Raw genomic sequence first — 48,245 nt, 5'->3', positions numbered from 1 at the left:
TAAAGAAAATGTTTATGCTGGAGGAGATGTAGTAACTGGAGCAGCTACTGTTATTTTAGCTATGGGAGCAGGTAAAAAGGCGGCTAAATCAATTCATGAAAAATTGAAAAATAATAAATAAAATCCACATTTATGTGGATTTTATTTATTATATATTTTTATAGGAATATTAACTTTGTTGCGACCAGATTTTTTTGCTTCATAAAGAGCTTCATCTGCTGATTTTATGAGAGTTTCTTTATCTTTTGCCATACTAGGATAATTAGATATTCCAATGGATACGGTTATATTAACATAATTATTGTAATCTATTTTAAATTTATGATTTTGTACTGCACTGCGAATTTTTTCTGCTACATCATAAGCTTTAGAAAGAGAGTATTCAGGAAGTAAAATACAAAATTCTTCTCCACCTATTCTAAAAATATTTTTTGTAGGACAAAAGTTTTTAAGGATTAGGGCAAATTGTTTTAATATTTTATCTCCAGCAGGATGTCCATAAGTATCATTTATAGATTTAAAATAATCTATATCTAATATGATAATAGATAATTTTTGATTATTTTTAACAGCACATGTAAAAGTATGATTGAGGATAATGTTAAATTGACGAGAATTATTAATTTCTGTTAAAAAATCCTTTGTAGCTTGAGTTTTAAGTTGGAAGTAAGAATGATAATTTTTTTTGAATATGGATATTAAAATTATTAAATATATACTTGATAATAAATTAATTAAAATATTATTATAAGGAATTAATAAATATTTTGAATAAATAAAAGTTATAATAGAAAATAAAATATTTATTATTATCCATTTTTCTAGTTTATTTAAATATAATTTACTAAATAAACCACAAGATAAAATAAATAATAAAGTTAAAAAGAATACTTCCAATGAAAAATAGAAAATAGAATAGAAGATAAAAATAATTATTCCAGATATTAAACAAGATATAAATCCACCAAAGAGAAATGAGGGAGAGAGTATAATCCATAAAGAACTCAAATAAGTTAAAAAATTACTTTCTAAATAAGGGTAAATAATCAATAATATCCCAGAAAGTCCTCCTACTATGCCTAAAAGCTGTTTTTTATATTTATTAGGTTTAAACCAATAACTTTTAAATAAAATACTATTAAGAGTTACAATAGATGTTATTAATAGTATTCTATTGAAAAAATCGTACATAATAACTATTCCCTCTTTTTTTAAAGATTTAGTATATTATAAACTTTATAATAATATTTTAATAATTATTTTATAAAAATACAATTTAAAAATAATCAAAATTTGTATAAATAATATAACTTTTGGCGAGAACTTAAAATAATTGTAGGAAAAATATAAAAAAAGAATAGCCCCATATGTTGCGATATAAGTAGTCCAAAACCCATACATAAAGGAGGCTATTCTTATGAATACAATTATACACGGAATTACAGAAAAAATCACTAAAGATATTAAAAATAATATAGACTTGATATTAAATAGTAGAGATATATCTAAATTTATCCAAGATACAAGTAAATCATTAGATGAAATAGGTGTAAAGATAGTAAAGGAAGCATTCAAAAAATTAATATAAAGATGTTGATAATTAATAAATTAAGTACTCTAGGGTATTGCATAAAATATGGGGAAAGAATAATTATTTTTTCCTACAGTAACTTGACACTATCCTGGTGAGAAATATTACTAGACAAATTTATTCTAGTATGATAAAATATAAAAACGCTTGGACAATTAAATGATTTTGGGTAGTCGCCAAGCGGAAAGGCACAGGATTCTGACTCCTGCATGCGAAGGTTCGAATCCTTCCTACCCAGCCAAATTTTAAATATGCGGATGTGGCGGAATTGGCAGACGCAGCAGACTCAAAATCTGCCGATGGCAACATCGTGGGGGTTCGAATCCCTTCATCCGCACTATAAAAGATGTACTCAGTACATCTTTTTTTTATGAAATTTTAAAAAAAGAGTTAAAAAAATTATAAATAAAATGTATAATTTAAATATTAAAGTTATTATAAGAAAGGATATAAATTAAAAAATGTTAGAAAATATAGTTAACAAGTATATATCTAGATAGAGCATTTGAAATAACTAATGTTAGGTGATATTAAAAATTTTAATAAATAATATGAGTCGCCTTTTTGAGACTCTTTTAACACGAAAGGAGCCAAAATAATGATTTTTTTAGGAATTGACCTAGGAACTTCTTCTGTAAAAATTATTGCAGTAGATAATCCTAAAGAAGAAAATATAAAAGAATATAATAAGATTTACAAACTATACCAAGAAGCATACAGATTTTTGAAAAATTGGTTTAAATTAAAAATAAATATATAGAAATAAAGACGTATGGGAATTTCTCATGCGTTTTTATTTTTTAATATAAGTTACCAAATTTATTTTTGAGTATTATTATATTATTATGAAAGGATAATTAAAAAGGAGGAATATAATGAATTTTAAGTTAAAAGATAAAATGCTTTTATTTTTTAGTGTACTGATATTAATATTTGGCATTCTTATCTTTATATTTGTCAAGGATGGGATAGATGAATTAAATAATTATACTATTGAAAGGCAGTTAAAATCCATTGTTGATTTAGAATATGAATTGTTTTCTAATGAATTTAAAGGGGAATGGAAGCTTGAAAATGGGAATTTATACAAAGGAGATATTTTATTAAGTGAAAGTAAAGAAGCAGTAGATGCTATAAGTGGTGCTAGTAGATATTCTATTTCTATACTTTCTAAAAATAAAATTGTAGTTACTTCTATAAAAGACATTGATTCAACGTTTACAATAAGTGATTTAGGAAATATAGAGGGAAATAAGATAAAAGAAGAAAATGTAGAAGGAATTTATTATGAAGTAATATATAAGCCAATATTAGATAATAATAAAAATCTTATAGGTTATTTTAGTGTATGGGCTTTAAAAGATGATATTATAAATATGAAAAATAATATTCTTAAGAAAATATTAATAATTAGTATTATAATGATATTAGCAGGAATTGTAATTATATTTTTATTTGGAATAGGTATTAATCGTTCATTATCTAAAATTACAACAAATATATCAAAGATGGCACAAGGAAATTATTTAGTTGAAATAAAGGATAAATATTTAAAAAGAAAAGATGAAATGGGTCTTCTTTCAAGAGCTATAAAAGATATGGCAGAAAAACAGTCAGAAGTTTTAAAAAACATCCAAGTAGATGCTAAAAAAATGGATGAATCTTCTAAACACCTTTATACTGCAGTTGAAGATATTAATTCAAGAGTTGAAGAAATAAATAGTTCTACTGAAGAAATAGCTTCTTTTATGGAAGAAGTGGACGCTTCTAGTATGGCAGTAAGTAGTACAATAAATGAAGTAGCGAGTAATATAAAAAATATAGATAATGATATAAAAAAAGGGAGTAAAACTATAAATCAGATAAAAAATAGAGCTGAATATGTACAACAAATTTCTCTTAAATCTCAAGAAGATACTAAAAAAATATACATGCAAAAACAAGAAAAAATATTGGAGGCTATTAAAAAAGGAGAGGTAGTAAAAGAAATTAATAATATGGCACAATTTATTTCTAATATTGCTCATAGAACTAATCTTTTAGCTTTAAATGCTAGTATTGAAGCAGCAAGAAGTGGAGAAGAAGGAAAAGGATTTACTGTTGTAGCAGAAGAAATTAGAAATTTAGCAGAACAATCGGCACAAACAGTTACTAATATTAATGATGTTATAGAAGAAGTTTATGAAGCTTTCGAGAATTTTTCAGATAATGCCAAGGATATTTTAGATTTTATCAATGAAAAAGTTATAAAAGATTATGATATGATGAAAAATATTAGCATTAGATATCAAATGGATTCAACATTAATGGATGAAGTGATTCAAAAGTTTGCCAATAATATAGAAAAGACTAATAATTCTATGGAAAAAATAAATAAGAAAGTAGAAGAAATAACTCAAGCTATAAATTCGGTTACTGCTAATACTCAAACTATTTCTGCTGGATTAAATGAGAGTGCATCTTCTATAGAAGAGATTTCTAATGTAGCTCAAGAAAATTCAAAATTAGGAGAAAATCTTGCAAGTATTTTAAAACAATTTAAAGTAAATTAACAATTATTCCATTGGAATAAAACCTAATTTTTCATACATTTCTAGAGTAATTTTATTATTTGTAGGGAGATTATTATCTTTTTGAAATTTATGAACTGCATTTTTCATATTATCTCCATATTTGCCATCACAGTAACCATTATAATATCCTAAGTTATTTAATTTTTTTTGAATCATAAGTACATCAGATCCTGTATCACCAGGTTCTAATGTTCTAAAATAATCTCCAAAAGGACCAAAAACCCCTTTTACAATAGTAACTTTTGTCCCATGGGGTATCATATCTTTTAGTTCTTTTGCATCCTCATTTTTCATGCGAATACATCCATGGGACATAGGGTTTCCTATACTCCAAGGTTCATCAGTTCCGTGTATGCCGTATTTTCCCCAAGGTACATTAAAGCCCATCCAAGTACCACCAAAACCTTCTCCCCAATCTGCTTTAGATATTATAGTCCAAGTACCAAGGGGAGAAGGAGTAGTTTTTTTACCTCCAGATACAGGATAAGTTTTTATTACTTCTCCATTTTTTAATACATACATTTTATAATAATCTAAATCAACATGAATACTATAAGGATTATTTATTTTATTAAAAACAGATTGATATATATGAAAGGAATTAAAACGATAGAATGTCATATCAAGTAAAATTAAAAATAACATGATAAGGGATATGATTTGAAGGCGATGAGATTTCATAAAAAGCCCCCCTATATATAATCTGAACAGTATATGATATGAAAAATAAAAGAAAATATAGAACTAAAAATGAAAAAATTTGAATTTTAATATTTGTTTCAGTTATAATATATAAAATGTTTTATATAAATTGTAAAAAGGAGAGGAATATGAAATCAAATAAAAAGCTTAAATTGTTTGCTTTAATTTTAGCAAGCATGGGAGTATTTTTTTATTGGCAAAATAATGATATTGTGATAACAGAGTATGATTATATAAATTCAAAACTGCCTAAAGAATTTGATGAATATAAGATTGTTCAAGTTTCAGATCTTCATAATAAAAATTATCATGGAAGACTAGTTAAAAAAATAATAAACATAAATCCAAATATCATAGTAATTACTGGGGATTTGATTGATAGGAGAAATACAAAAATAGATGTTGCATTAAATTTTATAGAAGAAATAAATGATATTGCTCCCATATATTATGTTTCAGGAAATCATGAGCAATTATCTAATAAATATGAATTTCTAAAAGAAAAGTTAGAAGAATTAAATGTAAATATTATGGATGATTATTATATAGAATTATATAAAAATAAAGATAAGATTGGACTTATGGGAATTGCGGACCCTGCAATAAATCAGAAAGAAAGGGATTATCTTTTTGCTAGTAATAGTCAATATATAAGAAATTCAATTGAAAAATTATCTGATAATATAAATACAGATTTTAATATTTTATTATCTCATAGACCCGAAGAATTTGAAGTTTATACAGAAATGAAAATAGATTTAGTTTTTGCTGGACATGCCCATGGAGGACAAATTCGTTTACCATTTGTAGGGGGATTGTTTGCCCCCCACCAAGGTTTATTTCCAAAGTATACAAACGGCATGTATACTTTAGATGAAACTTCTATGATTGTAAGTAGAGGATTAGGCAATAGTATTTTTCCTTTAAGAATATTTAATCGTCCAGAACTTGTAGTAGTTACTTTACATACTTCTTAATTATTCTTATATCTTCTCCTATTAATCTAAAGGCTTTGTAGTTTCCGAATATTCTTGATACAATTCTTTCAGAATATTGATTTTGCCAATCATTAGGCGATAAATTGGTAGATATTATGGTATGCTTTTTATCTAAAAGTCTTGAGTTAAGACAATTAAATAATTCAGCTCCAGTAAGAGAAGTACTAAATTCTGTACCTAAATCATCTATAATTAATAAATCTACTGTAAATATAGCATCTAAGTAAGCTTTTGAGTCTTCTGTTTCTTCCTCTTTTCTAAATCTTTCTTGTTCAAAAAGTTTAAAAAGTTGAAAGGCGGTTAAATAAAGTACGGTTTTACCTTGGTCTAGAAGGTCCTTTGCAATACAATTACATAGAAAAGTTTTCCCAAGTCCTGGATCGCCATAAAAAATAATATTACTAAATTTTTTATCAAATTCTTTAACAAAACGGATACAATGACTATAAATTTGTTTAATATTTTCCTTAGGAGATATGTTAAACTTTGGGTCTACTTTATCAGAGTAATAATCAAAATTAAAATTATCAAAGTTTTCTACAGATAAAATATCTTTTAAATTAGACTGATCATAGGCTACATTAATAAGAGCCTGTTTTAAGCAACTACAAGGAGAATTATCAATATAGCCTGTGTCTTTGCAGCGAGGGCAACTATATATAGGGTCTAAATAATTTTTGTCATATCCATTTACATATAAAAGTTCAGCTTTTTCTATTAATAAATCCATATTTTTTTGTTCTAGAGATTTTATAAGCTCATTAGCTTTTAGAGGGTCTTTTAAAATCATTTTGGAGATTTCTACTCCAGTTTTAGCAAGAAGTTCATCTATTTGTGCAATTCTAGGAATTTTCTTATAAACTTCTTCCTGTCTAGCTTTAAGAGCTCTGTTTGCTGCATCTCTTTTAAGTTCATACTCTCTTAAAATTTTTTTATATTGTTTTTCTCTTATTGTCATTTCCCTTACCTCTCTTCAGAAAGTTGTTTACTTAGATATTCTCTTTCTAATCTTTCAAGTTCATCAAAATCCCATTCTCTTTGCTTAAAGTTAACAAATTTACTAGGTTTTGAATAGTATTGTTTGTTTTTATCATTTGAAGAGGGAGTATTTTGCATAGATTTCTTTTTAATATAGGCATTATCTAATTTTTCAATATCTTTTATAGATTTTACTTTATTTTTATTCCAATTATTTAATATAGAATCAATATATTGAAAACTAGGTTTTTGAGTTTGAATAATAGTTCTTTTACAAGCTTCTAATATAATCTCAAGAGGAATATTAAGAGCGTTTAACCACCTATCCATATATTCTATTTCAGAAGGAGCGGGATTTCTGTCATTAAGTCCTAAGGCCTTCATAATCTCTCTATAATTAGTATTAAATGTTTTTATTCTAGCTTGAGCTTTTTCAACAGTATTAATTCCTTCTTCAGCCCAAGTTAAACCTACTTTTTCTATATAACGCATACTTCTGTGATTATTAGAAATACAGTGTTCTAATAAAAGTTCTATAACATCTAAAGGAAGTCTTAACCAATCATATAAGCTGTATAAAACTTTTAAGTCATTATGACTTAACATTCTACCAAGATATCTTTCTGCAATTTTAAAAAGACGATTTATTTCTGGATTTTTCATATAAATAGTAAGTTCTTCTGGGCTATAATTAGGTCTTGTTTCAAGTTGTATATGTACAGGTTTTTTTAAGTTTTCAGAAGTTACTTTTTTTTCTTCTTTTATTTTAGGAATTAAATAAGATATATGTATAATATCATCTTCATTCCATTCAAATTCCATAAGCCCACATTCTTTCCAATATTCAAAGGCTTTTATAATATCCGATTCTAATAAATCTAACTTTTCTGACATTTCTTTTAAGGTGAGATTATGTTGGCTACTATAAGAAAATCGATAACCATATAAATATACTTTGACAAAATTTCCATTAGCTTTTGGCATATAAAAATCGATAAACTCATTGGGAATTGGAGTTGTGGATAATTCAAAATTATTTTTAATATTTAGAATAGCCATCACTATCCCGCCTTTCGAAAATATTACTTGTAGTGCTATTATATCACATTATTTTAAGATTGTTTATAAAAGAAAATTTAGACTTTTATACGTTCTATACACATAGATTATGTTAATAACTTTGTGGATAATGTGGATAACTATAAAAAGCATTAGCATATTTTACATAAAAAATTCCCAGAAGCTTAAGCTTTTGGGAAATAAAAAACATGTAAAAATATGGAATGAAGAGTTTATTGGAATAAATTTATTCACATGGAATACTTTCCGTTTCTGTTGACAACTCTGTGGATAATGAGGATAAGTTAAGACCTAAAAGTTCTTCTCCTATAATATTCACATCTCCAGCTCCCATAGTTATTAACAGATCACCTGGGATACATTTTTCTAAAAGAAAATTTTCTATTGTTTCAAAATCTGAAAAGTAATAAACTTCTTTATTTAATTTTTCCAATTCCTTTTTTAAATCTTTAGAATGAATTTCACCTAAGTCTTTTTCTCTAGCAGCATAAATATCAGTTAATATTATTTTATCTGCTTCTTTTAAAGCATTGGCAAATTCTTTTAGAAAAGCTTTAGTTCTTGTATAAGTGTGGGGCTGGAATACACACCATAAAGTGTTATGAGGGTAATGCTTTGCAACTGATAGAGTAGCTTTAATTTCAGTTGGATGATGAGCATAATCATCAACAATAGTAATTCCTTTTAAATTTCCTTTTATTTCAAATCTTTGATGGGCACCAGTAAATTTTTCTAATCCTTTTATAATATCTTCGATGTCAATATCTAAGAAATAAGCAGCAGCACATGCAGCTAAAGCATTATAGATGTTATGAATTCCAGGAACATTTAAGGATACTTTTCCCATATTTTTCCCTTGATAAAATAAATTAAAACTTCCACAAGCTTTTTTGTCATAGGATATATTATTAGCAGTCCACATTACTTTATTAGAGTCAGTTCCAAAAGTAATAATTTTACAGTTAACTTCATCTAATAAATCGTTGATATTTTCCATATCTCCATTTATAATCAGTGCTCCATTTTTAGAAATTTTTTTAGAAAAGGAAATAAAGGAATTTCTTATATGATTTATATCTTTAAAATAGTCGAGGTGGTCTTCTTCTATGTTTAATATAACTCCTATGTAAGGGTCAAACTTTAAAAAACTATCATAATATTCACAGGCTTCTGTAATAAAATAATCAGAATTACCTGTACGAATATTTCCACCTATAGAGTCTAAAATTCCTCCTACAGATATAGTAGGGTCTTTTTTAGCTTGTAATAGTATATGAGAAAGCATAGAAGTAGTAGTAGTTTTTCCATGAGTTCCGGCTACAGCTATGGAATAAGGATAGTTTCTCATAATTTCTCCAAGAAGTGTAGCTCTATCTATAACTTTAAGATTTTTTTTCCTAGCTTCTATAAGTTCAGGATTATCCTCTTTAACGGCAGCTGTATAAACTACTAAATCTATATCATCTTTAATGTTAGAAGATAAATGCCCTAGATGAAACTCTACTCCTAAACTTTCTAGATGTCTAATTATTTTTGAATTTTTTATATCTGAGCCTGATATCTTAAATCCTTTTTTAATAAGTATTTCTGCTAAGCCACTCATACTAATGCCGCCAATTCCTATAAAGTGAATTTTTTGATTATTATTTTTAAAATCAATATTTCCCATAGTACACCTCTATTCTTAGTTTTAAATAAATAACCTATTCTTTATAATTTAACATATATTAATTTAAAAATTCTATACTATATTATTACACAAAAAACTAAATTTTTAAAACCTAAACGATAATAAATTTCCTTTTTATTTAAGTCGAATATTATTAAAAGAAAAGCTTAAAATATTCAAGATTTTGATATATAATAAGAATAAATTTGATGATATGGAAGGAGTAAAAAAGTGAATCGTATTAATAAAAATGAAAGAATAGGTTCTATAATAAAAATTCTTACAGAAAATCCGAAAAAAATATATACTTTAAATCAATTTGTAAATATTTTTGAGTGTGCGAAATCTACCTTGAGTGAAGATATAGATACTATAAAAAATATCTTTGAAAAATTTAGTTTAGGGGAAATTGAAACTATTGCAGGAGCAGCTGGAGGCGTATTATATAAACCTACTATGACAAAGGAGCAAATTAGGGAATTTGCATTAGAACTTTGTGATGAAATTAATAAAACAGATAGAATTATTCCTGGAGGATATATTTACCTTAATGATCTTTTATATTCGCCGGATATAGTTTACAACATGGGAAGAGCTTTAGCTAATTTTTTTTATGATTATTCTTTTGATTATGTTGTAACTATTGAAACTAAAGGGATTCCGATTGCTCTTATGACAGCTAGAATATTAAATAAACCCCTAGTGGTTGTAAGAAAAGAAGGGAAATTAACTGATGGAACAGCAATTCATATGAATTATCTAACATCATCAAAAAGAATTCAAACTATGTCTCTTGCTAAGAGAGCTTTAAAAAAGAATTCTAAGGTAATTTTTGTAGATGATTTTATGAAAGCAGGGGGAACTGCTAAAGGTATTGTTGACTTAATGAAAGAATTTGAATGTGAAGTTGTAGGAGTAGGAGTGTTAATGGCTACTAAAGAGCCAAAAGAAAAATTAGTGCAAGATTATGTTAACTTGTTGGTGTTAGAAAAGGTAGATGAAGACAAAAAAGAAATAATTGTACAATCTTATTTATAAGACAGTTTAAAATCTGTCTTTTTTATTTATTTAAATTGTGAAATTACACAACATATGTTAAATAATTTTGTAAAATTAGAATAGTAGAAAGATATTGATATTTGGATAAATCTGTTATATAATATATATATATAAAATTATAACGGTGTCTGGGGGGTTACTCTAGGGCCGCAACATGTTACAGAGAGGGGTTTACATATGGAAATTACAGATATTCGTATACGCAAAGTTAATAAAGAAGGAAAAATGAAGGCAGTTGTTTCAGTTACCTTCGACAACGAATTTGTTGTGCATGATATCAAAATAATTGAAGGAGAAAAAGGACGTTTTATTGCCATGCCAAGCAGAAAAACTTTAGAAGGAGAATTTAGAGATATTGCACATCCAATTAATTCAGCAACAAGAGAAAAAATTCAAACAGCTGTTTTAGAAAAGTATGAAATGATTCTTTTAGCAGAAGCAGATGACACAGCGGCTGAGGAAGTAGCTGCTGATATTGAAGAATAAAACATAAAGCACTTCGTAAGAAGTGCTTTTTTCATGTTGAAAAATTATTATAAACATGAGAGAATAGAAGAGATATTACAGTTTAAGGAAGGGATATGCATGGAAAGTAATAATACTAATGTATCTACTTTGATATTAGCAGCTGGAGAAGGAACTAGGATGAAATCAAAAAAATCTAAAGTATTGCATAAAGTTTTAGGTAAAAGCTTAGTAGCTCATGTAATAGAGGCTGCAAAATATGCAGGTAGCAAAAAAATTTGTTTAGTAATTGGATATAAAGGTGAAGAAGTAAAAAAAGAAATAGGGGATAGTGTATTTTATGTTACTCAAAAACAAAGATTAGGCACAGGACATGCAGTTATGCAGGCTGAAGAATTTATTGAAGATGAAGGTGATATATTAGTACTTTATGGAGATACTCCTTTAATTACTGGAGAAACCCTAAAAAATATGATAGAAATTCATAGAAGAGAAAATAATGGAGTGACAATATTATCAGCTATTTTAGAAGATCCTACAGGATATGGAAGGATTATAAGAGATAAAGAAGGAAATTTTATAAAAAATGTAGAACAAAAAGATGCTACTAAAGAAGAATTAAAAGTTAAAGAAGTTAATTGTGGTATGTATTGTTTTAAATCTAAGGTGTTAAAAGAAGCATTAAAAGAACTTACAAATGATAATGCACAAGGAGAATATTATCTAACAGATACCTTACATATTATTCTTTCAAAAGGGTATAAGGTAAATACTGTAATAGCTAAAGATAATACGGAAATGTTAGGATGTAATTCAAGAGAACAACTTAGCGAAGTAACTCAGATTATGAAAAGAAGAATAAATAAAAAGCATATGCAAGAAGGAGTAACTATAATAGATCCTGAAAATACTTATATTGAGCCTGAAGTAGTCATTGGTATGGATACAATAATATATCCTGGAACATATCTTCAAGGCAATACTATTATAGGAGAAAATTGTATTATAGGGCCTAATTCAAGAATATGTAATTCCAAAATTGGGGATGAAGTAAAAATAGAAAATAGTGTTATATTAGAAAGTGAAGTAAATTCTAATACAACTGTTGGACCGTTTGCTTACATAAGACCTAATAGCAATATTGGGGAAAATGTTAAAATTGGAGATTTTGTTGAAATTAAAAACTCTAACATAGGAAATAATACAAAAGTATCTCATTTAACTTACATAGGAGATGCAGATGTAGGAGAGAGGGTTAATTTTGGATGTGGAACAGTTGTTGTTAATTATGATGGTAAGAAAAAACATAGAACTATTATAGAAGATGACGCTTTTATAGGATGTAATACAAATTTAGTATCTCCTGTTAAAGTTCATAAAAAAGCTTTTACAGCTGCAGGATCAACTATTACAAAGGATGTTCCTCAAAAAGCCTTAGGGATTGCTCGTACAAGACAAATAAATAAAGAAAATTGGGTAAAAGACTAAAATATTCTTTTGTGATTTGAAAAAGTATGGTATAATTGACCCCGGCTAGGGGTTACAAATAAGGAAGATATTTTTAAGGAGGCCTTTTAATGAGGACTAGTAATAATGAAATAAAAATTTTTTCATGTAATGCACATCATGAATTAGCAGAAGAAATTGCTAAAGAATTAGGACTAGAATTGGGCAATTCAGAAGTGGGAAGATTTAGCGATGGAGAAATTTCTGTACGTATTGATGATAAGGTAAGAGGAGCAGATGTATTTATTATTCAGCCGACATCTACCCCTGTAAATGAAAATCTAATGGAATTACTTATTATGATTGATGGATTAAGAAGAGCTTCGGCAGGAAGAATTACAGCTGTTATGCCTTATTATGGATACGCAAGACAAGATAGAAAAGCCAGAGCAAGGGATCCTATTAGTGCTAGATTAGTAGCTGATTTAATTCAAACAGCAGGAGCGGATAGAGTTCTTACCATGGATTTACATTGTGCTCAAATTCAAGGGTTTTTTAGCATTCCTTTAGACCATTTAGTAGGCATGCCTTTATTAACGAAATATTATATAGATAAATTTGGAGATTTAAGTGACTTTGTTGCAGTTTCTCCCGACCTTGGAAGTGTAGGAAGAACAAGAGCTTTTGCAACTAAGTTAGATATTCCAATAGCCATTATTGATAAAAGAAGACCAAAAGCAAATGTATCAGAAATTATGCATATAATAGGTCATATTGAAGGGAAAAAGGTAATATTAGTGGATGATATGATAGATACGGCAGGAACTATTACTAATGCTGCTAATGCTTTAAAAGAAAGAGGAGCAGTTGATGTATTTGCTTGCTGTACTCATCCTGTACTTTCAGGACCAGCTATAGAGAGAATAGAAAATTCTGCTATTTCAGAATTAGTTGTATTAAATACAATTAAACTTCCAAAAGAAAAAAGAATTTCTAAAATAAAAGAAATTTCTGTAGCTTCTATTATGGCAGATGCTATACATAGAATCCATGAGGATTTATCAGTATCTAAATTATTTGATTAATTAAAATAGATAAATTAAAAGCCCTAGTACGACTAGGGCTTATTGCTGTTTTTAAAAATGGAGGTGATCTAATGTTTGCAGTAATAGGATTAGGGAATCCAGGTAATAAATATGATACAACAAGACATAATGTAGGATTTAAAGTTATTGAAAGATTAGCTTATGAAAATAACATAAATTTAAATAAAAAAAAGCATCACGCTATAATAGGAGAAGGGATAATAGGAGAAGAAAAAGTTGTTCTTGCAAAACCCCAAACCTATATGAATTTAAGTGGACAAAGTGTAATAGAGATTATTAATTGGTATAAGATAGACAAAAGTAATATAATTATAGTATATGATGATATTAGCTTACCTTTAGGAGCTCTTAGAATTAGAACGAAAGGCAGCGCAGGAGGACATAATGGAATAAAAAATATCATATCTCATTTAAATTCTCAAGAATTTTTAAGAGTAAAAGTGGGAGTTGGAGAAAAGCCACCAGGATGGGACTTAGCAGATTATGTACTTAGTCATTTTACTAAGGAAGAAATGAAATATATAACAGAAAGTATAAAAAAAGCTTGTGATGCTATAGAAACAATTATAAAAGAAGGAAGTGTTGCAGCTATGAATAAGTTTAATAAAAAAGTAAAGGAGTGATGATTTGTCTAGTACTTCTTTAAATGCAATAATAGACCCAATTCTTGAATTAGAGGCATATAAAAAGCTCTTAAATAATTTAAAAAGTCATAAGTCACCTATATTAGCAACCGGAACAATCGATTCACAAAAAAGCCATCTTATTTATGCTATAAAAACTCACACCAATAGACCTATTATTATAGTTACCCATAATGAAATGAAAGCAAAAGAAATTTATGAAGATATGAAATTTTTTATAGAAGATAATATTTATATATATCCTTCAAAAGATGTACTTTTTTATAATGCAGATGTGCATAGTATAGATATAGTTGTTCAAAGATTAAATGTTTTAAAAGCATTAATAGATAATAAAAATCCAGTTATTATTTTGTCTATTGAAGCCCTATTAGATAGACTTGTAAAAAAAGACATATTTACCAAGTTTATATTGAAATTTAAAGTAGGAGATATAGTATCTATTAAAGAGTTAACTAAAAATCTAGTTTTGATGGGATACGAACATTCAGAAATAGTTGAAAGTCCAGGACAATTCTCCCTTAGAGGGGGAATTATAGATGTTTATTCTAGTACATCTAGTAATCCTTATAGAATTGAATTTTGGGATGATGAGATAGATTCTATACGATCTGTAGACCCTATTACCCAAAGGTCAATAGATAAAGAACAAGAAATAGAAATATTCCCCATGAGGGAAGTAGTATTTGAAGAAGAAATGATTAAAGAAGCAATTAATGCTATAGAAAAAGAAAGTAGTAAAAATATAAGTAAATTAGAAAAACAGGGTTTAAATGAAGAAAAAGCTATTTTAGAGAATACAGTTAATAATATTATAGAGAAGCTAAAAAATGAAAAAAACTTTCAAGGTATAGAAGGATATATAAAATATTTTTATAAAGATACAGTTACTTTAACTGAATATTTAGACAAGGATACAATATTCTTAGTGGATGAGCCTATTAGAATAAAAGAAAAATGTAATAATGTAATACAAGAATTTGAAGATAGTATGAAAGAGCGATTAAAAAAAGGTTATATTCTTCCAAGACAAATGGAAGCTATTTTTAGGTATGAAGATATTTTATATTCTATAGAACCTTTTGATAAAGTTTTAATGACTATGCTTACGCAGTCAATAAAAGATTTTACTATAAAGGAAGTTGTTAATTTTTCTGTAAAACCTATTAATTCTTTTTATAATAAATTAGATATATTAGAAAAAGATATTTTATTTTGGAAACAAAGAAATTTTAGGATAGTTATTTTATGTGGACCAAAAAGTAAGGGTGATAGACTTAAAAAAGAGTTGGCACAAAAAAATATAGAAAGCTCTTATAAAACTGATTTATCTAAACCTATACAAAAGGGAGAAGTAGTTATTTATAGTGGAAGTCTTCACAAAGGTTTTGAATATGGACTTATTGATTTTGTAGTTATTTCTGATAAAGAAGTATTTGGAGAAGAAAAAAAGAAAAGAAAATCTAAGAAAAAAGTAAAAGGGAAAAAAATAGAAGTATTTACAGATCTAAAGGTAGGAGATTATGTTGTTCATGAAAATCATGGAATAGGTATTTATCAAGGGATAGAAAAGATTGTCGTAGATAATGTAAGCAAAGATTATTTAAAAATAAAATATCTAGATAATGGAATACTTTATGTTCCTATTAATCAAATGGATATAGTTCAAAAATATATAGGTAGAGAGGGGAAAGGTCCTAAGCTTAATAAACTTGGAGGCTCTGAATGGATAAAAGCTAAAGCCAAGGTAAAAAAAGCAGTAGCCGATTTAGCTAAAGAACTTATAGAGCTTTATGCAAAAAGACAAAAAAGCAGAGGATATAAATATGGGCCTGATACAGTTTGGCAAAAAGAATTTGAAGATATGTTTCCCTATGAAGAAACAGCAGATCAAATAAAAGCTATTGAAGAAGTAAAAAAAGATCTAGAAAGTGACAAAATTATGGATAGACTTCTATGTGGAGATGTAGGGTATGGGAAAACAGAAGTTGCCATAAGAGCAGCTTTTAAAGTAGTACAAGAAGGTAAACAAGTAGCTTATTTAGTACCTACTACCATACTAGCTCAGCAGCACTATAATACTTTTGTTCAAAGAATGAAAGATTTTCCCATAAAGATAGGAGTTTTATCCCGTTTTCGTACTCCAAAAGAACAAAGACAAACAATAGAAGGATTAAAAAGAGGAATAATTGACATTGTAATAGGAACTCATAGACTTTTATCTAAAGATATAATGTTTAAAGATTTAGGTTTGTTAATAGTGGATGAAGAACAAAGATTTGGAGTTGCCCATAAAGAAAAATTAAAACATCTAAAAGAAAATGTAGATGTATTAACCCTAACAGCTACTCCTATTCCTAGAACTTTACACATGAGCCTTGTAGGAATAAGAGATATGAGTATATTAGAAGAACCACCAGAGGAAAGATATCCTGTGCAGACTTATGTAATGGAATATAATCCTGAATTTATTAGAGATGCTATTAATCGTGAAATTGGAAGAAATGGACAAGTATATTATTTATATAATCGTGTAAAAAATATTGATAAGGTAGCAGCACAAATCCAAAAATTAGTTCCAGAAGCTGTAGTATCTTATGCCCATGGTCAAATGAGTGAAAGGGAACTAGAAAATATAATGGTAGAATTTATAAATGGGAAAATTGATGTATTAGTTTGTACAACCATTATAGAAACTGGCCTTGATATTCCTAATGTTAATACAATAATAATTCAAGATGCAGATTGTATGGGTTTATCTCAACTTTACCAATTAAGGGGAAGAGTAGGACGTTCTAATCGCATTGCTTATGCTTATCTTATGTATCAAAAGGATAAGGTATTGCAAGAAGGAGCAGAAAAAAGACTTCAAGCAATAAAAGAGTTTACAGAGTTTGGTTCAGGATTTAAAATTGCCATGAGAGATTTAGAGATAAGAGGAGCAGGGAATATACTAGGGGCTCAACAGCATGGACATATGGATGCAGTAGGATATGATTTATATTGTAAACTTTTAGAAGAAGCTGTTAGTAAAGAAAGTGGTCAAGAAGTGAAAGAAAATTTTGAAACTTCTATAGATTTAAACATTAGTGCTTATATACCTTCTGCATATATACAAAATGAAATGCAAAAGTTAGAAATATATAAAAAAATTGCAACAATACAAAATGAAAAAGATTATTTCGATTTACAAGAAGAAATAGAAGATAGATATGGTGATTTACCTAAAAGTGTTCAAAATTTATTAGATATATCTCTTTTAAAAGCAGAAGCTCATGATTTGGAAATATTATCAATTACTCAAAAAGGAAATAACATAAATTTAACTTTTAAGGAAGATGCCCATATAGATCCTACAAAAATTTCTGAGATTCTTAGCAAATATAAAAAGAATCTTAAATTTGTAGCTGTTAAAACCCCTTACTTTATATATAGTTTAAAAAATGAAAAAAAAGAGTCACTAATCAGATATATTAAGAATTTATTACATGATTTAAAAGGTTTGAAGTTAAAATAAAGATGTTTTATAATTAAAGAAAAGCTTTGTGAAATGGGGTTATTAGATGATAAAAAGGAATAAATTGGCACAAATTTTATTTATTATTTTAATAATAAGTTCATTTGTTGCTGGTTGTGGTTTAAAAGAAGAAGAATATGTAGCAATTATTAATGATGAAAAAATAAGCCTAGAAGAATATAATGTGTATTTATGGAGGATAAAGCAAGTATATCAAAGTATAGGTGAGGAAGATATATGGGAAACAAAATTTGATGGAGAACCTGCAGAAGAAGTAGCAAAAGAAAGTACTCTTGATTTAATTAAGTCAATTAAAGTTCAAGTTCAAGAAGCTGAAAAAAACAACATATCTTTAACAGAAGAAGAAAAGGAAGAAGCAGAAAGCCAAGCAGAAAGTTTAAAAATTCAAATGGGCGATGAAATAGAAAGTATGGGAATTAGTGATGAAGTTATAAAAATAATTGCAGAAGAAAATATAATAAGCCAAAAATTATATGAAGAATTAACTAAAGATTATGTTGAAAATCAAGAGGAATTTGAAGAATTTTTTGAAGAAAATAAGGATTTTTTAAAACAAGTTAGAGTAAAACATATTTTGCTAAAAACACATGATATACAAAATGGTGAATTAGTACCCCTTTCAGAAGAAGAGCAAAAAATTGCTAAAGAAAAAGCAGAAGAAGCTTTAGAAAGAGCTAGAGCAGGAGAAGATTTTGCAAGTCTTGTGCACGAATATTCTGAAGATGAAGCTTCTATTCCAAATGATGGAGAATATGTTTTTGGAAGAAATCAAGGAATGGAACCAAATTTTGAGGAAGCAGCTTTTAGTTTAAAAGTTGGAGAAATAAGCGATTTGGTAGAAACAAGTTATGGATATCATATTATAAAATTAGAAGAAGAAATAGAGCCTGATAAGGAAGAAGTTAGAGCTAATTATATAGAACTTAAAAAACAAAGTTTTTATCAATCAAAAGTTCAAGAATGGATTGATACTGCTAAAGTAGAAATAAATGAAGATGTATGGGAAAAAATTAAAGTAAAATAGAAAAAAGAGAGTTTAAACTTTCTAAAGTTTAAACTCTCTTTTTATATATTTTTAATAAATTAAGAGGATAAAATTGAAAAATACGCATAAAATACCCAAAATATAATCATACTATTAAAGAAACTATTAAGAATGCTAGAATATAGAGGAGGAATTTATTTTGAAAGCTACAGGAATTGTAAGAAGAATAGATGATTTAGGACGTGTTGTAATTCCAAAGGAAATAAGGAGAACTCTCCGTATTAGAGAAGGCGACCCTCTTGAGATTTTTACAGACCATGATGGACAAGTAATTCTTAAAAAATACTCTCCTATAGGAGAATTAGGAATGTTTGCAAAGGAGTATGCAGAAGCTCTTGCACAAACTACAGGACTTATTACTTGTATTGCAGATAAGGATCAAATAATTGCTGTTTCAGGAGGGTCTAAAAAAGAATTTTTAGATAAAAATATTAGTCAATCTTTAGAAAAAATCATTGGTGAAAGAAATATTTTTACAGCTTCTAAAGAAGAAGATAATTTTATTCCTATATTAGCAGATGAAACTAATACTAATTATAATTCTGAACTTATATCTCCTATTATAGCTGAAGGAGATGTTATAGGAGCAGTTATATTTTTATCTACAGATAAAGTAAAAATGGGAGAAGTAGAAACTAAATTAGCACAGTCAGCAGCAGGATTTTTAGGAAAACAAATGGAACAATAAGTATTTTCAAATTTTATACTTTATGTTATAATAATGCTCAAAAGATAAAAATAAGTAGGGATACTATGGATAAAAAAGAAAAATATACTTATGATGATCTTATAAAAATTGTAGAAATCCTTAGAGGCGAAAATGGGTGTCCATGGGATATAAAGCAAACTCATACGAGTCTTTTACCTAATCTTCTTGAAGAAACTTATGAAGTTATTGATGCTATTAAAAAAGAAAATACAGATAATTTAAAAGAAGAATTAGGAGATTTACTTCTTCAAGTTGTATTCCACGCTCAAATTGCTAAAGAACAAGAAGAGTTTAATATAGATGATGTAATAGATAGAATATGTAAAAAGCTTATTTTAAGACATCCTCATATTTTTGGAGAAAAAAGTGCAAATAATGTAGAGGAAGTTTTAGAAAATTGGGAGCAAATTAAGAAAAAAGAAAAAGGGTATCAAACTCAAACAGAAGTTTTAAGAAATATTCCAGAGGTTCTCCCTGCTTTAGTTAGAGCTTATAAAGTTCAAGTCAAGGCATCAAATGTAGGATTTGATTGGAAAGATGTTAAAGATGTTATTAATAAGGTAAATGAAGAGTTAGCAGAGTTCATAGAGGCTTATAAAAAAGGAAACCAAGAACAAATAATGGAAGAATACGGAGATTTGTTATTTTCTATGATAAATATTGCAAGATTTTTTAAAATAAATCCTGAATTTGCCTTGACAAATGCTATAGAAAAGTTTATAAATAGATTTGAATATGTTGAAAATACTGCAGTTTTAAATAATAAGAGGTTAGAAAATATGTCACTTGATGAAATGGATAAGTTATGGGAAGAAGCGAAATTAAAAACCTCTAAAAATCTGTAGTATTTTACTGTTACATTTTAAAAAGAAATATGAGGAGGAAGGATTATGAACAAATCCGAATTAGTAGCAGCAATGGCTGCCAAAGCAGAAATGAGTAAAAAGGACGCAGAAAAAGCATTAAAAGCATTCGAAGAAGTTGTAAAAGAAGAATTAGCTAAAAATGGAAAAGTTCAATTGGTTGGGTTTGGTACTTTTGACGTAGTAGAAAGAGCAGCTAGAGAAGGCAGAAATCCTCAAACAGGAGAAGTAATGAATATCCCTGCCTCTAAGGCACCAAGATTTAAGGCAGGTAAAGCATTAAAAGACGCAGTAAATAATAGATAATGCTACATATCTTAAAAAATCTACACTTTTCTAGTGTAGATTTTTTATATTACATAAAGGAGAATGATAATGCGATTAGATAAATATCTTAAAGTAAGTCGTTTAATAAAAAGAAGAACTGTTGCTAATGAAGCTTGTAATGCAGGAAGAGTTTTAGTTAATGGAAAACAAGCAAAAGCAGGAACTAATGTGAAAGTAGGAGATATTATTGAAATAAAATTTGGAAACAATACTACAAAAGTAGAAGTATTAGAAGTAAAAGAACATGTAAGAAAAGAAGAAGTATCAAATATGTACAAATATTTATAATTTCTATCATTTTTAAATACAACCCTTAATATACATAAATATAAGTAATTTAGAAAATATATTTAAAAGGTGGGGGTTGTATGGAAGATAAAATTGGGAAAATTCATAGCATTATGATGCAAGATAGAGAAATTTTATCTATTACAGGAGTAATAGATGTATTTGCATTTGACGAGGAAAATGTAGATATTGAAACCGAAATGGGTATGCTTACAATTAAAGGTACTGACCTCCATGTAAATAAATTAAATTTAGAAAAAAAGGAATTAGAAATAGAAGGAGAAATAGAAAGTTTAACTTACCATGATGGAGATTCTTTTAATAAGAAAGGGAATTCATTTTTTGGGAAGTTGTTTAAATAGGAGTGAGTACCTTGATTGTATCTATTAGTGAACAGGCTCATATATTCTTTATCGCAGTAACAGCTGGTGTGATAATAGGAATTTTTTATGATTTATTTCGTATTATTAGAAAAATATTTCCTCATCCTAATTGGTTAATTCAATTAGAAGATTTAATTTATTGGATAACTATATCAGCATTTATGTTTTTTGTATTATTCAATAAAAATTATGGAGAAATTAGAGGGTTTGTACTACTTGGAGCCCTTCTTGGAAATATAATATATTTTTTTACTATTAGTATTGTGTTTATGAAATTTGCTACTTGGATTATTTATTGGACAAAAAAAATTATAAAGACTATATTAAGAATCTTATTTATTCCTATCAAATTGATTTTAAAAATACTTTATTATCCTTATAAGTGGATTTCTTATCCTTTTAAATTTTTAAGAGGGAAAATTAAAATAATCATGAATAAGTCAAAAAATAAAGTAAAAAGAAAATCTAAACAAATATTAAAAGAACTTTACATAATATATAAAAAGATATAGAATAAAAATAAAAGAGATAATTTCACAATTATTAAAAATGAAAGAGGGATTGGATTGAAAAAAAGAAATAAAAAAACTTTTAAAATCAGATGGAATGCCATATTTATTCTTATTTTTCTCTTAATGATTGCATTTAAATCCTATGATTTACAAAAAATCAACAAAGAATTAGAAGCACAAAAAAAGGAATATAGTAAACAGATAGAAATGGCAAAAGAAGAACAAGAATCCCTTTTAGAAGAGAAAGAATATAGTCAATCAAAAGAATATATTGAAAAAGTAGCAAGAGAAAAATTAGGATTGATAAAAGAAGATGAAATAATATTTATGGAAAAGAATTAAAAATGTTTTTAATAGTTGACAAGTTAGTATAAGGTGATTATAATACTGTATTGTAGTCTAAATTTTATGGCGGAGTAGCTCAGATGGCTAGAGCATACGGTTCATACCCGTAGTGTCGGCGGTTCGATTCCGTCCTCCGCTATTTTTTAGAAGTGGCTCATATTATAAAATAATATGAGTCATTTTTTATTTTTGTAAAAAATATAATATTAATGTCTAAAAATTTTTTGGAAACATTACCATATAATGACAAATAATTTATTACCCTTCAATTATAATAATAAAACAGAATTAGGAGGGGTAATATGGAACGTATAGAATATAGAACTTTAAAAAAATCAGATATGTTAAAGTTTAAAAAAACTACTGGTTTAAAACAAATATTTTTAGAATTATCTTATAAGGATTTATTAATTGATATTATAGGATTTATGACTGCTAGAGTTGTTTTATTTACTAATTTACTTCCTTTAAGTGTTGCATATTTTGGAGCAGCTTCTTATATAAAAGTAAATCGTATTTGGCTTTTTTTATTTATCACAGCAGGAGTATTAAGTATAAGAAATTTCGTTTCACCTATAAAATATATTAGTATTTTTATTCTTATTTCAATTATTTTGCATTTTATAGAATCTAAAGGATATAAAAAGACTACTATAGGACAAGCAATTATAAGCATGATATCTTCATTTTGTATAAGTATGTTTATTGCAGGTATAAATGGATTTGCTGGGTATTATATTATAGTTGCCATATTAGAAAGTATTTTAATATTTGGAGTTACTTATATATATAAAGATGCCATATCTTCTATTAAAGGAAATTTTAAAAGAACTACCCTAAGTATAGAGGAAATAATTAGTTTAATTTTATTATTTGGAGCAGCAACAGCAGGCATCATGGATTTTTCTATTTATGGAATTTATTTTAGAGAAGTTATTAGTATTTTTATTGTTTTATTATTTGGTTTTATAGGAGGACCTGCTATAGGAGGAACGATTGGCATTATTATAGGCAGCATTCTTACATTAATAGGAGTTAATTCAGCAACCTCTATTGGAATTTTTGGGATTTCTGGAATAATGGTAGGGTTATTTAAGGATATAGGTCGTATAGGAAGTGGCATTGGATTTTTATTATCTCATGTTGTAATAAATTTGTATTTAGAAGGAAGCATAATAACTTATGATTTTTTTAAAACTTTTATGGGAGCTTTGGTGATTTTAATTATATTACCTAAATCAGCTATTTTATTTTTCAAACAATTTATATCTTCCGAACCTAAAATAGAACAAGAAATATATTATAAAAGAATCAGGGACATTACCGCACAGCAATTAGAAAAGTTTTCAAATTCATTTTTAAAATTATCTAAAACCCTTACTAATCTTTCAGAGAAAAAAACAAGTTTAAATAAAAAAGATGTTTCTATGCTTATTGAAGATGTTGCTTCTAAAGTATGTAGTGATTGTGGACTTTGTTCCCATTGTTGGGAAATAGATTTTTATAATACATATCAGACTGTTTTTAGTATTTTATCTGCTGCAGAAAAAAAACCTAGAATAGATTTAAATGATATACCAAAGGATTTTTTGGGAAAATGTTTAAAAGTTGAGGAATTTGTAGATACCACTAATAGAATATTTGAATTATATAAATTAAATTTAATTTGGCATAATAGAATTATAGAAAGCAGAGAATTAGTTTGTGAACAACTACGAGGAGTTTCTTCTATTATTGGGAATTTAGCTACAGAAGTTTATGGACAAGTTTATTTTAAAGAAGATTTAGAAGAGATAATTAGAATAGAGTTAGATAAAGAAAAAATACCTGTTTGTGATGTTATTGTAATTCAAAATAAGCAAAAAAAATATGAAGTAACTATTATTCATAATTCTTGCAAGGGAAATAGGATTTGTTCTAGAAATATTTTACCTATAGTAAATAGGGTACTAGGGGTAAAAATGAAGATTGTAAATACTAGATGTTCTGCAGTTGTAAATAAAGACAAGTGTAAACTTAAGTTAATAGAAGAAGAAAAATATAGGGTTGTTACAGCAATTGCGAGGGAAGCAAAGGATTATAGTAATATATCAGGAGATAGTTATTCGTCTATAGAATTAAAAGATGGACAATTTTTATTAGCACTATCAGATGGGATGGGGACAGGTATTAAAGCTAGTGAAGAAAGTAGTGCTAGTATTGAACTTTTAGAAGAATTTATGGAATCGGGTTTTGATAAAGATACTGCTATTAAAATGATAAATTCTGTTTTAGTATTAAAATCAAATGAAGAATCTTTTTCGACACTTGATATGACCATTATTGATATGTATACAGGAATTGCAGAGTTTATAAAAATTGGAGCTGCTTGTACCTTTTTAAAAAGAGAAGATATGGTAGAAATTATAGGTTCTTCTTCTTTACCAGTAGGATTATTAAATAATGTAGATTTAGATATAACAAAAAGAAAGTTAAAAGATGGAGATATTATTATTATGGTTACAGATGGGATTATAGATTCTAAAAAAGATATTGTAGAGAAAGAAAAATGGTTTAAAAATATAATAAAAGGTATAGAAACTATACAACCACAATATATAGCAGATTATATTTTAAATACAGCAAAAGAAAATGAAGGACAAGAAATATCAGATGATATGACAGTTTTAGTTTGCAGAATATGGGAAAAATATTAATGATTTATTTGAATATATAGTGAATAAAAAGGGGAAACTTCTTAGATAGATAATATCTATGGAGGTTTTCTTATGAAATATTTTTCTAAAGATGAAATAGTTATAGTAGAAAATGATAAAAATGGGTGGTATCAAAAAGCAATTTTTATTTTAAACAAAGATTGTATTAATAAAAAGCCAAAAGATATTGTTGCAGAAGCAGAAAAAATTATACATAAGTATATGAAAAAGAATAAATTAAAGTATTATTCAAAAAAATATAAAAAAACAAAGGTGGATTTGATTTTAAATATATCTTTAATTTTAAGTATTGTATTATTTATTTATTGCATATCTAAAATTATATAGAAGGCAGTGTATAATATGCACTGCTTTTTTTAATAATTTTTTATTGTTTACTTGAATTTATAAATCATTTTAGGTATCATCTAAAATAGGGATTTTATTTTAAGAGAGGGTTAATATGCTGCATAAATTTTATAATACTATAAAAAAATATAATATGATTACAATGGGGGATAAAATAATAGTAGGAGTTTCAGGAGGGGCAGACTCAATGTGCCTTCTCCATCTTTTAAAAGAGTTATCAAATGAATTAGATTTTTCTATAACAGTAGTTCATGTTAATCATGGATTAAGAGGTAAGGATGCACAAGAAGATGCAGAATTTGTAGAAAATATATGTAAAGAGTGGGGGATTGCTTTTAATTTATATCATATTGATATAAAAAAAGAAGCTAAAAAAAGAAAATGTAGTGAAGAAGAAGCAGGAAGAATTTTACGATATGAGATTTTTGAAGAAGAAAGAAAAAAAGTTAATGGCAATAAAATAGCCATAGCTCATAATATGAATGATCAAGCAGAAACAGTTTTAATGCAATTATTTAGAGGAAGTGGTCTTAAAGGTTTAGGTGGGATTTCTCCTGTTAGAGGAAATATTATAAGACCTCTTTTAGAAATAACTAGGGAAGAGATTGAAGATTATTGTGTTAAAAATCATATAGAGTATAGGCATGATTACACTAATGATTTAAATATATATACACGAAATAAAATTAGAAATGAAATTATTCCTCTTATTAAAGAAAATATTAATCCTAATATTGTTAAGACCTTATATAATATGAGTACAATTATTAAAGAAGAAGATATATTTTTAGATAAAAAAGCAAAATCCCTATTAAAAGAAGCTATAGAAAAAGAAACAAAAAATTATTTAGTAATAAATAATATAAAATTTAATTCTTATGATGATGTAATTAAAAAAAGAATAATACGTATAATATTAGAAAAGTTAATAGGTAGTTTAAAAGATATAGCTTCAAAACATATTCTAGATATTATAGAATTAAGTAAAAAAGGAACAGGGAAAAAAATAAATCTTCCCAAAAAATTAGTAGTAAAAACTCAATATGATGAGTTAATATTTCAATTAGGAGAAACTAATATACAAAATTTTTTTTATAAAATAGATATTCCTTCTAGTTTATTTATAGAAGAAATAGGATTAACAATAGAAACAAAATTATTAAATAGAGAAAAATTTACATTATTTAATCAAGATGTCTATACTAAAAGTTTTGACTATGATAAAATAGAAGGCAGTTTATGCATTAGAACAAGAAAACCTGGAGATAGGATTATATTAAAAAATGGCAATAAAAAATTAAAAGATTTTTTTATTGATAGTAAAATTCCACGGGATGAAAGAGAAAAAATTCCCCTATTAGCAGATGGAAATAAGATTTTGTGGGTTATAGGATATAGATATAGTGATGCTTATAAAATTACTGCTAATACGAATAGAATTTTACAAGTAAAGGTATCAAAATAAATATAAAGTAAATGACATTGATAGAAAATAGGAGGACAAATATTATGAATCAACTAGAAGTATTGCTATCAGAAGAAGAAATTAAAAATCGAGTTAAAGAATTAGGGAAACAAATAACAAAGGATTATAAAGGAAAAGAATTATGCTTAATATGTGTTTTAAAGGGTGGAGTAATGTTTATGGTGGACCTTTCTAAGGAAATAGATATTCCTTTAGAAATGGATTTTATGGCGGTATCTAGTTATGGGAATCAAAAAACTAGCAGTGGAGTTGTAAAAATTATAAAAGATTTAGATGAACCTATAGAAAATAAACATGTTTTAATTGTAGAAGATATCAATATAAATTTAAAGTTTTTTTATTTATTTTTAAAAGGCAGGAAGGAGGAACATATTTGAAAAAGTATTTTAAAGGACTAAGTTTATATATGTTGATTTTTATTATAATTATATTGGCTGTAATTTTTAGTAGTAATGGTATACCAAGTAGTCCTGAAAGCCAAATTACTTATGATCAACTTATAAAAAGTCTTAGAAATCAAGAAGTAGAAAGATTAGATATTTATCCAAGTTCTGAAGGAACTGCAGAAATCAAGACAACTTTAAAAAGTGGAGATATAGTATCAATAACCGTTCCAAGCTCAGCTCAATTTATGGAAACATTAGATGAATTTATAGAAACTACAGAAATATATCCTCATGATATAGCAAGTCCTAACTGGTTTATACAACTTCTACCATCTCTTGTTATAATGGTTTTAGTAGTTGTAGTATTAATAGTTATTATGCAACAGGTACAAGGTGGCAGTGGTGGAAGTAGAGTTATGACTTTTGGGAAAAGTCGTGCTAAAAAAGTAATAGATACCAAGAAAAAAGTGACTTTTGATAATGTAGCGGGATTAGATGAAGAAAAAGAAGAATTAAGAGAAATAGTTGAATTTTTAAAACATCCTAGAAAGTTTGTTGAATTAGGGGCTAGAATTCCTAAAGGGGTACTTTTAGTAGGACCTCCTGGAACAGGTAAGACACTTCTTGCTAAAGCTGTAGCAGGAGAAGCTGGAGTTCCATTTTTTAGTATATCCGGTTCTGATTTTGTAGAAATGTTTGTAGGGGTAGGAGCATCTAGGGTAAGAGACCTTTTTGACCAAGCTAAAAAGAATTCTCCTTGTATTGTTTTTATTGACGAAATTGATGCTGTAGGAAGAAGACGTGGAGCAGGACTTGGCGGAGGTCATGATGAAAGAGAACAAACATTAAATCAACTATTAGTTGAAATGGATGGTTTTGGAGTAAACGAAGGAGTAATTGTAGTTGCAGCTACTAATAGAGCTGACATTTTAGACCCGGCTTTGCTTCGTCCAGGACGTTTTGATAGAAGAGTAGTGGTAGGAAGACCAGATGTAAAAGGAAGAGAAGAAATATTAAAAGTTCATGCAAAAGGAAAACCTTTAGAAGAAGATGTGGATTTAAAGGTAATAGCAAGAACGACTGCGGGATTTACAGGAGCAGATTTAGAAAATCTTCTTAATGAAGCAGCTTTGATTACAGCTAGGGAAAATAAGAGAGCTATTAATATGGAAAATATTCAAAAAGCTTTTGTAAAAGTTGGAATAGGAACAGAAAAGAAAAGTCGTGTAGTATCTGAAAAAGAAAAGAAGATTACTGCATATCATGAAGCAGGTCACGCTATTATACATCAGGTATTACCAGAATTAGATCCTGTGCATAGCATTTCAATTATTCCTACTGGTATGGCAGGAGGATATACTATGCCTCTTCCTGAAGAAGATAAAATGTATGTAACAAAAGGAAGAATGGAACAAGAAATAATAAGTTTACTTGGTGGAAGAGCAGCTGAAAGTATTATATTAGATGATATTACAACAGGAGCGTCTAATGATATAGAAAGAGCAACAGCCATTGCTAGAAATATGGTAACTAAATATGGTATGAGTTCTTTAGGACCAATACAATTTGGAAACGATAATGACGAAGTTTTTATAGGTAGAGACCTTGCTCACACAAGAAATTATGGAGAAGAAGTAGCAGGAGCTATAGATAAAGAAATAAGAAAAATTATAGATACTGCTTATGAAAAAGCTAAAAAGATTTTAGAAGACCATATGGATATACTTCATAAAACAGCACAACTTTTAATAGAAAAAGAAAAAATAGATGGAGCACAATTTGCTCAATTATTTGATAATACGGAAGAAGAAAAAAATGAACAAGATGAAAACAAAGACACTACAGTATAATCTGTAGTGTTTTTTATAGGAGGGAAGATATGAAATCAAAAGTTTTACAAATTTTAAAAGAAGAAGAAGGATATATATCAGGAGAAGAGATAAGTAGAGCTTTAGGAGTTTCAAGGACTGCTGTATGGAAAGTAATCTCTAGCTTAAAAAAAGAAGGATATGTAATAGAATCTAGTACTAATAAGGGATATTATCTTAAAGAAACTCCAGATTTATTAACAAAAGAAGAAGTTTCATATAATTTAAAAACAAAATACTTAGGAAAAGATATATATCATTATTATCAAATTGATTCAACTAATAAAGAGGCAAAAAAAATGGCAGTTAATGGGGCAAAAGAAGGTACTATTATTATATCGGAAGAACAAACCTTAGGAAAAGGAAGATTAGGTAGAGGTTGGATTTCCCCACCTAGACTTGGAATATGGATGTCTATTATACTTCGTCCTTTAGTTTCTCCTTTAGATGCATCTAAGATAACTATATTAGGTGGACTATCTGTTTGCAAAGCTATAGAAAAAGTAACAGGATTAGATGTTAAGATTAAATGGCCTAATGATATAGTTATAAATAAAAAGAAAGTATGTGGTATTTTAACAGAGATGAGTGCAGAGATGGAAAAAATAGATTATATAATTTTGGGTATTGGTGTAAATGTTAATAATGAAAATTTCCCAGAAGATTTAAAAGATAAGGCAAGTTCTTTGAAAATAGAAGGAAATAAAAAATATAATAGAAAAGAAATTGTACAAGAAATAATTATGCAATTTGAAAAATATTATGAAATTTTTATTAGAGATAAAAATTTAAATAAATTTTTAGAAGAATATAAAGATTATTGTTTAACTCTTAATAAAGATGTAAAAATAAATAGTAATAAGGAAAGTTTTGTAGGAAAAGCTATAGATATATCAGAAGAAGGAGAACTTATAGTACAAAAAGAAGATGGAGAAATTATAACTGTTTTTTCAGGCGAAGTATCTGTAAGAGGATTATATGGCTATATTTAGGAGGGGACATAATGAATAAAAAAGTTGTATTTGCAGCTTCTTATTATACACAAAAATATTATAGTAACCCAGAATTTGATGATATCCCAACGGCTATTAGAAATGAAATAAGAACTCTTTGTATTTCTTTAGCAGAAAAATTACATGGAATTTTTATTATAGGTTTCTATGAAAATGGAGAAATTTATTTTGAAGCAAGGGCAGAGGAAAGTGATTATGATTTTGATGAAATAGGAGTATCTTTAGAAATAAAAAGAATAGAAGAAGAAAAAAGTAAATTACTTAAAATGCTTAGATTATGGTATATAATGTATAAAACTGAAGAAGGACAAGCTATAAAAGAAGAAATTCTTAAAAAAGATAAACAATATTGAAATTTTAACTTTTTTTGATATAATTGAATTTGTAGCTGACATTCTTATAAATTGTAAGAAGTCGGACTACATAATTTTTTATAAGTAATACGTCTTGTATCCTTTTGGAACGAGAACGGAGGTGAAAAAATGAATAACACAGTATTAACAAGCAAAAGTTCTACAAAGAAATTGGTTATAACAGGGATGTTAATAGCCATTTCTATCCTACTTGATGCTACCCCTATCGGCACTATAAGACTTCCTTTAATTAGTGCAACTATTGCACATATTCCAACTATTATTGGAGGAATTCTAGGCGGACCTTTAGTAGGAGGAATTGTAGGATTATTTTTTGGACTTGCTAGGTTAATTAGAAATGTAACTCAACCTACAAGTATATTATCTTTTGCATTAATGAATCCTTTAGTATCAGTCATTCCAAGGATATTAGTAGGAATAGCTTCTTATTATTCATATTATGGTATTAAAAAATTTGCAGGGGAATATGTATCAATAATTGTAGGAGGAGCAGTAGGAAGTCTTACAAATACTGTATGTGTCTTAGGAATGATGTATATAATTTATGCAAAAGAGATTGTAGAAGCTTTTAGTAGTGCCGGGAAAGTAGGAACAGCAAAAACCATTTTATTTGGTATTGCTACAGCTAATGGAATTCCTGAGATGGTAGTATCAGTAATTTTATCAGTTATCATTGTAAAAGCATTAAAAAAAATATATAATATTTAGGGATTATAAGCAGACACTAAAATTAATGTGTCTGCTTTTATATATAAAGAAAGAGGGCAGGTAAAATGATACTAACTATTGATGTTGGAAATACTAATATTGTTTTAGGTGCTTATGAAAAAGATAAAATGATTGCTTATTGGAGAATGACCACAAGAGCTTATAGGTCTTCAGATGAACTAGGAATGTTTATATATGATTTACTAAAGCATAATGGAGTAGATATTAATGATATGGAACAAGTTGTAATAGCTTCTGTAGTTCCAGATATTATGTATTCTCTAGAACATGGTATTAGAAAGTATCTTAAAATCAACCCTTTAATTGTAGGACCAGGAGTAAAAACAGGAATTAACATAAGGGTAGATAATCCTAAAGAATTAGGTGCAGATAGAATTGTAAATGCAGTAGCAGCAATGTATTTATATGGAGGTCCTGCAATTATTATTGATTTTGGAACAGCCACTACTTTTGATGTAATTAGTGAAGATGGAGAGTATATAGGAGGAGTTATTGCTCCGGGAATAAATATTTCAGCTGAAGCTTTATGGCAAAGAGCAGCTAAGTTACCGAAAGTAGAAATACAAAAACCAAAAAGAGTAGTAGGTAAAAATACCATAGACAGCATACAATCTGGTTTAGTATATGGATATGTAGGGCAGGTAGATTATATAGTTAGAAGAATTAAAAAAGAAATAAAAGCTCCTAATGCAAGGGTTATTGCTACTGGAGGATTAGCCAAAGTAATTGCTCCAGAATCAAAAACAATAGAAGAAGTAAATGGATTTTTAACCCTACAAGGACTTAAAATTATTTATGAGAAGAATAAGTAGGAGGATTTTATGAAAATTAAAGACTTAATAATTAATAATCCCGTTTGCTTAGCTCCTATGGCGGGAGTTACAGATTTACCCTTTAGGCTTCTTTGTAAAGAAATGGGATGTGGATTAGTATATACAGAAATGGTTAGTGCAAAAGGACTTTTATATAACAATCAAAAAACAGAAATGTTAATGACAGTAGATAAAAAAGAACATCCCATAGCAGTACAATTATTTGGTTCAGACCCTAATATTTTAGGAGAAATGGCAAAGAAAATAGAAGATAGTGATATAGATATTATAGATATAAATATGGGATGTCCTGCTCCTAAAATCACAAAAAATGGAGAAGGGTCTGCTCTTATGAAAAATCCAAAATTGGTAGGAGAAATAGTAAAGAAAGTTTCATCAGCTGTTAAAAAGCCAGTTACAATAAAAATTAGAAAAGGTTTTGATGATAGTAGTATTACAGCTTTAGAAATTGCAAAGATAGCTGAAGAAAATGGAGCAGCAGCTATAGCAATACATGGAAGAACAAGAGAACAATTCTATAGTGGAAAAGCAGACTGGGATATAATTAGACAAGTAAAAGAAGCAGTAACAATTCCCGTTATTGGAAATGGAGATATATTTAAACCAGAAGATGCAAAAAAAATGCTAGATGAAACAAAATGTGATGGTATTATGGTGGGGCGAGGAGCTCAAGGAAACCCATGGATTTTTAAAAGAATTAATCATTATCTAAAAACAGGAGAAATTTTAGAAGAACCTACTCCAGAGGAAAAAATAGAAATGGCTCTTAGACATGCTAAGATGCTTATAGAATTTAAAGGAGAATATATTGGTATAAGAGAAATGAGAAAACATGTATCATGGTATACTAAAGGATTAGTAAGGGCAGGAGTTTTAAGAAATAAAGTTAATGAAGCTAAAAATTATGAAGAATTAGAACATCTTTTGAAAGATTATTTAGAAAAATATAGAAACATAGATTAATATTTCATCTTATTCCATAAAGCATATTTTTTTATGCCTTCTCATACAATCATATAAAGAATAAAGGGAGGGATAAGGTGAAAAAATATGCTTATTTAAAATGGGCAAATAATATTTATGATGTAAAATATAAATACAATTGGATTAAAAAAATGCCTCTTTTTTTAAGAGATAAATATATTTTAAAAAATTGCCCTTTAAATATAGAAGAAGTATCAATATTAGGAGTAGATGGTTTTAAAGTGGTATTACCCATTTTATTACAAGATATAGAAAAGAAGTCTAGAAAATATGTGCAAGAAATTATTGATAAAACCATGGAAATTTTGGAGGAAAATAGTGTCAGAATTATAATTCCACCAAAAGAAAAGTCGAATATATATTCATATTCTATTCCAATAGCAAAAGGGGAAATAATCTTTCCTTTATTTATTTATCAAGTAATTTTAAAATCTTTAAAAATTATAAATAAACCTTTAAAAACAGTAGAAATAGCCATATTAGATGGGAAAAATAAAAATACAGATTTAATTTTAGATATAGTGTATCCTCATGTAAATTATTTAAGTATAATAAGTGATGATGTAGAAAGATTTAAAATTAAAGCTAAAAAAATATATGAAGATGTCGGATTAAATTTACAACTTTTATCATATAATAATAGGACAGCTTTAAAAAACACTAATGTTATCATTGATTGTATGGATAATACACATACTTATTTTTATTATGCTATGAGAGAAGTAATATATTTTTATATGGGGACTAATAAAGAAGTAGTAAAAAATATACTTTTAAAAAGGCCTGATATAAAAGTAATAGATGATATAATATTGTCAATTAAAAACAAAAAAATTACTACTGACCTTTGTGAGATGTTGTGGTTTATTTCAAAACCATGGTTTAATAGATTATTATCAAAAAAATATACCCAAGAAGATATAAAAAAAATTACTAAAGAAATAAAAAAAGATGGATGGGAAGTAAAATCTTTATGTCAATATGGTAATATTATACATTGACAAATCATGATATTGACAAGATATTCTAGTTACGTTATAATCCTAAGGATATAAAAAGTGCTGCTTAGAAATCGTATATTATACAAATTTAATTAACTGTTAGTAGAAGGGGAGTTGCTTTATGGCAGAGAAAAAGGTAGTTTTGACCTATGAAGGTTTAAAAAAATTAGAAGATGAGCTTCAACAATTAAAAACAGTTCGCAGGAAGGAAGTTGCAGAAAAAATTAAAGAAGCAAGAGCCCAAGGAGACCTTTCTGAAAATGCGGAATATGATGCAGCTAAAGAAGAACAGGGAGAAATAGAAACAAGAATTGTGGAATTAGAAAAAATTCTTCGCAATGCCCAAGTAATAGATGAGGATGAAGTAGGAGTAGACGTAATAAATCTTGGTTGCCGAGTGAAGATTTTAGATATAGAGTTAAATGAAGAATTAGATTATGCTATAGTAGGGTCTACAGAAGCAGACCCAACAGAAGGGAAGATATCTAATGAATCTCCAGTAGGAGCGGCACTCCTAGGTCATAAAGTTGGAGATACAGTTGAGGTTGAAGTGCCTGATGGAAAACTTGAATTTAAAATACTTGAAATATATAGATAAAAAACCGAGGAGGAAATAAAATGGCTGATGAAAATGAAGTTCGCATAGGAACAGAAGAAGATATTAATGAACTTTTAAAAATTAGAAGAGAAAAACTTAATGAGCTTCAAGAAAAAGGTAAAGACCCCTTTAAGTTAGTAAAATATGATGTAACTCATCATAGTAATGAAATTCATGATAACTTTGAAAAAATGGAAGGACAATTTGTTTCTGTAGCAGGTCGTATGATGTCTAAAAGAATTATGGGGAAAGCGTCTTTTTGCGATATACAAGATCGCGAAGGGAAAATACAAGCTTATGTTAGAAAAGATAGCATAGGTGAAGAAAATTACGATGAATTTAAACGTTTTGATATAGGGGATATTATAGGAGTTAAGGGAGAAGTATTTAAAACTAGAAAGGGAGAAATATCTATTAAAGTTAAAGAAGTAACTCTCCTTTCTAAAAGTCTTCAAATACTTCCAGAAAAGTGGCATGGATTAAAAGATACAGACCTTAGATATCGTCAAAGATATTTAGATTTAATAGTTAATCCAGAAGTTAAAGATACTTTTATAAAAAGAAGCGCTATTATTAAAGAAATAAGAAAGTTCTTAGATGATAGAGGATATTTAGAAGTAGAAACCCCTGTACTTCATACAATTCCTGGAGGAGCTGCTGCAAGACCTTTTATTACCCATCATAATACCCTTGATATGGACATGTATATGAGAATAGCCCTAGAACTTCATTTAAAACGTCTGATTGTAGGAGGAATGGAAAGGGTATATGAAATAGGTCGAGTATTTAGAAACGAAGGAATGTCTATTAGACATAATCCAGAATTTACTCTTCTAGAATTATATGAAGCATATACAGATTACCATGGAATGATGGATTTAGCAGAAAATTTAATTCGTACTGTGGCAAAGAATGTATTAGGAACAGCTAAAGTTACTTATGGTGATTATGAAATAGATTTAGAAAAACCCTTTGAAAGACTTACCATGTTAGATGCAGTAAAAAAATATGCAAATGTTGATTTTAATGAAATAAATACTTTAGAAGAAGCTAGAGAAATTGCTAAAAAGCATAATATAGAATATGAAGAACATCATCAAAAAGGAGATATCTTAAACTTATTTTTTGAAGAATATGCAGAGAAAAATCTTATACAACCTACATTTATTATGGATCATCCAGTAGAAATTTCTCCTTTAGCTAAAAGAAAGCCAGATAACCCCGATTATACAGAAAGATTTGAATTATTTATAACAGCAAGAGAATTTGCAAATGCCTTTTCTGAACTTAATGACCCTATTGATCAAAGAAGTAGATTTGAACATCAAGAAGCATTAAGAGCAGCAGGGGATGAAGAAGCTAATATGATAGATGAAGACTTCTTATTAGCTTTAGAATATGGTATGCCTCCAACAGGAGGATTAGGAATAGGGATAGATAGACTTGTAATGCTTTTAACTAACTCTTATTCCATAAGAGATGTATTGCTTTTCCCAACAATGAAACCTAGAGATTAAGTAAAAAATGCTAAATAAAAGATTGCTTTTATTTAGCATTTTTTATTATTTTTTCATAAATATATAAAGATAATTTTATTGTATTAAAATTAATTATACATATAATAAATATAGTTTAAATATGTCGAATAATTTTTTTTAATATGGTATAATAAGGCTTAATGGTAATAACAGAATTGGAGGATACAATAGATGAACTTTAATAAAAGGGCTAGAATATGTATAGTTTTATTTTGCATAATTTTAAGTCTTGTAGGATGTAATAATAAAACGAAAGAAAGTGAAAATACAAAAAATGAGGAAACTACAAAAGTTTATGCTACTTCTTTTGAAAATTATATGGAACAACCTGAGATAAATTATTCAACTTTTTTAGAGCCTAAGAAAATAAAAGCAATTTATGTATCAGGCTGGATAGCAGGAAGTTCTAAATATATGGATAAATTAATAGAGATTGCAAATACTACAGAAATTAATGCTATGGTTATAGACGTAAAAAATGATGAAGGATTATTAACCTTTAAAGCAGATGTTCCATTAGCTAAAGAAATAGGAGCAACTGATAATGTAGGTATTAGAGATATTAACGAATTAATGTATAAATTAAAAGAAAATAATATTTTTCCTATTGCTCGTATAGTGGTATTTAAAGACCCACTTTTGCCAGAAAAAAGACCAGATTTAGCTATTAAAAATAAAGATGGAAGTATATTTAGAGCTAAAAAAACTGCCTGGGTAAATCCTTATAATAAAGAATCATGGGAATATATTATAGATATAGCAAAGGAAGCAGCAAGAGTAGGATTTAAAGAAATCCAATTTGACTATATAAGATTTGACACTTCTGCTGGTATGAGTTCTGTAGATTTAGGGCCTTTAGCAGAAGAAAAAAGTAAAACAGAGATTATAGCAGAATTTACAGAATATGCAGCTAAGGAGTTAAAACCTTTAGGAGTATTTGTATCTGCTGATGTTTTTGGTACAATTATTACAAGTAAAATAGATGCAGATCTTATAGGACAAGATTATGTAGAAATGGCAAGACATCTAGATTATATTTGTCCTATGATTTATCCATCCCATTATGCTGATGGCTCTTTTGGTATAAAATATCCAGACCTTCAACCCTATGAAACAATTTTAGCTGCTCTTAAAGCTTCTAATGAAAAACTTTCACAACTTCCAGAGGAAGAAAGACCAATAGTTAGACCCTGGCTTCAAGATTTTACAGCAAATTGGATTGATCATTATCAAGTATATGGAGAAAAACAAGTTAGAGAACAAATACAAGCTACTTATGATGCAGGATTAGAAGAATGGCTTTTATGGAGTCCTTCTAATATTTATTCTGTAGGAGCATTAGAGCCTGAAAATAATTAGGTGCAAAACGCACCTTTTATTATTAAAATATTAAATTTATTGTAAAAATTTTATATAAAAATTATAAAATTAATTTAAGTGGCTATATATTGTGGTATAATAATAGATGGTAAAAAGAGAACTATATAAGAAAATAAAAGATTTTAAATAAAAATAATATATGAATATGATTTAGAAAGGAGAGATTAATATTTGATTGATGAGGAAAAGATAAAGCTTATGACTAAATTAGCTATTTATGAAAAAAATTATGGAACTGAAGATAAAAAAATTAATAAATATTATAAATCTGATTATATTTATATAAAAAATTGGTGGACAAGGATATCCGTATTAATTGTTAGTCTTTTAATAGTAGGGTTAATTTTATTTCATAAAATGTTTGTAGAAAAAATAGATATTTTTAGTATAGATTATAAAACTTATGGGATAGGTCTAGGAAGCATTATTATAGTTCTACTTATATTTTATTCTATTTTATCTAAAAGTATTTATGAAAAAAAATATATGGAAGCTGAAAAAAGAATAAAAAGATATTTAAATATATTAAATCAACTAGAGGAACATGCCCCTTTAAAGAAACAAGAGGAGGTTAAAAGAAAAACTTATGAATCAAATTTATCAAATAAGAGAAATGATGATTGGCTTTTATAAAAAAAATGAAAAACTTATAATGCCTGTGTTAAAATTTATAGTTGCCTTAATAATTTTTAATTGTATAAGTAAGATGGGTTATGCTTCAGTTATGACCAAACTTCCCATAGGAATTTTATTTAGTATTATTGCTACTATTATTTCAGCTCAGTGGTTTTTTCTACTTATTATTTTTATGATAACTACTCATTTAATATTTGTTTCTGTTGGAGCTGCTATATTAGTTTTTGTATTTTCCATTATCATTTATCTTTTATATATTAGATTATTTCCAAAGAAAAGTTTGCTTATATTAGCAGTATTATTAGGATTTAATTTTAAAATTCCTTATGTAGTTCCTTTATTTGCAGGATTGTTTATGGGGATTTCTAGCATTATTCCTATTGCTTTTGGTACATTGATATGGTATTTTATTCCTCATATTTATGTACTTATTGATATGAAATCCAAAGAAACTATGGATATAATCAGTGAATTAACTAAAATGTATATATCTACAATTAAGTGGATTACCGATGATGAAACAGTTATAACTACAGTGATTATTTTTGCTGTGGTGATAATAGCAGTATATTATATTAGTAGAATGTCTTTTGATTATTCTTGGTATATAGCTATAGTATTAGGAGCAGTGATTAATATAATTGGATTTTTAACGGGAATATTAAGTGTAAATATAGATATAGATGCTTTAGCAATGGCATTATCAACGATTTTTTCTATGTTTCTGATGTTTATAATTCAGTTTTTCCATAGAGTAGTAGACTATTCTAGAGCTGAAAAAGTGCAATTTGAAGATGAAGAAAATTATTACTATGTAAAAGTTATTCCTAAAATAATTGTAGAAAAACCTAGAAGAGAAATAAAAAGAATTGTAGAAGATACAAAAAAAGAGTAGCTAATTTAGTTACTCTTTTTTTATAAATAATTTAATATTTGAGCATTTAAAAACTTTATTTCATTATTTTATAACCAATAATATTAATAATAGTAATTCCATAAAATAAAAAAGAAATTTATTGCCTTTAAATCATTAATATGATATTTTATTCATAATATTTATTTGCGATGAATTTTATAGTGAATTTATTAAAGATAATAATTGAACGATATAATAATAAAAGGTAATTATAGTTATCTTAATTTTGAAGATTAGGAGTAGGTTATGGATAAAAACATAAAATATTTTGAGAATATCTGGATTGACCCTCCAATAGATAGGATACTTTATAGATTAGGTTATAAAAAAAATAAAACTAGATTAGATGAAAATCAAATGGCAAATATTGAAGAAATAATTTGGGAAGGGGTAAGTTTTTGCCATCCTAGGGGAGCTTTTTTAATTCTTCCCATAACAAAAAAAACTAAAAATAGTGTTACCATAGGGAAACATTTAATAGAAAGCAAAAGTTTAGCAGAGCTTTTAAAAGACAGCAAGGAAGTAGTTTTAGCAGCTTCTACTATAGGTATGGAAATAATAGATAAAATACAAGATGAAATTAAAAAGGAAAATTCCATAAAAGCTGTAATTTTTGATTCTACAGCTTCTCAAGTAGCCGATAAAACCGTAGCTTGGATTATGGATTTTGTTAATAAAAGTTTAGAAAAAGAAGCAAAAAAAATAACTTCCTTTAGATATAGCCCAGGTTATGGGGATTTAGGATTAGAATATCAAAAGATATTTTTTGAAGAATTACAGTTAGAAAAAATAGGAATGAAGTTAACAAAAACCTATATGATGGTACCAGAAAAATCAGTAACAGCTATATGTGGGATAGAAGATGTACGAAAGGATGAATAAAATGGATAAAACACAATTTTATAAAATTCTTAAAGAAAAAATAGTTATTTTAGATGGAGCTACAGGAACAGAACTACAGAACAAAGGAATGCCTAAAGGAGCTTGTCCAGAACAATGGATATTAGAAAATCCCAATGCTATAATAGATATTCAAAAATCTTATGTAGAAGCAGGGTCAATGATAGTATATGCTCCTACCTTTGGAGCAAATAGATGGAAACTTAAATCCTTTGGTTTAGAAGAAAAGGTAAGAGAAATAAATATAGAATTAGTAAAACTGTCAAAAAAAGCTGTTGGAGATAAAGCATTAGTAGCAGGGAATCTATCCCCTACAGGAGAATTTATAAAGCCTTTTGGAGAAAAATCTTTTGAAGAAGCAGTAGAGGTATATAAAGAACAAGTAAATGCTCTTTTAGAAGGAGGAGTAGATTTATTTATAATAGAAACAATGATAGATATTCAAGAAGCAAGGGCAGCTCTTTTAGCAGTAAAAGAGAGTACTAATTTACCTGTTATGGTGAGTATGACCTTCCAAGAAGAAGAAAAAACCCTAACAGGAACGGACCCTATAACAGCAGTAATTACCCTAGAATCCCTTGGAGCAGATGCCATTGGATGCAATTGTTCAACAGGACCTAAGGATATGATTCCTATTGCAGAAAAAATGAAGAAAGTTTCCTCTGTGCCAATATTTGTAAAACCCAATGCAGGATTGCCAATAGTAAAAGATGGGAAACTATTCTATGATTTAGGAGCCAAAGAATTTTCAGAATATCTAGACAAATTTGCCCGAATAGGAGTCAATCTTATAGGAGGATGTTGTGGAACAAATTCAGAATACATAAAACTTTTAAGCGAAAAAGCTAAAAAATATACTCCAAAAATCTGGAAAGAAAAAAGAGAAAGTGCAGTTAGTTCAGTTAGAAAAACTGTTTTTATAGGAGAAAAAACTCCCTTACAAATAGTTGGAGAAAGAATTAACCCCACAGGAAAGAAAAAACTTCAACAAGAACTACTAGAAGGAAAACTATCAGAGGTAAGGCGTTTTGCCATAGAACAGCAAAAAAAAGGTGCTAGCATGTTAGATGTTAATGTAGGAATGCATGGAATTAATGAAAAAGAAATTATGATTAAAGTTATAGAAAATCTATCAACTTTTAGTGAACTTCCTTTATGTATAGATTCTTCTAATCCAGAAGTGATAGAAGAAGCTCTTAGAATTTATCCAGGTCGTGCCCTTATAAATTCCATATCAGGAGAAGAAAAAAAGTTGAAAAAATTATTACCCATTGCTGCTAAATATGGAGCTATGTTTATTGCATTGCCACTAGATGATAAAGAAGTACCAAGCACAGCGAAAGGAAGAATAGCTATTATTGATAAAATATTAAAAGAAGCAAAAAAAGTAGGATGCAATAAAGAAGATATGGTAGTTGATGGATTAGTTATGACAGTATCTTCTGATAATAAAGCACCTATAGAAACATTAAAAGTGATAGAATATGCTTCGAAAAAATTAAAAGTTTCAACTATCATAGGACTTTCTAATATATCTTTTGGACTTCCTGAGAGAAAATGGCTAAATTCAGGATTTTTAATGATGGCTATGGCAAAAGGACTTAATATGGCTATAGCCAATCCTAGCAGTGAAAATCTAATGGAATTAAAGATGGCAGGAGATGTATTAATAGGAAGAGATGAAAATTGTAAAAATTACATATCTTATTTTGGAAATGTTAAAAATGAAAATATATATTCTAAAGAGAAAGAAGAAAATACTAGAGATAAAATTTATAATTCTGTTTTAAAAGGGGAAAAAGAAGAAATTATAGAATTTATAAAAGATGCTCTTGATGAAGGAATACAACCTTTTGATATAGTAGATGAAATCTTAATTCCTGCAATTAATAAAGTAGGAGATTTATACGACAAAAAAGAATATTTTCTGCCACAGTTAATATTAAGTGCAGAGGCCATGAAAAAAGGTTTTGATTATCTTGAACCTTTACTTCTTAAAAAAGATAATAACAAAACAAAAGAAAAAGTAGTAATTGCAACGGTTAAAGGAGATATACATGATATAGGGAAAAATATAGTAGGTCTTATGTTAAAAAATTATGGTTTTGAAGTAATAGATTTAGGGAAAGATGTACCTACAGACGATATAATTAATAAAGCAAAAGAAAGTAATGCTCCAATAATAGGATTATCAGCACTTATGACTACTACCATGGTAGAAATGAAAAATGTAATAGAAAAAGCTAAAAAAGAAAATCTAACAGTTAAATTTATGATTGGAGGAGCAGTAATAACTAAAGAATATGCTAAAGAAATAGGAGCAGATGGATACGCTTCTGATGCTATAGAAGCAGTAAGATTGGCACAAGAGTTTGTAGGAAATAATAAATAGGAAAAAATTTAGCAAAATTTCAGGAAACATGTTATAATTAAAATAAGATTATAATAAAGAGGAGAATAGGGTTGAACTCTTTTGGCGATTTTCTTTCACAATTAAAATTATCAATTACTAGCATTCCAAATATAAGAATTGTAGATATTATAGACATACTTATTGTGGCATATCTTATATATAAAATAATTACATGGATTAAAGACACTAGAGCTTGGGCACTTTTTAAAGGACTTTTTGTCATTTTTTCAGTAGCCATAATAGCATATGTTTTTAAATTAAATACAGTTTGGTGGATATTATCTAATACCATATCTGTAGGAATTATAGCTGTGTTTGTTGTGTTTCAGCCAGAATTTAGAAGAGCCTTGGAACAATTAGGTAGAGGAAATTTATTTTCATCTTTTATGGTTTTTGATGATCAAAAGGAAAAAGATGAAAATATTTCTCAAAGTTCTATGGAAGCTATTATAAAGGCTGTTGATCATATGGCAAAATGTAAAACAGGAGCTCTTATTGTAATAGAAAGGGATATAAAACTAGGAGAGTATGAAAGAACAGGAATAAAAATAGATGCTGTAATAACTTCTCAATTGCTTATTAATATATTTGAACATAATACACCTTTGCATGATGGTGCCGTAATTATTAAAAATAATAGAATAGCTTCAGCAACTTGCTACCTTCCTTTGACAGATAGTTTAGAAATAAGTAAAGATTTAGGAACTAGGCATAGGGCAGCTTTGGGATTAAGTGAAGTTTCTGATGCTGTTATAATTGTAGTATCAGAAGAAACAGGGTTTATATCTATAGTACAATCTGGCAATCTTACAAGAAATGTAAATGGGGATTTTATTCGAAAGATACTTATGAATAAACAAAACAAAAAAATAGAAAAGAAAAAACTGGTATTATGGAAGGGCAGACACAAACATGAATGAGTTTTTTGGGAAAAATATACAATGGAAAATTTTATCAATTATTTTAGCCATAAGTTTATGGCTTGTAGTAATTAATATTGAAAATCCAGAAGAAACTATGACATTTACTATACCAGTAACCCTTGAAAATATAGAAGAAATAACTTCAAGATATAATTTAGTTATATCTAATATGGAAGAAATAGAAAATAAAACTATTAGTGTTAGTATAAGAGGGAAGAGATTAACATTAGAAGAATTAAAAGATAATAAGAGGTATTTAGATGTTATCACTGCTACAGCAGATTTAGAATTATTTAGATATACTAGTGCGGACCAAGTCAATAAAATACCTATAGTTGTATCGTTTTCTGATGATTATAAAGGAGTAATTTTTGAGGAAAGAAATCAAATTAGATATTTAGATGTAGTTTTAGAAGAAATAAAAACTGTATCAAAACCTATACAAGTAGACACTATAGGGGCAGCTAAAGATGGATATGTTATTTTAGAATCTACAGTTAATCCTAGTGAAATAACTATAACTGGAGCAGAATCCCTTATAAATAGTATAGATTCTGTTAAAGTAGAAGTAGATGTAACAAATATTTCAACAGACAAAAAAGAATATAATATTGAGCCTAAAATATATGATTCAGAAGGAAAAGAAATTTCAAACCTTGAAAAAAATATTGAGGGTGTAGAAGTAGATATCAGTGTAGGTAAAAAAAGAATAGTATCTTTACAACCTAAAATAGAGGGGAGTTATGCTGAAGGATATGTTTTAACAGGAATAAAGATAGAACCAGAAGAAATAACTGTTGTAGGAAGTGAAGAAGTAGTAGATGATTTAAATCAAGTAGAGCTTTCAACGATTATATTTGAAGATTTAGATACGACCACTACATTTAAACCAGATATTATTCTTCCATCAGGAGTTATAAGATGGGATGATACATCAACAAAGGTCTCTGTAACTATAGAAGTAAAAAAAGAAATAGTAAAAGAATTTAAAATACCAACATCTAGATTAACCATAAGTACAAAAATGCAATTTAGATATATCACAGATGAAGTAACCTTATATATTCAAGGAATAGAAGACGAAGTAAATAAAATTACTGAAAATATGATTGTAGGAAGCATTGATGTTTTAGATTATGATGAAGGTAAATATACAGTTCCAGTAGAATTTAGTATCCCAAAAGGGTTTAAACAAGTAGGAGAAACTCCTATGGTTGAAATTGAACTAATAAATTCTGAAGATCAAAAAGAAGATGAAGAAGTTTTATCTGAATATGAAGAAAATAATAATGAAAATAGCGAAGAGAATAAAGAAGAAGAGATTATAGATAACAAAGAAGAGGAGTGAAAAATCACTCCTTTTTTTGTGTACAATTTATATTTAAAAGCATATATATAAAATATAAATATTATACCACATTCAAAACATGTATATACCAATATTAAAAGATGTATAGTTTTTTTCGTATATTTATTGTTTACATATTAACATAGTGTTATAATGAGTGAGGATGTTCATAGAATATTATACATATTTAGAATAAAATCGAAAGGAGATTAAGATGGGAAGACTATTCGGAACAGATGGAGTAAGAGGAGTAGCCAATGCAGAATTAACTGTTGAGTTAGCATTTAAATTAGGGCAGGCAGGCGCATATATTCTTACAAAAGAAACAAATCATCAGCCTAGAATTTTAGTTGGAAGAGATACTAGAATATCAGGTAGTATGTTAGAAGCTGCTTTAGTGGCAGGGATTTGTTCAGTCGGAGCAAAAGCTATAAAAATAGGAGTAGTACCTACTCCAGCAGTAGCATATCTTACAAGAAAGTATAAGGCTGATGCAGGAGTTGTTATTTCTGCTTCCCACAATCCAGTAAAATATAATGGCATTAAATTTTTTAATAGTGAAGGATATAAACTTAAAGATGAACTAGAAGAAGAAATAGAAGCAATTATATTAGATAATAAAGAAAAATTGCCTACTCCTATAGGTAATGAAATAGGAAGTATTATAGAAGATAATAAAGCTTTAGATGATTATATAGAATTTTTAAAATCAAGTATTGAGGTTGATTTAAAAGGTCTTAAAATTGCATTAGATTGTGCTAATGGAGCAGCTTACATGGCAGGACCTAAAGTATTAGAAGAACTAGGAGCAGAACTTATAATAATAAACAATGAACCTAATGGTTGTAATATAAATGAAAATTGTGGTTCTACTCATATGGAGAATTTACAAGAAACAGTAAAAAAACATAAAGCAGACTTAGGAATTGCCTTTGATGGAGATGCTGATAGATGCCTAGCAGTAGATGAAAAAGGGAATTTAGTAAATGGAGATCAGATAATGGCAATCTGTGGTCTTCAAATGAAAAAAGAAAATGCATTAAAAGACAATACAATAGTTGCAACCGTTATGAGCAACTTAGGATTTTTTATAATGGGCGAAAAAAATGGAATAAGTATAGAGAAAACAAAGGTTGGAGATAGATATGTTCTAGAAGAAATGTTAAAAGGAAATTATAAATTAGGAGGAGAGCAGTCAGGACATATAATATTTCTTGACTATAATACAACAGGAGATGGAATACTGACAGCTTTAAAACTCTTATCAGTAATTAAAAAAACAGGTAAAAACCTTTCAGAGTTAGCTTCTGTCATGGAAGTACTACCTCAAGTTTTAGTTAATGCTAAAGTTCCTAATGAAAAGAAAAATAGCTATTTAGAAAATGAAAAAATAAAAAATGCTATAAAAGATTTAGAAGAAAAATTTAAAGGAGAAGGGAGAGTTCTAATTCGTCCTTCAGGAACAGAACCTTTAGTTAGAGTTATGATAGAAGGAAAAGATGAAAAGATATTAAAAGAAGAAGCTCAAAAATTAGCAGAGCTTATAAAAATAGAATTAAATAAATAATTAAAATATGAGAGGAGAATTAATATGTGTGGAATAGTAGGATATATAGGAGAAAAGCAAGCTTTAAAAATATTAATAGATGGATTAAAAAAATTAGAATATAGAGGATATGATTCAGCAGGTGTAGCTGTATATAATGGAGCAGGTATAGACATTAAAAAGACTAAAGGAAGACTTAAAGATCTTGAAGAAAAACTAGAAGGGCAAGAAGTTTTAGGGACAATTGGAATAGGGCATACAAGATGGGCTACCCATGGGGCACCATCAGATCAAAATGCCCATCCTCATCCAAATAGTAATCAAACCATTACAATAGTTCATAATGGAATCATAGAAAATTATCTAGAAATAAAAGAAGAATTAATAAATAAAGGTTATAAATTTTCATCAGAAACAGACACAGAAGTAATAGTACATCTTATAGATTCTTATTATAATAATGACCCAGTAGATGCTGTAATTAAGGCTATGGATAAATTAGAAGGGTCCTATGCTTTAGGAGTTTTATTTAAAGATCATCCAGATCAGTTAATAGCAGCAAGAAAAGACAGCCCACTTGTTGTAGGATTAGGAAAAGGAGAAAACTTTATTGCTTCAGACATACCAGCAATTTTACAATATACAAGAGATGTATATTTATTAGAAGATGAAGAAATAGTTATTTTAACAAAAGACGATGTAAAAATTTTAAATAAAGAAAAAGAAGAGATAAATAGAGAAATATTTAAAGTAACTTGGGATGTGGCAGCTGCAGAAAAAGGTGGATATGAACACTTTATGATAAAAGAAATCTTTGAACAACCAAAGGTAGTAAAAGATACCCTAATGCCACGTCTTCCAGAAAATCAAAACAAGGTTGTATTAGATAATATTAAACTTTCTAAAAAAGAGTTAGAAAATATAAATAAAATATATATTATAGGCTGTGGAACAGCGTATTATGCAGGACTTATAGGAAAATATCTTCTAGAAAGAATAGCAAGAATTCCAGTAGTAGCAGAAGTAGCTTCAGAATTTAGATATAGAGACCCAGTATTAGACGATAAAACCCTTATGATAGTGCTTTCACAATCAGGAGAAACAGCAGATACCTTAGCAGCCCTTAGATTAGCTAAAAAAGCAGGGTCAAGAGTACTAGGTATAGTTAATGTAGTAGGAAGTTCAATAGCAAGAGAAGCAGATGATGTATTATATACATGGGCAGGACCAGAAATAGCTGTAGCATCTACTAAAGCTTATTCAGCTCAATTAGCTTGCATGTATCTATTAACAACGCATATAGCTTTAGAAATGGGAAAAATAACAGAAGATAGATTTAAAGAACTAAGAGAAGAACTATATAAACTTCCAGAAAAAGTAGATGTAGTACTTAAACAATCAGAAAAGATTAAAAAATTAGCCGAAGATTATATAAATTCCAAAAATGTATTTTGTGTTGGTAGAGGGCTGGATTACATGGTATCTATGGAAGGTTCCCTTAAACTTAAAGAAGTAGCTTATGTTCATAGTGAACCTTATGCTGCTGGAGAACTAAAACACGGACCAATAGCCCTTATAGAAGATGTAAGCTTAGTTATAGGAATACTAACACAAGAAAGCTTATACGAAAAAACAATAAGTAATTTAAAAGAAATTAAAGCAAGAGGCGGAAAAGTCCTAGCAATAACCTTAGAAGGAAATACAGAAATAGAAAAAACAGCAGACGAAGTAATCTATATTCCAGAAACCCCATGGATATTTACATCCCTACTTGCAAATATCCCTCAACAACTTTTTGCATACTACATGGCAACAGCCCTAGGCCATGATGTAGATAAACCACGAAACCTAGCAAAATCCGTAACAGTGGAATAGATTATAAATTTAAATTAAAAATAAATGTATAATTCAAATAAAGTTCACTCCATTAAAATAAAGTTCGCTCCATAAAAATAAAGTTCATTCCATAATCCCGTAGTAAATGCAG

43 protein-coding genes, 3 tRNA genes and 2 pseudogenes are annotated in these 48,245 nt (G+C 27.9%); 43 read left to right on the top strand and 5 right to left on the bottom strand.

Annotation, left to right across the window (positions count from 1 at the left end; translation table 11 throughout):
- Nucleotides 1-141: 141 nt before the first annotated feature.
- Nucleotides 142-1,191: a GGDEF domain-containing protein gene (locus tag OM90_RS08820; protein WP_058486522.1), complete on the bottom strand. Its 1,050-nt coding sequence runs from the start codon at nt 1,189-1,191 to the stop codon at nt 142-144.
- 226 nt (nt 1,192-1,417) lie between these two features.
- On the opposite strand from OM90_RS08820, the gene OM90_RS12790 reads away from it, so the two are divergent.
- From OM90_RS12790 to OM90_RS08805, 5 genes are all read left to right on the top strand, one after another.
- A complete protein-coding gene (locus OM90_RS12790) occupies nt 1,418-1,588 on the top strand; it encodes a hypothetical protein (RefSeq protein WP_160323653.1) in 171 nt (56 codons plus the stop codon).
- Nucleotides 1,589-1,757: 169 nt separating this feature from the next.
- A tRNA-Gln gene (locus OM90_RS08815) sits at nt 1,758-1,832 on the top strand.
- Nucleotides 1,833-1,844: 12 nt separating this feature from the next.
- Nucleotides 1,845-1,928: transfer RNA gene (locus OM90_RS08810), tRNA-Leu, on the top strand.
- Nucleotides 1,929-2,189: 261 nt separating this feature from the next.
- Entirely contained in the window at nt 2,190-2,351 is a 162-nt protein-coding gene (locus tag OM90_RS12785; RefSeq protein WP_160323652.1) for a hypothetical protein, read from the top strand.
- Between the two features lie 115 nt (nt 2,352-2,466).
- Entirely contained in the window at nt 2,467-4,143 is a 1,677-nt protein-coding gene (locus OM90_RS08805) for a methyl-accepting chemotaxis protein (RefSeq protein WP_058486521.1), read from the top strand.
- Between the two features lie 3 nt (nt 4,144-4,146).
- On the opposite strand, the gene OM90_RS08800 is transcribed toward OM90_RS08805, so the two are convergent.
- Nucleotides 4,147-4,845 (bottom strand): L,D-transpeptidase family protein, encoded by a 699-nt coding sequence (locus tag OM90_RS08800; protein ID WP_058486520.1) that lies wholly within the window; start codon nt 4,843-4,845, stop codon nt 4,147-4,149.
- Nucleotides 4,846-4,994: 149 nt separating this feature from the next.
- On the opposite strand from OM90_RS08800, the gene OM90_RS08795 reads away from it, so the two are divergent.
- Entirely contained in the window at nt 4,995-5,843 is an 849-nt protein-coding gene (locus OM90_RS08795; RefSeq protein WP_058486519.1) for a metallophosphoesterase, read from the top strand.
- Here OM90_RS08795 and OM90_RS08790 read toward each other — a convergent pair.
- The 3 genes from OM90_RS08790 to murC form a co-directional block, all read right to left on the bottom strand.
- The gene (locus OM90_RS08790) at nt 5,824-6,822 is read right to left on the bottom strand and encodes an ATP-binding protein (protein WP_058486518.1); all 999 of its coding nucleotides are present in this window, start codon (nt 6,820-6,822) and stop codon (nt 5,824-5,826) included. The two genes, OM90_RS08795 and OM90_RS08790, sit on opposite strands and share 20 nt — an antisense overlap.
- A 5-nt stretch (nt 6,823-6,827) precedes the next feature.
- Nucleotides 6,828-7,901 (bottom strand): DnaD domain protein, encoded by a 1,074-nt coding sequence (locus OM90_RS08785; protein ID WP_058486517.1) that lies wholly within the window; start codon nt 7,899-7,901, stop codon nt 6,828-6,830.
- A 247-nt stretch (nt 7,902-8,148) separates the two neighbouring features.
- A complete protein-coding gene (murC, locus tag OM90_RS08780; RefSeq protein ID WP_058486516.1) occupies nt 8,149-9,591 on the bottom strand; it encodes a UDP-N-acetylmuramate--L-alanine ligase in 1,443 nt (480 codons plus the stop codon).
- Nucleotides 9,592-9,822: 231 nt separating this feature from the next.
- Here murC and purR point away from each other — a divergent pair, with 231 nt between their 5' ends.
- From purR to glmS, 37 genes and pseudogenes are all read left to right on the top strand, one after another.
- Nucleotides 9,823-10,629 carry a pur operon repressor gene (gene purR / locus OM90_RS08775; protein WP_058486515.1) on the top strand — a complete coding sequence of 269 codons (807 nt, stop codon included), beginning with the start codon at nt 9,823-9,825 and terminating at the stop codon, nt 10,627-10,629.
- 198 nt (nt 10,630-10,827) lie between these two features.
- On the top strand, nt 10,828-11,136 hold the full coding sequence (gene spoVG, locus OM90_RS08770) for a septation regulator SpoVG (RefSeq protein WP_058486514.1): 309 nt from the start codon (nt 10,828-10,830) through the stop codon (nt 11,134-11,136).
- 99 nt (nt 11,137-11,235) lie between these two features.
- Entirely contained in the window at nt 11,236-12,603 is a 1,368-nt protein-coding gene (glmU, locus tag OM90_RS08765; protein ID WP_058486513.1) for a bifunctional UDP-N-acetylglucosamine diphosphorylase/glucosamine-1-phosphate N-acetyltransferase GlmU, read from the top strand.
- An 89-nt stretch (nt 12,604-12,692) separates the two neighbouring features.
- Nucleotides 12,693-13,646: a ribose-phosphate diphosphokinase gene (locus OM90_RS08760; protein ID WP_058486512.1), complete on the top strand. Its 954-nt coding sequence runs from the start codon at nt 12,693-12,695 to the stop codon at nt 13,644-13,646.
- A 71-nt stretch (nt 13,647-13,717) separates the two neighbouring features.
- On the top strand, nt 13,718-14,290 hold the full coding sequence (pth, locus tag OM90_RS08755) for an aminoacyl-tRNA hydrolase (RefSeq protein ID WP_058486511.1): 573 nt from the start codon (nt 13,718-13,720) through the stop codon (nt 14,288-14,290).
- Nucleotides 14,291-14,294: 4 nt separating this feature from the next.
- Nucleotides 14,295-17,828: a transcription-repair coupling factor gene (gene mfd / locus OM90_RS08750; protein WP_144428569.1), complete on the top strand. Its 3,534-nt coding sequence runs from the start codon at nt 14,295-14,297 to the stop codon at nt 17,826-17,828.
- A 46-nt stretch (nt 17,829-17,874) separates the two neighbouring features.
- Complete coding sequence (locus OM90_RS08745; protein ID WP_058486510.1) at nt 17,875-18,873, top strand: peptidylprolyl isomerase; 999 nt, start codon at nt 17,875-17,877, stop codon at nt 18,871-18,873.
- Nucleotides 18,874-19,033: 160 nt separating this feature from the next.
- A complete protein-coding gene (spoVT, locus tag OM90_RS08740; RefSeq protein ID WP_058486509.1) occupies nt 19,034-19,582 on the top strand; it encodes a stage V sporulation protein T in 549 nt (182 codons plus the stop codon).
- A 65-nt stretch (nt 19,583-19,647) separates the two neighbouring features.
- Entirely contained in the window at nt 19,648-20,448 is an 801-nt protein-coding gene (gene mazG, locus OM90_RS08735; RefSeq protein WP_058486508.1) for a nucleoside triphosphate pyrophosphohydrolase, read from the top strand.
- A gap of 45 nt (nt 20,449-20,493) precedes the next feature.
- Nucleotides 20,494-20,772 (top strand): HU family DNA-binding protein, encoded by a 279-nt coding sequence (locus OM90_RS08730; protein ID WP_058486507.1) that lies wholly within the window; start codon nt 20,494-20,496, stop codon nt 20,770-20,772.
- A gap of 69 nt (nt 20,773-20,841) precedes the next feature.
- Nucleotides 20,842-21,081 carry an RNA-binding S4 domain-containing protein gene (locus tag OM90_RS08725; protein WP_058486506.1) on the top strand — a complete coding sequence of 80 codons (240 nt, stop codon included), beginning with the start codon at nt 20,842-20,844 and terminating at the stop codon, nt 21,079-21,081.
- 80 nt (nt 21,082-21,161) lie between these two features.
- On the top strand, nt 21,162-21,443 hold the full coding sequence (gene yabP / locus OM90_RS08720; protein ID WP_058486505.1) for a sporulation protein YabP: 282 nt from the start codon (nt 21,162-21,164) through the stop codon (nt 21,441-21,443).
- Nucleotides 21,444-21,454: 11 nt separating this feature from the next.
- The gene (yabQ, locus tag OM90_RS08715) at nt 21,455-21,976 is read left to right on the top strand and encodes a spore cortex biosynthesis protein YabQ (RefSeq protein WP_058486504.1); all 522 of its coding nucleotides are present in this window, start codon (nt 21,455-21,457) and stop codon (nt 21,974-21,976) included.
- Between the two features lie 54 nt (nt 21,977-22,030).
- Entirely contained in the window at nt 22,031-22,318 is a 288-nt protein-coding gene (locus tag OM90_RS08710) for an FtsB family cell division protein (RefSeq protein ID WP_084758009.1), read from the top strand.
- A gap of 68 nt (nt 22,319-22,386) precedes the next feature.
- A tRNA-Met gene (locus OM90_RS08705) sits at nt 22,387-22,460 on the top strand.
- A 163-nt stretch (nt 22,461-22,623) separates the two neighbouring features.
- The gene (gene spoIIE, locus OM90_RS08700; protein ID WP_058486503.1) at nt 22,624-25,017 is read left to right on the top strand and encodes a stage II sporulation protein E; all 2,394 of its coding nucleotides are present in this window, start codon (nt 22,624-22,626) and stop codon (nt 25,015-25,017) included.
- A 72-nt stretch (nt 25,018-25,089) separates the two neighbouring features.
- Entirely contained in the window at nt 25,090-25,365 is a 276-nt protein-coding gene (locus tag OM90_RS08695; RefSeq protein WP_058486502.1) for a DUF927 domain-containing protein, read from the top strand.
- A 115-nt stretch (nt 25,366-25,480) separates the two neighbouring features.
- Entirely contained in the window at nt 25,481-26,851 is a 1,371-nt protein-coding gene (tilS, locus tag OM90_RS08690) for a tRNA lysidine(34) synthetase TilS (RefSeq protein ID WP_058486501.1), read from the top strand.
- Between the two features lie 44 nt (nt 26,852-26,895).
- Nucleotides 26,896-27,189: pseudogene (locus OM90_RS08685) on the top strand (phosphoribosyltransferase); the annotation flags it as partial.
- An 89-nt stretch (nt 27,190-27,278) separates the two neighbouring features.
- Nucleotides 27,279-29,108 carry an ATP-dependent zinc metalloprotease FtsH gene (ftsH, locus tag OM90_RS08680; protein ID WP_058486523.1) on the top strand — a complete coding sequence of 610 codons (1,830 nt, stop codon included), beginning with the start codon at nt 27,279-27,281 and terminating at the stop codon, nt 29,106-29,108.
- Between the two features lie 29 nt (nt 29,109-29,137).
- On the top strand, nt 29,138-30,118 hold the full coding sequence (locus OM90_RS08675; RefSeq protein WP_058486500.1) for a biotin--[acetyl-CoA-carboxylase] ligase: 981 nt from the start codon (nt 29,138-29,140) through the stop codon (nt 30,116-30,118).
- 11 nt (nt 30,119-30,129) lie between these two features.
- Entirely contained in the window at nt 30,130-30,492 is a 363-nt protein-coding gene (locus OM90_RS08670) for a DUF6145 family protein (RefSeq protein WP_058486499.1), read from the top strand.
- A 129-nt stretch (nt 30,493-30,621) separates the two neighbouring features.
- A complete protein-coding gene (locus OM90_RS08665) occupies nt 30,622-31,221 on the top strand; it encodes an ECF transporter S component (protein WP_058486498.1) in 600 nt (199 codons plus the stop codon).
- 65 nt (nt 31,222-31,286) lie between these two features.
- Entirely contained in the window at nt 31,287-32,054 is a 768-nt protein-coding gene (locus OM90_RS13005) for a type III pantothenate kinase (protein ID WP_058486497.1), read from the top strand.
- A 9-nt stretch (nt 32,055-32,063) separates the two neighbouring features.
- On the top strand, nt 32,064-33,038 hold the full coding sequence (gene dusB / locus OM90_RS13000) for a tRNA dihydrouridine synthase DusB (RefSeq protein WP_058486496.1): 975 nt from the start codon (nt 32,064-32,066) through the stop codon (nt 33,036-33,038).
- Nucleotides 33,039-33,115: 77 nt separating this feature from the next.
- Complete coding sequence (locus OM90_RS08650; protein ID WP_058486495.1) at nt 33,116-34,060, top strand: hypothetical protein; 945 nt, start codon at nt 33,116-33,118, stop codon at nt 34,058-34,060.
- Between the two features lie 121 nt (nt 34,061-34,181).
- On the top strand, nt 34,182-34,658 hold the full coding sequence (gene greA, locus OM90_RS08645; RefSeq protein WP_058486494.1) for a transcription elongation factor GreA: 477 nt from the start codon (nt 34,182-34,184) through the stop codon (nt 34,656-34,658).
- Between the two features lie 20 nt (nt 34,659-34,678).
- Nucleotides 34,679-36,163: pseudogene (lysS, locus tag OM90_RS08640) on the top strand (lysine--tRNA ligase); the annotation flags it as partial.
- Nucleotides 36,164-36,367: 204 nt separating this feature from the next.
- Nucleotides 36,368-37,555, top strand: a complete 1,188-nt coding sequence (locus OM90_RS08635) for a putative glycoside hydrolase (protein ID WP_058486492.1) — start codon at nt 36,368-36,370, stop codon at nt 37,553-37,555.
- Nucleotides 37,556-37,747: 192 nt separating this feature from the next.
- Nucleotides 37,748-38,209, top strand: a complete 462-nt coding sequence (locus OM90_RS08630; RefSeq protein ID WP_058486491.1) for a hypothetical protein — start codon at nt 37,748-37,750, stop codon at nt 38,207-38,209.
- Nucleotides 38,163-39,107 carry a hypothetical protein gene (locus OM90_RS08625; protein ID WP_058486490.1) on the top strand — a complete coding sequence of 315 codons (945 nt, stop codon included), beginning with the start codon at nt 38,163-38,165 and terminating at the stop codon, nt 39,105-39,107. Before OM90_RS08630 ends, OM90_RS08625 begins: the two co-directional genes overlap by 47 nt.
- Nucleotides 39,108-39,374: 267 nt before the next feature.
- Nucleotides 39,375-40,010, top strand: a complete 636-nt coding sequence (locus OM90_RS08620) for a vitamin B12 dependent-methionine synthase activation domain-containing protein (RefSeq protein ID WP_058486489.1) — start codon at nt 39,375-39,377, stop codon at nt 40,008-40,010.
- 1 nt (nt 40,011) lies between these two features.
- The gene (locus OM90_RS08615) at nt 40,012-42,420 is read left to right on the top strand and encodes a homocysteine S-methyltransferase family protein (RefSeq protein WP_058486488.1); all 2,409 of its coding nucleotides are present in this window, start codon (nt 40,012-40,014) and stop codon (nt 42,418-42,420) included.
- Between the two features lie 71 nt (nt 42,421-42,491).
- Nucleotides 42,492-43,361 (top strand): diadenylate cyclase CdaA, encoded by an 870-nt coding sequence (gene cdaA, locus OM90_RS08610; protein WP_058486487.1) that lies wholly within the window; start codon nt 42,492-42,494, stop codon nt 43,359-43,361.
- The gene (locus tag OM90_RS08605; protein WP_058486486.1) at nt 43,354-44,712 is read left to right on the top strand and encodes a CdaR family protein; all 1,359 of its coding nucleotides are present in this window, start codon (nt 43,354-43,356) and stop codon (nt 44,710-44,712) included. The genes cdaA and OM90_RS08605 overlap by 8 nt, the downstream gene beginning before the upstream one ends.
- A 214-nt stretch (nt 44,713-44,926) precedes the next feature.
- Nucleotides 44,927-46,279: a phosphoglucosamine mutase gene (gene glmM / locus OM90_RS08600; RefSeq protein WP_058486485.1), complete on the top strand. Its 1,353-nt coding sequence runs from the start codon at nt 44,927-44,929 to the stop codon at nt 46,277-46,279.
- A gap of 24 nt (nt 46,280-46,303) precedes the next feature.
- Complete coding sequence (gene glmS / locus OM90_RS08595) at nt 46,304-48,133, top strand: glutamine--fructose-6-phosphate transaminase (isomerizing) (RefSeq protein WP_058486484.1); 1,830 nt, start codon at nt 46,304-46,306, stop codon at nt 48,131-48,133.
- Nucleotides 48,134-48,245 lie beyond the last annotated feature (112 nt).

It is taken from the genome of Defluviitalea phaphyphila (genome assembly GCF_001466305.1).
Classification (GTDB): Bacteria; Bacillota; Clostridia; order Lachnospirales; family Defluviitaleaceae; genus Defluviitalea_A; species Defluviitalea_A phaphyphila.
Note: the sequence above shows the minus strand (reverse complement) of the source record. Positions and strands in the feature narration are given on the sequence as shown.

Excerpts from the sequence above, each read along its gene's own strand:
- OM90_RS08820 (WP_058486522.1), bottom strand. The coding sequence starts at position 1,191 with ATGTACGATTTTTTCAATAGAATACTATTAATAACATCTATTGTAACT.
- OM90_RS12790 (WP_160323653.1), top strand. The coding sequence starts at position 1,418 with ATGAATACAATTATACACGGAATTACAGAAAAAATCACTAAAGATATT.
- OM90_RS12785 (WP_160323652.1), top strand. The coding sequence starts at position 2,190 with ATGATTTTTTTAGGAATTGACCTAGGAACTTCTTCTGTAAAAATTATT.
- OM90_RS08805 (WP_058486521.1), top strand. The coding sequence starts at position 2,467 with ATGAATTTTAAGTTAAAAGATAAAATGCTTTTATTTTTTAGTGTACTG.
- OM90_RS08800 (WP_058486520.1), bottom strand. The coding sequence starts at position 4,845 with ATGAAATCTCATCGCCTTCAAATCATATCCCTTATCATGTTATTTTTA.
- OM90_RS08795 (WP_058486519.1), top strand. The coding sequence starts at position 4,995 with ATGAAATCAAATAAAAAGCTTAAATTGTTTGCTTTAATTTTAGCAAGC.
- OM90_RS08790 (WP_058486518.1), bottom strand. The coding sequence starts at position 6,822 with ATGACAATAAGAGAAAAACAATATAAAAAAATTTTAAGAGAGTATGAA.
- OM90_RS08785 (WP_058486517.1), bottom strand. The coding sequence starts at position 7,901 with ATGGCTATTCTAAATATTAAAAATAATTTTGAATTATCCACAACTCCA.
- murC (WP_058486516.1), bottom strand. The coding sequence starts at position 9,591 with ATGGGAAATATTGATTTTAAAAATAATAATCAAAAAATTCACTTTATA.
- spoVG (WP_058486514.1), top strand. The coding sequence starts at position 10,828 with ATGGAAATTACAGATATTCGTATACGCAAAGTTAATAAAGAAGGAAAA.
- glmU (WP_058486513.1), top strand. The coding sequence starts at position 11,236 with ATGGAAAGTAATAATACTAATGTATCTACTTTGATATTAGCAGCTGGA.
- OM90_RS08760 (WP_058486512.1), top strand. The coding sequence starts at position 12,693 with ATGAGGACTAGTAATAATGAAATAAAAATTTTTTCATGTAATGCACAT.
- pth (WP_058486511.1), top strand. The coding sequence starts at position 13,718 with ATGTTTGCAGTAATAGGATTAGGGAATCCAGGTAATAAATATGATACA.
- OM90_RS08745 (WP_058486510.1), top strand. The coding sequence starts at position 17,875 with ATGATAAAAAGGAATAAATTGGCACAAATTTTATTTATTATTTTAATA.
- mazG (WP_058486508.1), top strand. The coding sequence starts at position 19,648 with ATGGATAAAAAAGAAAAATATACTTATGATGATCTTATAAAAATTGTA.
- OM90_RS08730 (WP_058486507.1), top strand. The coding sequence starts at position 20,494 with ATGAACAAATCCGAATTAGTAGCAGCAATGGCTGCCAAAGCAGAAATG.
- OM90_RS08725 (WP_058486506.1), top strand. The coding sequence starts at position 20,842 with ATGCGATTAGATAAATATCTTAAAGTAAGTCGTTTAATAAAAAGAAGA.
- yabP (WP_058486505.1), top strand. The coding sequence starts at position 21,162 with ATGGAAGATAAAATTGGGAAAATTCATAGCATTATGATGCAAGATAGA.
- spoIIE (WP_058486503.1), top strand. The coding sequence starts at position 22,624 with ATGGAACGTATAGAATATAGAACTTTAAAAAAATCAGATATGTTAAAG.
- OM90_RS08695 (WP_058486502.1), top strand. The coding sequence starts at position 25,090 with ATGAAATATTTTTCTAAAGATGAAATAGTTATAGTAGAAAATGATAAA.
- tilS (WP_058486501.1), top strand. The coding sequence starts at position 25,481 with ATGCTGCATAAATTTTATAATACTATAAAAAAATATAATATGATTACA.
- ftsH (WP_058486523.1), top strand. The coding sequence starts at position 27,279 with ATGTTGATTTTTATTATAATTATATTGGCTGTAATTTTTAGTAGTAAT.
- OM90_RS08675 (WP_058486500.1), top strand. The coding sequence starts at position 29,138 with ATGAAATCAAAAGTTTTACAAATTTTAAAAGAAGAAGAAGGATATATA.
- OM90_RS08670 (WP_058486499.1), top strand. The coding sequence starts at position 30,130 with ATGAATAAAAAAGTTGTATTTGCAGCTTCTTATTATACACAAAAATAT.
- OM90_RS08665 (WP_058486498.1), top strand. The coding sequence starts at position 30,622 with ATGAATAACACAGTATTAACAAGCAAAAGTTCTACAAAGAAATTGGTT.
- OM90_RS13005 (WP_058486497.1), top strand. The coding sequence starts at position 31,287 with ATGATACTAACTATTGATGTTGGAAATACTAATATTGTTTTAGGTGCT.
- dusB (WP_058486496.1), top strand. The coding sequence starts at position 32,064 with ATGAAAATTAAAGACTTAATAATTAATAATCCCGTTTGCTTAGCTCCT.
- greA (WP_058486494.1), top strand. The coding sequence starts at position 34,182 with ATGGCAGAGAAAAAGGTAGTTTTGACCTATGAAGGTTTAAAAAAATTA.
- OM90_RS08635 (WP_058486492.1), top strand. The coding sequence starts at position 36,368 with ATGAACTTTAATAAAAGGGCTAGAATATGTATAGTTTTATTTTGCATA.
- OM90_RS08625 (WP_058486490.1), top strand. The coding sequence starts at position 38,163 with ATGAATCAAATTTATCAAATAAGAGAAATGATGATTGGCTTTTATAAA.
- OM90_RS08620 (WP_058486489.1), top strand. The coding sequence starts at position 39,375 with ATGGATAAAAACATAAAATATTTTGAGAATATCTGGATTGACCCTCCA.
- OM90_RS08615 (WP_058486488.1), top strand. The coding sequence starts at position 40,012 with ATGGATAAAACACAATTTTATAAAATTCTTAAAGAAAAAATAGTTATT.
- OM90_RS08605 (WP_058486486.1), top strand. The coding sequence starts at position 43,354 with ATGAATGAGTTTTTTGGGAAAAATATACAATGGAAAATTTTATCAATT.
- glmM (WP_058486485.1), top strand. The coding sequence starts at position 44,927 with ATGGGAAGACTATTCGGAACAGATGGAGTAAGAGGAGTAGCCAATGCA.
- glmS (WP_058486484.1), top strand. The coding sequence starts at position 46,304 with ATGTGTGGAATAGTAGGATATATAGGAGAAAAGCAAGCTTTAAAAATA.